Origin of the sequence: Pokkaliibacter plantistimulans (assembly GCF_003194385.1) — a bacterium.
GTDB classification, from domain to species: Bacteria; Pseudomonadota; Gammaproteobacteria; order Pseudomonadales; family Balneatricaceae; genus Pokkaliibacter; species Pokkaliibacter plantistimulans.
Genome location: NZ_LAPT01000042.1, coordinates 1 through 43,587 on the forward strand (window position 1 = coordinate 1; position 43,587 = coordinate 43,587).

General features: G+C 56.1%; 47 protein-coding genes. 18 read left to right on the plus strand and 29 right to left on the minus strand.

The window, feature by feature from the left end:
• Positions 1-126 precede the first annotated feature (126 nt).
• From WH50_RS09985 to prfH, 3 genes are all read left to right on the plus strand, one after another.
• Positions 127-1,137, plus strand: a complete 1,011-nt coding sequence (locus WH50_RS09985; protein ID WP_110187167.1) for a hypothetical protein — start codon at positions 127-129, stop codon at positions 1,135-1,137.
• 300 nt (positions 1,138-1,437) lie between these two features.
• Positions 1,438-2,589 (plus strand): RNA ligase RtcB family protein, encoded by a 1,152-nt coding sequence (locus WH50_RS09990; RefSeq protein WP_110187168.1) that lies wholly within the window; start codon positions 1,438-1,440, stop codon positions 2,587-2,589.
• On the plus strand, positions 2,586-3,200 hold the full coding sequence (gene prfH, locus WH50_RS09995) for a peptide chain release factor H (RefSeq protein WP_110187169.1): 615 nt from the start codon (positions 2,586-2,588) through the stop codon (positions 3,198-3,200). Before WH50_RS09990 ends, prfH begins: the two co-directional genes overlap by 4 nt.
• A gap of 273 nt (positions 3,201-3,473) precedes the next feature.
• Here the strand turns inward: prfH and WH50_RS26585 are convergent, their stop codons facing one another.
• Together WH50_RS26585 and WH50_RS26590 are read right to left on the minus strand one after the other, a co-directional pair.
• A complete protein-coding gene (locus WH50_RS26585; protein ID WP_207780246.1) occupies positions 3,474-3,785 on the minus strand; it encodes an aldehyde dehydrogenase family protein in 312 nt (103 codons plus the stop codon).
• Positions 3,786-3,864: 79 nt separating this feature from the next.
• Positions 3,865-4,191 carry an aldehyde dehydrogenase family protein gene (locus WH50_RS26590; protein WP_207780247.1) on the minus strand — a complete coding sequence of 109 codons (327 nt, stop codon included), beginning with the start codon at positions 4,189-4,191 and terminating at the stop codon, positions 3,865-3,867.
• A gap of 153 nt (positions 4,192-4,344) precedes the next feature.
• Between WH50_RS26590 and pbpG the strand changes: the two genes are divergently transcribed.
• Positions 4,345-5,298: a D-alanyl-D-alanine endopeptidase gene (pbpG, locus tag WH50_RS10005; protein WP_243410061.1), complete on the plus strand. Its 954-nt coding sequence runs from the start codon at positions 4,345-4,347 to the stop codon at positions 5,296-5,298.
• 129 nt (positions 5,299-5,427) lie between these two features.
• Here the strand turns inward: pbpG and paaX are convergent, their stop codons facing one another.
• Positions 5,428-6,357, minus strand: coding sequence for a phenylacetic acid degradation operon negative regulatory protein PaaX (gene paaX / locus WH50_RS10010; protein ID WP_104155217.1), 930 nt, complete (start codon positions 6,355-6,357; stop codon positions 5,428-5,430).
• 122 nt (positions 6,358-6,479) lie between these two features.
• Positions 6,480-7,070: a DapH/DapD/GlmU-related protein gene (locus tag WH50_RS10015; RefSeq protein ID WP_104155216.1), complete on the minus strand. Its 591-nt coding sequence runs from the start codon at positions 7,068-7,070 to the stop codon at positions 6,480-6,482.
• Positions 7,071-7,648: 578 nt separating this feature from the next.
• Here WH50_RS10015 and paaF point away from each other — a divergent pair.
• From paaF to WH50_RS10050, 7 genes are all read left to right on the plus strand, one after another.
• A complete protein-coding gene (paaF, locus tag WH50_RS10020) occupies positions 7,649-8,437 on the plus strand; it encodes a 2,3-dehydroadipyl-CoA hydratase PaaF (protein ID WP_207780248.1) in 789 nt (262 codons plus the stop codon).
• A gap of 28 nt (positions 8,438-8,465) precedes the next feature.
• Positions 8,466-9,257 carry a 2-(1,2-epoxy-1,2-dihydrophenyl)acetyl-CoA isomerase PaaG gene (gene paaG, locus WH50_RS10025; RefSeq protein ID WP_110187170.1) on the plus strand — a complete coding sequence of 264 codons (792 nt, stop codon included), beginning with the start codon at positions 8,466-8,468 and terminating at the stop codon, positions 9,255-9,257.
• A gap of 15 nt (positions 9,258-9,272) precedes the next feature.
• Positions 9,273-10,823 (plus strand): 3-hydroxyacyl-CoA dehydrogenase PaaH, encoded by a 1,551-nt coding sequence (paaH, locus tag WH50_RS10030; RefSeq protein ID WP_110187171.1) that lies wholly within the window; start codon positions 9,273-9,275, stop codon positions 10,821-10,823.
• Positions 10,807-11,262 (plus strand): hydroxyphenylacetyl-CoA thioesterase PaaI, encoded by a 456-nt coding sequence (gene paaI, locus WH50_RS10035; RefSeq protein WP_110187172.1) that lies wholly within the window; start codon positions 10,807-10,809, stop codon positions 11,260-11,262. Before paaH ends, paaI begins: the two co-directional genes overlap by 17 nt.
• Before the next feature lie 124 nt (positions 11,263-11,386).
• Positions 11,387-12,607, plus strand: coding sequence for a 3-oxoadipyl-CoA thiolase (gene pcaF, locus WH50_RS10040; protein WP_110187173.1), 1,221 nt, complete (start codon positions 11,387-11,389; stop codon positions 12,605-12,607).
• 194 nt (positions 12,608-12,801) lie between these two features.
• A complete protein-coding gene (locus WH50_RS10045; RefSeq protein WP_207780249.1) occupies positions 12,802-13,362 on the plus strand; it encodes a demethoxyubiquinone hydroxylase family protein in 561 nt (186 codons plus the stop codon).
• A 3-nt stretch (positions 13,363-13,365) separates the two neighbouring features.
• A complete protein-coding gene (locus tag WH50_RS10050; RefSeq protein ID WP_110187174.1) occupies positions 13,366-13,827 on the plus strand; it encodes an SRPBCC family protein in 462 nt (153 codons plus the stop codon).
• 85 nt (positions 13,828-13,912) lie between these two features.
• On the opposite strand, the gene WH50_RS10055 is transcribed toward WH50_RS10050, so the two are convergent.
• From WH50_RS10055 to WH50_RS10085, 7 genes are all read right to left on the minus strand, one after another.
• Positions 13,913-14,317 carry a DUF4279 domain-containing protein gene (locus WH50_RS10055; protein WP_133251294.1) on the minus strand — a complete coding sequence of 135 codons (405 nt, stop codon included), beginning with the start codon at positions 14,315-14,317 and terminating at the stop codon, positions 13,913-13,915.
• A 99-nt stretch (positions 14,318-14,416) separates the two neighbouring features.
• Positions 14,417-14,851, minus strand: a complete 435-nt coding sequence (locus WH50_RS10060) for a DUF3806 domain-containing protein (RefSeq protein ID WP_207780250.1) — start codon at positions 14,849-14,851, stop codon at positions 14,417-14,419.
• 57 nt (positions 14,852-14,908) lie between these two features.
• A complete protein-coding gene (locus WH50_RS10065; RefSeq protein WP_133251295.1) occupies positions 14,909-15,895 on the minus strand; it encodes a hypothetical protein in 987 nt (328 codons plus the stop codon).
• 89 nt (positions 15,896-15,984) lie between these two features.
• Complete coding sequence (locus tag WH50_RS10070; protein ID WP_110187177.1) at positions 15,985-16,986, minus strand: DUF4917 family protein; 1,002 nt, start codon at positions 16,984-16,986, stop codon at positions 15,985-15,987.
• 102 nt (positions 16,987-17,088) lie between these two features.
• Positions 17,089-17,331: a DUF7660 family protein gene (locus WH50_RS10075; RefSeq protein ID WP_110187178.1), complete on the minus strand. Its 243-nt coding sequence runs from the start codon at positions 17,329-17,331 to the stop codon at positions 17,089-17,091.
• Between the two features lie 101 nt (positions 17,332-17,432).
• A complete protein-coding gene (locus WH50_RS10080) occupies positions 17,433-17,939 on the minus strand; it encodes a hypothetical protein (RefSeq protein WP_110187179.1) in 507 nt (168 codons plus the stop codon).
• 100 nt (positions 17,940-18,039) lie between these two features.
• A complete protein-coding gene (locus tag WH50_RS10085; protein WP_110187180.1) occupies positions 18,040-18,468 on the minus strand; it encodes a hypothetical protein in 429 nt (142 codons plus the stop codon).
• Positions 18,469-18,708: 240 nt separating this feature from the next.
• Between WH50_RS10085 and WH50_RS27260 the strand changes: the two genes are divergently transcribed.
• Entirely contained in the window at positions 18,709-19,044 is a 336-nt protein-coding gene (locus tag WH50_RS27260) for a phage integrase N-terminal SAM-like domain-containing protein (protein ID WP_423808464.1), read from the plus strand.
• Here the strand turns inward: WH50_RS27260 and WH50_RS26325 are convergent.
• Both WH50_RS26325 and WH50_RS10095 read right to left on the minus strand, forming a co-directional pair.
• Positions 18,945-19,340, minus strand: coding sequence for a hypothetical protein (locus WH50_RS26325; RefSeq protein WP_165838376.1), 396 nt, complete (start codon positions 19,338-19,340; stop codon positions 18,945-18,947). The genes WH50_RS27260 and WH50_RS26325 overlap by 100 nt on opposite strands.
• 146 nt (positions 19,341-19,486) lie before the next feature.
• Positions 19,487-19,945 (minus strand): hypothetical protein, encoded by a 459-nt coding sequence (locus WH50_RS10095; RefSeq protein ID WP_110187182.1) that lies wholly within the window; start codon positions 19,943-19,945, stop codon positions 19,487-19,489.
• A 541-nt stretch (positions 19,946-20,486) separates the two neighbouring features.
• Between WH50_RS10095 and paaA the strand changes: the two genes are divergently transcribed.
• The 6 genes from paaA to paaZ all read left to right on the plus strand — a co-directional run bounded on the left by paaA (position 20,487) and on the right by paaZ (position 26,562).
• Positions 20,487-21,479 (plus strand): 1,2-phenylacetyl-CoA epoxidase subunit PaaA, encoded by a 993-nt coding sequence (gene paaA / locus WH50_RS10100; RefSeq protein ID WP_110187183.1) that lies wholly within the window; start codon positions 20,487-20,489, stop codon positions 21,477-21,479.
• 33 nt (positions 21,480-21,512) lie between these two features.
• Complete coding sequence (gene paaB / locus WH50_RS10105; protein WP_104155204.1) at positions 21,513-21,794, plus strand: 1,2-phenylacetyl-CoA epoxidase subunit PaaB; 282 nt, start codon at positions 21,513-21,515, stop codon at positions 21,792-21,794.
• Positions 21,795-21,804: 10 nt separating this feature from the next.
• Positions 21,805-22,584, plus strand: a complete 780-nt coding sequence (paaC, locus tag WH50_RS10110; RefSeq protein WP_110187184.1) for a 1,2-phenylacetyl-CoA epoxidase subunit PaaC — start codon at positions 21,805-21,807, stop codon at positions 22,582-22,584.
• A 28-nt stretch (positions 22,585-22,612) separates the two neighbouring features.
• Entirely contained in the window at positions 22,613-23,185 is a 573-nt protein-coding gene (gene paaD / locus WH50_RS10115) for a 1,2-phenylacetyl-CoA epoxidase subunit PaaD (RefSeq protein WP_110187185.1), read from the plus strand.
• Between the two features lie 104 nt (positions 23,186-23,289).
• The gene (gene paaE, locus WH50_RS10120) at positions 23,290-24,384 is read left to right on the plus strand and encodes a 1,2-phenylacetyl-CoA epoxidase subunit PaaE (protein WP_110187186.1); all 1,095 of its coding nucleotides are present in this window, start codon (positions 23,290-23,292) and stop codon (positions 24,382-24,384) included.
• A gap of 120 nt (positions 24,385-24,504) precedes the next feature.
• On the plus strand, positions 24,505-26,562 hold the full coding sequence (gene paaZ / locus WH50_RS10125) for a phenylacetic acid degradation bifunctional protein PaaZ (RefSeq protein WP_110187187.1): 2,058 nt from the start codon (positions 24,505-24,507) through the stop codon (positions 26,560-26,562).
• Between the two features lie 155 nt (positions 26,563-26,717).
• On the opposite strand, the gene WH50_RS10130 is transcribed toward paaZ, so the two are convergent.
• The 16 genes from WH50_RS10130 to acuI all read right to left on the minus strand — a co-directional run bounded on the left by WH50_RS10130 (position 26,718) and on the right by acuI (position 43,366).
• Positions 26,718-27,218 carry a hypothetical protein gene (locus WH50_RS10130; protein WP_207780251.1) on the minus strand — a complete coding sequence of 167 codons (501 nt, stop codon included), beginning with the start codon at positions 27,216-27,218 and terminating at the stop codon, positions 26,718-26,720.
• 19 nt (positions 27,219-27,237) lie between these two features.
• Positions 27,238-27,966, minus strand: a complete 729-nt coding sequence (locus tag WH50_RS10135) for a VIT1/CCC1 transporter family protein (RefSeq protein ID WP_243410062.1) — start codon at positions 27,964-27,966, stop codon at positions 27,238-27,240.
• 172 nt (positions 27,967-28,138) lie between these two features.
• Positions 28,139-29,608 carry a GGDEF domain-containing protein gene (locus tag WH50_RS10140; protein ID WP_165838379.1) on the minus strand — a complete coding sequence of 490 codons (1,470 nt, stop codon included), beginning with the start codon at positions 29,606-29,608 and terminating at the stop codon, positions 28,139-28,141.
• Positions 29,609-29,793: 185 nt separating this feature from the next.
• Positions 29,794-31,785: a methyl-accepting chemotaxis protein gene (locus tag WH50_RS10145; RefSeq protein WP_110187189.1), complete on the minus strand. Its 1,992-nt coding sequence runs from the start codon at positions 31,783-31,785 to the stop codon at positions 29,794-29,796.
• A 427-nt stretch (positions 31,786-32,212) separates the two neighbouring features.
• Positions 32,213-33,763: an alkaline phosphatase family protein gene (locus tag WH50_RS10150; RefSeq protein WP_110187190.1), complete on the minus strand. Its 1,551-nt coding sequence runs from the start codon at positions 33,761-33,763 to the stop codon at positions 32,213-32,215.
• A 44-nt stretch (positions 33,764-33,807) separates the two neighbouring features.
• On the minus strand, positions 33,808-34,200 hold the full coding sequence (locus WH50_RS10155; RefSeq protein WP_110187191.1) for a hypothetical protein: 393 nt from the start codon (positions 34,198-34,200) through the stop codon (positions 33,808-33,810).
• 150 nt (positions 34,201-34,350) lie between these two features.
• A complete protein-coding gene (locus tag WH50_RS10160; protein WP_110187192.1) occupies positions 34,351-34,821 on the minus strand; it encodes a GFA family protein in 471 nt (156 codons plus the stop codon).
• Positions 34,822-34,939: 118 nt separating this feature from the next.
• Positions 34,940-35,365 carry a DUF1294 domain-containing protein gene (locus WH50_RS10165; protein ID WP_110187193.1) on the minus strand — a complete coding sequence of 142 codons (426 nt, stop codon included), beginning with the start codon at positions 35,363-35,365 and terminating at the stop codon, positions 34,940-34,942.
• 230 nt (positions 35,366-35,595) lie between these two features.
• Complete coding sequence (locus WH50_RS10170; RefSeq protein ID WP_133251296.1) at positions 35,596-36,093, minus strand: DUF4124 domain-containing protein; 498 nt, start codon at positions 36,091-36,093, stop codon at positions 35,596-35,598.
• A gap of 151 nt (positions 36,094-36,244) precedes the next feature.
• The gene (locus tag WH50_RS10175) at positions 36,245-37,075 is read right to left on the minus strand and encodes a phosphodiesterase (RefSeq protein ID WP_110187195.1); all 831 of its coding nucleotides are present in this window, start codon (positions 37,073-37,075) and stop codon (positions 36,245-36,247) included.
• Entirely contained in the window at positions 37,072-38,217 is a 1,146-nt protein-coding gene (locus WH50_RS10180) for an ABC transporter ATP-binding protein (protein ID WP_110187196.1), read from the minus strand. The genes WH50_RS10175 and WH50_RS10180 overlap by 4 nt, the downstream gene beginning before the upstream one ends.
• A gap of 25 nt (positions 38,218-38,242) precedes the next feature.
• Positions 38,243-39,076 carry an ABC transporter permease gene (locus tag WH50_RS10185; protein WP_243410064.1) on the minus strand — a complete coding sequence of 278 codons (834 nt, stop codon included), beginning with the start codon at positions 39,074-39,076 and terminating at the stop codon, positions 38,243-38,245.
• A 2-nt stretch (positions 39,077-39,078) separates the two neighbouring features.
• Positions 39,079-39,972 carry an ABC transporter permease gene (locus WH50_RS10190; protein ID WP_110187197.1) on the minus strand — a complete coding sequence of 298 codons (894 nt, stop codon included), beginning with the start codon at positions 39,970-39,972 and terminating at the stop codon, positions 39,079-39,081.
• Entirely contained in the window at positions 39,972-40,991 is a 1,020-nt protein-coding gene (locus tag WH50_RS10195) for an ABC transporter substrate-binding protein (protein ID WP_110187198.1), read from the minus strand. The genes WH50_RS10190 and WH50_RS10195 overlap by 1 nt, the downstream gene beginning before the upstream one ends.
• A gap of 28 nt (positions 40,992-41,019) precedes the next feature.
• Positions 41,020-42,051: a substrate-binding domain-containing protein gene (locus tag WH50_RS10200; protein WP_110187199.1), complete on the minus strand. Its 1,032-nt coding sequence runs from the start codon at positions 42,049-42,051 to the stop codon at positions 41,020-41,022.
• 331 nt (positions 42,052-42,382) lie between these two features.
• The gene (gene acuI / locus WH50_RS10205; protein WP_110187200.1) at positions 42,383-43,366 is read right to left on the minus strand and encodes an acrylyl-CoA reductase (NADPH); all 984 of its coding nucleotides are present in this window, start codon (positions 43,364-43,366) and stop codon (positions 42,383-42,385) included.
• Between the last annotated feature and the right edge of the window lie 221 nt (positions 43,367-43,587).

Genomic DNA, 43,587 nt, shown 5'->3' on the forward strand with positions numbered 1-43,587 from the left:
AACCGGCCAGCCCTTCTGGCTCGATGGCGGCGAGAAGGGCGATGCCGAAGCGCAACCGGAGCGCAGCAGCGATAACCTCAGCCTGTTGAGTACCCTTATTCACTCCCTGAAAAACGGCGGCCTGTTATGAGCCATACCCTGACCACCCATTCTCTGCCCCCTCAGGAGCAAAGCGACTACCACTATGCCGATACTGCCTACCGCTTTGACCCGGAGCATACCTACCCCCTGGCCGACGCCCCCTTCGGCGGCTTTGCCCTCGGCGGGCGCGGTGACCCGCGTACTGGCATCCCCAATGAATGGCTGAACGAAGAACTCAATGAATGCGGCTATACCGAACTGAACACGGCGGAGAAACCTGATGCCGATGCCCACTGGCATCTTCGCCAGGACAATATCGACGCCCCGATACGGATGGACCATGAAACCCTCCGGGCCGGGTCATTAGGCAAATACACCGGCGCCTTTACCCATATTTTTGCTCTGGGCTATATGGGGAAACTGTTGTTCTGGTTTTCCACAGTCACTGGGGCAATATTCTGCATGGCAAAAACCGGCCAGTTTAGTACAGATGTTTTGTTAAAGTTTGCTCTTACTTTTGCATCAATAGCAGCAGCAGCAGCAGCAGTATGGAAAGGCTGTGACTTTATTCTGGCCCGCAGTGCCCAAAAAATGGGCTCCGATACCCGGCCAGTATTTGAACTCTGCCGCCGTACCGGCCAGGTTCGGCTATGGCATAAAACCGAACGGTATATAGAGCACGATATTCCTTTCACCGAGATGGCCCCCATTGTGGAAGCCATGTACAGCCCCACCCATAATCAATACCGCTTAAAACTGGTCAAACCCGGTACCGATATTAAAGTGGATCTCTCCCAGATGACCGGCGTCAGCTCCAGCAAAGGCGACATTGAACGCATGTGGGCTTTTATTCAGCAATATATGGATGTCAGCCTGCCGCTGGCCGATGTGCCTGCCTTTGAACCCTTCCGCTCTATTGACCCCACCACCGCCGCCTACGACCGCCATACCCAGCGCAACCCGCGCTATTGGCGCGATATGGATGATCAGCTCTACAAAGACGTTATCCGCCTGCTGCGGCAAGAGCAGTACCAGCTGTTTGATCACAGTGCCTGACCACTATCACGACGGGGCCGGGTGTCAGCACACTCGCCCCCTGTCATATCAGCCATGCTGACTACTTGCACCGGCGTGGTTATGCCCTTACCATGCGCACACTTTTTATCCACCCCGCTGACCAAGGAGGACACACCATGACTTATTCAACACTTTCATCCTTCGCAGGTCGCGGCCGGTAAGCAGCTGATTCTCCAGCCCCTCTTTTCCCGCTTACTGTCACTGGTATAACCAGCCCGCCCGGTCGCTCTGACCTGCCCAAACCTTATTGATTCACTCTCTGCAAAAGGAATGGGTGACATGGGCAATTCAGTCCAACTGTTATCTGATCGTGTTTCGCTGATCGCCTCCAACGACACCTGGATGGAAGGCACAGCTATCCAGCAACTACTCAAAACAGCCGAACTGCCTCACATGTGCAGAGTCGCGGGCATGCCCGACCTTCATCCTGGGCGTGGCTACCCGGTCGGCGCTGCCTTTTTCAGCGTCGGCCACATCTACCCTGCGCTGGTCGGTAATGACATCGGCTGTGGCATGGGCCTGTGGCAAACCGACCTGCCCCTGCACAAGGTCAATATCGACAAGCTCAGCAAGCGACTGGGCAACGTCGAGCAACCGCTGGATGACAGCTGGGGCGATCTGCTTAGGCAACGCAAGCAGGATCAGGCCATCGACTGCGATGGGTTTGATGCCTCCCTTGGCACCATCGGCGGCGGCAATCACTTCGCCGAGTTTCAGGCCGTTGATGACGTCTTCGACAGCACTGCGCTGGAAGCCCTGGGGCTTGAACACAAACGCCTGCTGTTGCTGGTGCACTCCGGCTCCCGTGGCCTCGGCCAGCGCATCCTGACCGAGCATGTCAGCCGCTTTAACCATCAGGGGCTGGCCGCCGGGACCGCCGGGTTTGACGACTACCTGCAACAGCATGATCAGGCGGTACGCTGGGCAGAACTGAATCGGGAAATGATTGCCCGACGCTTTCTGCAGGCCATTCGTGCTGAGGGCGAAGTGCTGTTCGACATCAACCACAATCTGGTCAGCAGCAAAACACTGGACGGCACGGCCGGCTGGTTACACCGTAAAGGCGCGACCCCGGCCGATCAGGGTCTGGTGGTGATTCCCGGTTCTCGGGGCGACCACACCTATCTGGTCAAACCGCTGGAGTCAGCCGCCGGGCTGTATTCTCTGGCCCATGGCGCCGGGCGCAAATGGCAACGGGGTGACTGCAAGGCACGGCTGAGCCACAAGTACAGCCGTGATGAGCTGTACCGTACCGCCTTCGGCAGTCTGGTGATCTGCGGTGACCGCACCCTGCTGTACGACGAGGCACCACAGGCTTACAAGCCCTGCCTGTCGATCATCGAAGCCTTGCAGGATGCCGGGCTGATCGAAGTGGTCGCCCGGCTCAAGCCGGTACTGACATTCAAAACCCACGGGGAGTGCAGCGCATGATGCTGTTGCAACTCTCCGCCGGTCAGGGGCCGGATGAATGCGCCCGTGCCGTTGCGCTGGCTGCCGAAGTGCTGCAAAAGCAGGCTGCCAGACTGGCCATCAGCGTGACCGAGCTGGAACGTGTTGCCGGGCAAAAGCCCGGTTGCCTTAAATCCATCCTGTTTGAAGTATCGGGGCTGGATGCCATGTCGTGGGCGCAGCAATGGAGTGGTGCCATGCAATGGATCTGCGAAAGCCCCTATCGCCCCGGTCACAAGCGCAAGAACTGGTTTTTCAGTGGCCAGCTTTACACGCTGGATGACCAGCACATGGACGAGCAGATCAGCTACAAAGCCTGTCGCGCTTCCGGCCCCGGCGGGCAGCACGTCAACAAAACCGAGTCGGCTATTCAGGCCACTCACGTACAAACCGGCCTGACGGTGCATATCGCCAGCGAACGCAGCCAGCACGCCAACAAGCGACTGGCCCGGGCGCTGCTACTGCACAAACTGGCTGAACGACAAAACGAGCAGCAGGCCCGGCAGGAGCAGCAACGCTGGAGCCAGCATCAGGAAGTGCAGCGCGGCGATGCCGTGCGGGTATTTCGGGGTAGTGGATTCAAGGCGGAGTAAAGATGCAGGAAGAACGTGTTCGCCAGCGGCAGTGATAGCTAACCTCTGAACCACCACTGCGGCACACCGGCCTCCGGGTGTCGCAGTGCAATCAGATCCGCACCGTAGGTCGTTTCAACATTACCACCCTCCAGCAGGCCGTGGGCGACCCTATATAACGCATTCGCCCCTGTTGCAGTAGCAGCAGGCGGTCGCCATACAGGGCAGCAAGATTGACGTCGTGGATTACACAGAGGATGCCGAGCTAGCGTGGTGTGAATCAGCGTATGTAAATCAATGTGCAATGCAGACCGATTTGATCTCGGTATAAGCATCCAGCACGGCACTGCCGAACTCGCGCCCAATACCGGACTGCTTCATGCCACCAAAAGGCATACTGGGATCAAGCAACACATGGGCATTGACCCATACCGTACCCGCTTCTATCCGCGGCACCAGATTCATGGCCTTGTTCAGATTGTTGGTCCACAGGCTGGCTGCCAGACCATAAGGGCTGTCGTTGGCCATACGAATAGCTTCTTCTTCATCACTGAAGGAAATAACCGACAGCACCGGGCCGAATACCTCTTCGCGGGCAATGGTCATGGAGTGTTCATACCGCCTGCTCGATATAGGCATCCTCCAGCAGGATCATCGGGTTTTTCCTTCCCAATTCCAGCGCTACTCAGGTCAGGTTCTGCGTAGCAGTGATGACCACCGTCTTGCTCACGGCAGTGGAGCCGGTAAAGGACACCTTGCGCACAGCAGGTGAGCCACCAGATGCGCTCCCTGCAGTGTGGCCCTGCACTGTAACCGCATTGCATACGCCGGATGGAGTCCCTTCTTCTGTGGCCAACTCGGCCAGACGCAGTGCTGTCAATGGGGTTTCAGAGGCAGGCTTGATCACAGCAGATTCGCCATAGGTTGCGCACGGCAGGGTCTGCCTGATACCAAAAAAATGCAGCTGTGCAGGCTTTACAGAGCACCACAGGGTGAGCTCAAGATCACCCAAGCACTTGATGCTTCTGAAGAAATTTCTCAAAAAATGCGGATTTACTGACAAAATTTACCGACACAACAGTTGGCTATATTGTTTTTGCCTTCCTAATGCACGCATAATCCGCTTCATCTGTCTTCATCCTCTTTACAGAACGAAATACTTGCCATGATGCGTGTAACCAGTCGTCTCGCACTCTTCTCTATGTTTCTGGCACTAGCCACTCCGGTGGTTGCCAGCGCGGCAACGGATGCCAGCGCAAAAGCCAGTGCCAAGGCGGCGGTTAAACATCAGGAACTGGCTTCCAGCAGTGCCATGGTTTTCGATATGAAAGCCACCAAAATCATCTATTCCAGCAACCCTGATCAGGTCGTTCCCATTGCTTCCATCAGCAAACTGATGACAGCCATGGTGATTCTGGATGCCAAACAGCCGATGGACGAAGTCATCGATGTGGACATCTCCAGCAACCCCCATATGAAGGGCGTGTTCTCACGAGTCCGTCTGCACAGCCAGGTGACCCGCCGCCAGATGCTGCTGATGGCCCTGATGTCTTCTGAAAACCGTGCGGCCAACAGTCTGGCAGAACACTATCCCGGCGGTTATGACGCCTTTATCAAGGCGATGAATGCCAAGGCCAAATACATCGGCATGACCCGCACCCACTTCGTTGAACCGACCGGTCTGTCCTACGACAACGTGTCCACCGCCCGTGACCTGACCCGTATGCTGCTGGTCACGCGCAAGTACCCGATGCTGAGTGAGCTGAGCACCACCAAGGAAAAATCAATTACCTTTACCAACCCCAGCTACACCCTGCCCTTCCGCAATACCAATCATCTGCTGTACGGCAAGAAAGACTGGAGTATCCAGCTGACCAAGACCGGCTTCAACGACGAAGCAGGCCACTGTCTGGCCATGCGCACCACGATCAACGGCCACCCGATGACACTGGTGGTATTGGACGCCTACGGTAAACAGACTCACTTTGCCGACGCGACCCGCCTGCGCAACTGGCTGGAAACCGGCAAGGTCAGCCCACTGCCCGCGTCTGCCCGCGACTACCGCAAACAGCGTGACCAGGAGCGTGCCTCACTGGCCAAGGCAGACGAGGAAGGCTGAGCCAGCCGACCTCTCGACGTAATAGCGGACCCGACGCAGCCACTGCCTCGGGTCTTTTCTTTTTCTGCATTCAAAGAACCTGACCAGCCAACGTATTACACGCTGGCAATCCCGCTCGCAGACGGGTTATCAGGCCTTCACGCCACCAAAACGCTTGTAAAACGTCGGCGCAGGTTCGGGTAACGGGCCATCGGCGGTTTCCATCATTTCACTGATATATGCCTCTGACCCTGCACAGACCAGACTGTAGATGTTGCGGCACAGCTGCCGTGCCGACACACCGCTCCAGTCAGGTGGCAACAGCTCTGCCGGGAGCTGCGGATCACGCAGCATGACCTTGCGGTATTCATGAATCAGCAAGGTACGGGCAATAAAGCAGTCCTGCGGACCGGGCACGCCCTTGCTGCTGAACTCCTGCCAGATCGGGCGGAAGCGTTCGAGAAACGACTTATAACTCTCGGAGATCTGATCCAGATTCCAGCATTCCCGCGACTGTTCCCGTAATGCACGTGAGGAGTACGGCTCACCTTCTCTGGTCTCGAACAGAATCGTGTCATCCAGTGCGCCCAGCTCGGTCAGGGTGTTGTTGACCTCCAGCATGTCGGCGTGTGGCGAGGCCATCAGAATGGGCGAGAACGAGCCAAAACCCATCCACTGCAATTCGTCACGTACTTGCTGACGCTTCTCAGCAGGCAGCTGCGACAACACCGCCAGACACCAGGAGCCGTCCCACTCCGGCAGCACCGGCAGATAGATACGCTTGAACGCCTTGTCGAACCGCCGACGCCCCTGCGAAGTCAGGCTGTAATAGGCCCGGCGGCCTACCTGATCGGCTGACAGCCACTCATCTTCCTTGCTCAGACGGAAAATCGAGGTCCGCACCAGACGCTGATTGAGGCCGAACGGCTCCAGCACATTGATCAGACTGCCCAGCCACACGGTGCCGCCGCGGGGCACGATGGCATCACCAAACACGGAAATGATCAGCGAACCGGCTCGGATCGGCCGCTGGGCACAGAACTGCTGTATCAGTTCATTGAGATAAGGAGAACTGCTCATCAGAGAGGGTTTCGCTGTCAGGATAGGTGCCCGGTATTCTACGAACCGTGTGCCAGTGGTGCAAAGAATGGATGCCTCTTTGCGCGATTACCTGCAAAAGCGGTGTCACTTGCGCAGTGGGCTTACATCCCCTTCGGCTTGATATCGCCCGTTTTCAGACGTGGGCGATCTGCCTCCACCGCCGTCAGCGCTTCACATTCCTCCAGCGTGGCCAGACAGCGGCGGGTCAGCTGCTGATACTGTGCAGTGGTGCTGCTTTTCCACTTCACCTCGTCGTCACCGATGGTGCGCTTGACTACGGCAGGTGTGCCCATGACCAGTGAACGCGGCTCACAACTGAAGCCTGCTTTGACAAAAGAGCCTGCCGCCACGATGGACTCAGCACCGATATGTGCCGCATCCATCACCACCGCATTCATCCCCACCAGAGCATTGCGTCCAATTCGGCAGCCATGCAGCACCGCACCGTGGCCGATGTGGCCGTCTTCCTCCACCACGGTGTCGCTGTCCGGAAAGCCATGCATGACGCAGTTGTCCTGCAGATTAGAGCCTTTTTCCAGAATCAGTCGGCCAAAGTCGCCACGCAGGCTGGCATTGGGCCCCACATAGCAGCCCGGCCCGATAATGACATCGCCGATCAGCACTGCCGTAGGGTGAACAAAGGCCGTGGGATCAATAACTGGGGTAATGCCATCAAGGCGATAGACAGGCATGGGTGACTCCTCGTTGCTCTTCTTGCTTTTGTTGTTATTCGTTCTGGTCAGGGTGCGGTATCGCAGCCGACGATAGCCCGATCCTAATTACACCGTTTTTTAAAGTCAAAAACTGATTCTTGTAACACATAAAACCAAAGTCGATAGACAGACACTCACAGCTCGGTCTCTCTGCGCGAGAAGTGCTGTAAGCGTGAAAATATCAGCCCATAAATGCTGAAAAATCAGCGTAATAACGAGTATCAGCTGCACCGTAACACATCACCCTAGCCGCCAAAAATCCTCAAAAAATACATTTAACGATACGTAATATTTATTTTTAACTATTTATTAGTATCACTTTTGGCGTTACTCTGCCCTGCATCACAACTTATAACGACAGGCCGTTGACTCAAACGGCATGCGCGATCTGGCAAGCCAGCACCCAACGAGGCAAGAAGCGCTGAGGAAGCGTCGTAAGGCCGGGGCACTGCCGATCGCGAACAGGTTCTGACACAGAGATAAACCCGCTGACTGCGCCTTCGTTGCATACAGGGCGTGACCGGCGACTGCGAATCCAAGAACAAGAGAGCGACAACGTGAATCATTCCACCTCACCCGGGTTACTTCTGATCGAAGCCCCTGCCGAGGGTGTGGCCGTTATCCGGCTCAATCGCCCCGAAGTCCTGAATGCCCTGAACACCGCCCTGCTGGCCGAGCTGGCCGACGTGCTGGAGACCTTCAGCCATAGCGAAGACGTGCGCGCCGTCGTGATTACCGGCAACGAGCGCGCCTTTGCGGCGGGTGCTGACGTCCGGGAAATGGCTCATCTGGATGCCGTCGGCGTCCATCAGGACCCACGCCCTCAGCACTGGGCCCGTATCGCCGCCTTTAACAAACCTCTGATTGCCGCCGTGAATGGCTTTGCCCTCGGTGGCGGCTGTGAGCTGGCCATGCATGCCGACATCATCATCGCTGCCCGCAGTGCTTCTTTCGGCCAGCCGGAAATCAATCTCGGCATCATCCCCGGAGCGGGCGGCACCCAGCGCCTTATCCGCGCCGTAGGCAAAGCCGCCGCAGCCATGATGGTGCTGACTGGTGAAGCCATCAGTGCCGACCGGGCATTGCAGCTGGGTCTGATCGCCGAAATCACCGAGCCGGAACTGACCCTGGAACGCGCCATTGCCGTGGCCCGCAAGATCGCTGGCCATGCGCCGCTGGCGGTGCAGCAGGCCAAAGATGTGCTGAACAAAGCCTGGGAGATGACTCTCTCCAGTGGTCTGCAGTATGAGCGACGGGCTTTTACCTTCCTCGCTGCTACCGCCGACCGCAACGAGGGCATCAGTGCCTTTCTGGAAAAACGTCGCCCGGTTTATCGCGGTCGCTAATTGCTGAGATTCCTGCAGGAGAGTTGTTATGTCCTTTCAACATATCGAGTACAGCGTCGAGCAAGGCGTCGCCATTCTGACCCTGAACCGCCCCGCCGCCCTGAACAGCTTCAATGCCGACATGCATCTGGAAGTGAAGGACGCGCTGAAACAGGCCCGCGCCAATGAACAGGTTCGCTGCCTGCTGATCACCGGCAATGGCCGTGGTTTCTGCGCCGGACAGGATCTGTCTGATCGCAATGTGGCCGCAGACGCCGACATGCCGGATCTCGGCGCTTCCATCGAGAAAAACTACAACCCGCTGATCCGCACCCTGCGCAGTCTGCCTTTCCCGGTGATCTGTGCGGTCAACGGCGTCGCTGCCGGTGCCGGTGCCAATATCGCCTTCGCCTGCGACATCGTTTTCGCCGCCCGCAGCGCCAGCTTTATTCAGGCCTTCTGCAAGATCGGGCTGGTGCCGGACTCAGGCGGCACCTGGACACTACCCCGTCTGGTCGGCCCTGCACGCGCCACGGCACTGGCCATGCTGGGTGACAAGATCAGCGCCGAACAGGCTGAACAATGGGGCATGATCTGGCGCTGCGTGGAGGATGCCGAGCTGCTCGATACCGCTTTACAGTCCGCCCGTCATCTGGCCACTCAGCCCACCACCGGACTGGCACTGATCAAGCGTGCCCTGCAGGCCAGCAGCACCAACACGCTGGACCAGCAGCTCGATCTTGAGCGTGACCTGCAACGTCTGGCGGGCCGCACGGAGGATTACCGTGAAGGTGTGGCGGCCTTTATGCAGAAGCGCAAACCCGAATTCCGTGGCCACTGACAGAGGAGATCAACCATGCCACCTCTGAGCAAAGACACCATCGTCGCCGTTATTGGCGCAGGCGCCATGGGCGCAGGTATTGCCCAGGTCGCCGCCAGTTACGGCCATCAGGTCAAGCTGTTTGATAAAGCTGAAGGCGCGGCGTCTCGTGCCATCGACAGTATCGGTGCCGGGCTTGGCAAGCTAGTCAGCCGCGGCAAGCTGGATCACAGCGAAGCCGAAGCCATCCTCAGCCGCCTGCAGCCCATTGAGGAGTTGAGCCAGCTGGCCGACGCCGGGCTGGTAGTGGAAGCCATCATCGAGAATCTGGACATCAAGCGCAGCCTGTTCGCCGAGCTGGAGCAGCTGTGTGCGGCCGATACCCTGCTGACCAGCAACACCTCCTCGCTGTCCATCACCTCCATCGCGGCGGGGATGCAGCACCCTGAACGTTTTGCCGGTCTGCACTTCTTTAACCCAGCGCCGATCATGAAGCTGGTGGAAGTGATCTCCGGTCTGGATACCGACCGCCATGTCGCCGAAACCCTCTACGCCAGCGCCAGCGCCTGGGGTAAAAAGCCGGTGCATGCCCGCTCCACCCCCGGTTTCATCGTTAACCGGCTGGCCCGCCCCTTCTATGCCGAAGGCTTGCGCCTGCTGGAAGAAGGCGCCGCCGACACCGCCACTATTGATGCCCTGCTGCGCGACGCTGGTGGCTTCCGCATGGGGCCATTCGAGCTGATGGATCTGATCGGCCACGACGTGAATTATGCCGTGACCTGCTCGGTATTCGACGCCTACTACGGCGATCAGCGCTTTCTGCCATCGCTGACACAAAAGGCGCTGGTGGACGGAGGCCGACTGGGGCGCAAGAGTGGCCGCGGTTTCTATGACTATCGTACTGACGCCGTACAACCTCAGCCGCAGTCGCTCAGCAGTGCAGGCAGCACCCTTGTCGAGCTGCCCACCTTGATTGTGGAAGGTGATCTGGGGGTCGCCGAACCCCTGCTGACCCGCCTGCAGCAAACCGGCATCCATGTCGTTCGCCGTCAGGGTCTGGCCAATCAGCAGGGGCGCCTGTTGCTGGGTGATGCGGTACTGGCACTGACCGATGGTCGTATGGCCAGCGAGCGCGCCGTGGCCGAGGCGACGGCCAATCTGGTGCTGTTTGATCTGGCACTGGATTACCAGCAGGCCAGTCGTCTGGCCGTGGCCATCGCCGATCAGGCCGACAGGCGCGTGCTGCAGCCGGTGACCGAGCTGTTCGCTCTTGCGGGCATCCAGCTGTCCTTGCTGGATGATGCACCGGGGCTGGCGGTGATGCGCACCGTCGCCATGCTGGCCAACGAAGCGGCCGATGCCGTCATGCAGCAGGTATGCAGTGCAGCCGATGCGGATATCGCCATGCAGTTTGGCGTCAACTATCCCCGTGGCCCGCTGGCCTGGGCCGAAGCCGTCGGTACTCAGCGCATTCATCAGGTGCTCACCCATATGCAGCAAGCCTATGGTGAAGATCGCTACCGCCCATCACGCCAGCTCAAACGCATGGCCGTCACCGGAGGTCACTTCCATGTCAACGCAGCCTGAAAAGACCACCACGCTGGCCCCGCAGCAGCTGGCAGAAGCCTGTGCTGATGCGCTGTATCAGCGTGATCTGGCAACCCGTCATCTGGGCATCGAGATCAACTCTGTTGCGCCGGGTCAGGCTGTCGTCAGCATGACCGTTAAAGACTTCATGATTCAGGGCCATCAGACCTGCCATGGCGGCTATCTGTTCACCCTCGCCGACTCGGCGTTTGCCTTTGCCTGCAACAGCTACAACGCCCCGACGGTCGCCGCAGGATGCAGCATTGAGTACCTGTCGCCCGCCCGTGAAGGCGATGTGCTGACCGCGACGGCGATGGAGCAGTCGCGCGGCAGCAAGCTGGGTGTCTATGACATCACCATCCGCAATCAGCACGGTCAGGACGTCGCGCTGTTTCGCGGCAAGTCGTACCAGCTGCGCGGCGAAATACTGTCGGCCTGACCCCTTACCTTAGCAGGCCACTGCGTTACGCCAGACAAGTCGCTGGCGTTATCCAGACAGCCCAGCCCGGCCTGCTGACTACCGAATGACCGGAGCCAACAGCGCTCCCGCGGAGTAAATAACCATGAGCACCCAGCTTACTGAAGCCCTGATCATCGATGCCATTCGTACCCCAATCGGCCGTTATGCCGGTACGCTGGCAAGCGTGCGTGCCGACGATCTCGGCGCCGTTCCCATCAGGGCACTGATGGAGCGTAACCCCGGCGTCGACTGGTCACAGGTGGATGACGTCATCTACGGCTGCGCCAATCAGGCCGGTGAAGACAACCGCAACGTCGCCCATATGTCATCGCTGCTCGCGGGCCTGCCCGTGACGGTTCCCGGCACCACCGTCAACCGCCTGTGCGGGTCAGGCATGGATGCCGTCGGTCTGGCCGCACGTACCATCAAGGCAGGCGAAGCCGGGCTGATGATTGCAGGCGGTGTCGAGTCCATGTCACGTGCACCTTTCGTGATGGGCAAGGCAGACAGCGCCTTCAGCCGCAGTGCCGAAATCTTCGATACCACCATCGGCTGGCGCTTTATCAACACACTGATGAAGGAACAATTCGGCGTCGACTCCATGCCGGAAACGGCCGAGAACGTAGCCGAGCAGTTCGGTATTTCCCGTCAGGATCAGGATGCGTTCGCCCTGCTGAGCCAGCAGCGTACCGCCCGGGCACAGGCCGCAGGCCGTTTCACCCGCGAGATCGTGCCCGTCAGTATTCCCCGTCGTAAAGCCGAACCTCTGCTGTTTGACACCGACGAACACCCTCGCGCAGACACCACGCTGGCAACCCTGAACAAACTCCCCACTCCCTTCCGGGCCGGTGGCAGCGTCACCGCAGGCAACGCCTCGGGCGTAAACGATGGCGCCTGTGCGCTGCTGCTGGCCAGCCCTGCCGCCGCTGACCGCTTCCAGCTTAAAGCCCGCGGCCGTGTGCTGGGCATGGCCACGGCAGGTATTGAGCCTCGTATCATGGGCTTTGGCCCTGCCCCGGCGACCCGCAAAGTGCTGCAACAGGTCGGCCTGACACTGGCGGATATGGATGTGATTGAGCTGAACGAAGCCTTTGCCTCACAGGGGCTGGCGGTACTGCGTGATCTGGGCCTGCCGGATGATGCGGAGCACGTTAACCCCAACGGCGGCGCTATCGCCCTTGGCCACCCGTTGGGCATGAGCGGTGCACGCCTGATCACCACCGCCCTGAATGAACTGGAGATTCGCAATGGTCGCTATGCGCTGTGCACCATGTGTATTGGTGTCGGTCAGGGTATCGCCATGGTGATCGAACGGCTGGCATAACGCTCCTCTGCACAGCTATTCCCGGTTCTGAAGAAAGCCCCTTGCGGGCTTTCTTTGCTTCTCCGGCTAACGCGACTTCAGCGCAAACTGACGACACTCCCCGCCCACCTTCAGTGGCTGCCCCTTGAATTACTGTGCCGACTGGCGCTACAACAGAGCCCATCTTTACATTCACATAGCCAGCAGGCGGGAAAATGAATCAGGGACTGAATGAAAAACTCATGCCCGATACGCTTGAGCCGGTTCGTATCGCCAGCAAAATCATGAAGATCAACCATGCCGGAGAGTTTGGCGCCATCAATATCTATCGGGCGCAGATCATGGTCGCCAGACTGTTCTCCCCCCAGCTGGTGGCGACACTGGAAGACTTTCTCAGCCATGAACAAAAGCATCTGGAGATTTTCGGCCGCATTCTGCAGTCCAGAGGTATCGCTCGCTGTAAGAGTTTCTGGCTTTGCGGCATCGGTGGGTTTTGTCTGGGGCTGATCACCGCGCTGATGGGACGGGCGGGAATCATGACCTGTACGGCAGCGGTGGAAACGGTCGTCACTCACCATCTTCTTGCACAGCTGGCCAGCCTCGAAGCAGAGAACGATAGCGAGGCGTATCAGGCGGTGCAGTCGATCCTCAGTGAAGTACTGGAGCATCAGCAACACGGTATTGAGCAGAGCAAAGACAGCCTGTTGTTCAAACCGGTCAGTGCTGTGGTTTCCTGTGCAACGTCTGCCGTTATCTGGCTTGGCTTCCAGCTCTGACCGATGCAATACAGTGCCTGCTTCAGCAGCCATCTTCAGGCATCACCCGCCGAGCTATGGCAATGGATGACGTCCCTTTCCGGCATCACCAGTGAGCTTGCCCCCTGGCTGTCGATGTCCGCACCCGCAGGCATCACGAGTCTTGAATCGCTGAAAGTTGAGCCGGGCACACGTCTTTTTCGCAGCACCCTCACACTGTTCGGGCTTATCCCCATTGATTACCTGGATCTGACGCTGCTGGAGATTCACCCGCACACCGGCTTTGTCGAGCAGTCACCGATGGGGTCCATGAGGTTCTGGCGCCATGAGCGGACGCTCGAACCCACGGCACAGGGCTGCATCCTCACTGACAGGCTGGTGTTTGAGCCCCGATTTGCCGGGGCGATTGTCAGCCAGCTGGTGCGCTGGCTGTTCAGGCATAGGCACCGGCAACTGCGCAGACGGTTTGCTGTGGTTGCCGGGTAAATCGGCGAGTATGTCGAGATGTGAATATTGGCTGATTCAGAACTGTGAACAGCCTCACGCAGTGAAGGTCGGTTTGAGCTGTTTGTTATGTGGTGATGATGGACAGGCTGAAATCAATTTCTAGCTCCTTAAATAATTCAAGGGCACGATATGAAACATCGACACCTGCGATATGGCTACTTGACCTGTATCCACAAAATACATCCACTTCCACTGTTTCTTTTAGACTCAGTAAGTATTCCTTGTGAGGCTTAAGAATTTCCCACAAGGCGAACAAATGCTCTTCAAGTTTTTCTTCTTCATGGAGCCCTGAGTCCAGGCTCCACATATCATGCTTATAAGGTGGGCTTTTAGGTCCCCTACGATCACCTTTTCGATGTTTCCGTGTTGGCTGAATTCCTAACTTATTTTCAATTTCTTCAAAATCCACGCCAGATTCCGAGAATATTCTTAGTGTTGCGGAATAATAGAAATAAAGCTCTTCTTCCATTAGTTGAAACCCGGTATTGAGGAAACATGACACCGCTAACACTGGCCGTCGAGTGTAGCGAGGTCCAGCTCACGCAGTGCGCGATCGCGCTTGGCATTGTTATGCATTCGCGTAGTTCTCGTTTTTGACACGCTCAAGATCTTGTTTCAAAACCTGAAAGAAGTCTGGAACATCTACGTGCTCTCCTTCCTCTATGCGCTTGGAAAGCATGGTCTGCGGAAATATGAGCAAGGTTGTCTCTTTGTAGCGCACGCAAGCATCTTTACCATATTCGTCTTCGATTACCCACCAGTCATAGTCTGGTGTTTCGTTTACAAAAACCTTTCCAAATACGATGCCAAGAGATTGAAGCTCCTGTGTGCTTGTTACAGGTATCTGAGCAGAATCAATTATGGTCTGTAAGCGCTCAAGATCCTGTATTGAGCCATCCATTTTTTGGCCCGTAATATCTTCCGACATTTGGCTTCCCAGCAACCACATTTTAGCTATGTAAGTAAGCCATTCTTTGTCAGGTGCTAAAATCGTTTGTTCCATGCAGAATTCTCCATTGAGGGTCTGTCAAACGAACTTGAACTTTTGGTTAGGCTTCTTTTATTCCCATGTGGCTGATTTTAAAGATTCCGCAACCTCATCAACATTGTCAATTTTATCAATGTAATTATCTAGATTAAGAATTCTAGCACCCATAATTCCGAAACTAGATGTTTTTTTGAACGATGTCTGTTTTGGTGTACCACAGAAAAACCTATGGCCAGTTCGCACATCATACCCACATTCAGTTTTGGCTGCGTTTATAACAGATCTGATTTTCCCGTCATAATCATTCGTATCCCGGCCACTCACCAGCTTTTTCTCAAATCTTCCATCTATAAAAATAACATCGAAGACAGAATCCAGCTCCCAGATTGCCTGTACTTTTTTATGTTTGTAAATACCAACAAATCTATGATTTGAGTAACCACGATCTGAAGGTTGAAAGTAAATACCATATTCCTTATTAATATTTATACTTTCACCACAAGGAACTATTCGCAGCATTTTTCTAGTTTGATCAAACAATCCAACATCATTACAATATTCTTTGTAATCAGACACCAACTCATTCATCTGATATTCGTATTCTTGGAATAGCCCATCGCATGCACTACATACCTCTTCATACGTAATGTTTTTAAACTTAACGGATGGGTGTTCATTTTTAATCATTAACCTCAATGCTTCATCTTCACTTTCTGAAATTCTACTCTTAGTAAGTAACAGCAAGACTTGCATATCTTCTTGCCTGAAACCTGACGCATGCTTTATTAGCTGACATTTATTAACTCCAGAATCCACTTTTGATTCTATCAAAACCTTAAAACTACGCTGGATTATTGAGGCATCAGGTACTGAATCACCATCTCGAACTTGTTGAGTAATTTCAACTCCGATTTCTACTACATCATCAATCAAGTTACTCAAAAATATTGAAGCCTTGCCTGTTGAATATTGATAAATTCTTGAAAATAACTGCAATGTATTATTAGTTACTGTATTCTCTACAGAAGAATATCTCTGGAAATAATGAATTTTAGACATACTTTACTCGAAGTTGAATTTAAGCCTAACGCCTTGCTCACCGGAAAATTAGGAGCGCAGCGAGTAATTTTTCCGAGTGCGGCAACTTGTTAAGCGGCATTGTTCCACGCGCCAGGACTGTTGCTTCGGAAAAAGTGTACATGAACACTAGCGCCAAGAGTGCTCTGAATCGCATGACTGACTCTATTACAGTAGACTTGATCATTTCCATACACTGACACAGCAACTTGGCGAATTTGAGATGAAGAAATTCGCTGGAGAATATAAAGGTCTTGCTCCCAGAAACCCCATCCATATATAACCAGCGAGGGCTCCAAAGAAGTGAGAACTTCTCTATATACGGTATTTAGATAGCTACTACTATGTATTGAATTGATTTTTTGCTGAGATGTCCCTTCACTAACAAATAGAGGTACTACTGATTCGGATTGCCAAGCTTGAAGTATTGCTTCGAGCAGGCTATTCCCATTGCCTGTGACTTTGAACTCTGACTCAATATTGTTACGCGATAGAACTAAGCTACCATGGGGATAAAACGCAAGAGTTGTCGATGTATCCCCGTATATTGGATCGCGCAAACGGCGCCAATCCTCGTAAAATTGTCCATTAACAAAGCAGTCTTTTAATGAATGACGATCAGGTACGCCTATGCCATACATAATGGTCCAGTAAAGTATCAGGTCATAATTTAGAGAAGCCACTGTACGAAAGCGTTTTAAAAAAGCATAAATAGCAGGTATATGCTCTGAAATTTCCTGGTGCTCAGGATGAACATCTCTAACTGAATGGATAAGACACTCACGCACCCTTACATAAGCTGCATGTGTTCTTGCGTCGGGAATAGCAAGAGAGCGATTAACATTAGAAGCTTGCCACACTAGGCGTAATACAAGTTCGAAGTCCGAGGTACGAAAAAACTCAAATAGTTGATGAATGTCGTCAATGAGAAGACCATGCTCACGCGCATGGTCGATAAGAGACGTATACCCAAAGCGTCCATCAACAGCGATACTGGCGCCATTGCCTAGCAGCAATGATCCATTGTAATAATGCTGGGCAATTTCTTCCCATTCAAAAATTCTATGTGGCACTTTTTATTACCCCTTACCGCCTAACGCCCAAAGCAGCGGCCGAGCGTAGAGAGGTCCAGCCCCGCAGGGGCGATGCTGCCTTTTCTTGTTATGTGTTGTTGATTATTCATAGATAGTTGCAGCCTGAATTGCATCAGCAAATATTTGCCAACTAGCAACCTCTGAATCTGTGTCTATTTTTAGGTTTTTGTAGAGATTACCTGAGCTTTCCAACCAAGCAGCCATAGCTTCAAGGAACGATACTGTAGATACATTTTCCCAATTGGAAGTATCCTCAGTACAAAGTCTACCTATAAGGGAAATCAGCTCTTCTTTATTGCCAATTTTCTCGTAGTCTATTTCCATGCACTTATCCTGATTGACACATAACGCCTACAGCAGGCGACCGTTTGGAATAGAGCGAAGCGCAATGTAAAACGGGTCGCTCTGCCTGTGATTGTTATGCATTATAGAAGCCCTATAAGGCCCGAAATTCCGGCACCAATGACGCTTGCAACAGTGCTATTACTGAGAAACTCCTTAAGCTTTGATTTTGCTTCTTCATCACCACTCTTTGCTACTTGCTCCACTAATTCTTGGATGGTGATGTTGACGCTCAAGGAGTTACCGTTACCAACCTGAACATTGCTACCAGATACTGAACCAATATTGAAGGTGGACGAGGTTGCTTGCGGTAGGTGGGGTTGGGCTGTCGTATTTTGTACTTTTAGAGTTAGCATATGCGGGTGTGTTGTACCCACATTAAGGGAGCCGTCCTCTAAAAAAGAAAGGTCTATGACCTTAAGGTATATTTCTCGCTTTCCAGACTTTTGAGTTATAACATCTCCGATCCCAACATCAGGCTCTTCAGTGTAAGGAACGAGAACTTGCCCTTTTGACATATCTCTCTGTCCCTTATATTCAACGCCGGCAATAGTGATAGTTTCTGGATAAGCTAATTTATCGAAGTCCATTTTCCATCCTCACGTATTTTGCATAACGCCCGCATTTGTGGCTGGTTTGGAGCGCAGCGGAAAACCAGTCCGACAACATGCGCTTGTTAGTTTTCATTTGCTACTGCCTACTTTTCCAGTTTTCATCGACTTTTAGCCAAAATGCAGGTGTCAGCGATTTCGTTTCTTTAAAACTGACTTGTTCCCCGCCAAACTCACCAAGAACTTTGCCCTCGACTATTTCGACGACCGCGGCCAAAGCGTTGTTTGAATGCGGCACGTCATCTACATCAGTACAAGTTTCAGCAAACCAGCCTGGATAAAACCTGCTGCGAGGCCCACCCATACCATAAGTGCTCGGGGCATCAATGCTTTCAAGATACTCCCACCAACTAATGGCTTCGATGAGAAATCCACTTTCAATAATTGCTTTCGCGAAAGAGCGATAGTTTTCTCTCGACACAATTATGTCGATGTAACCGTCTCCGACAGGCTGCGCCTTATATTCTTCTAGCAGCCCATCGAGCCTTTCTTTATTAGATATAGTCACGGGCTTATCCTGAAAACTAACAGTATGTTAATAAGGTCTTCGACCTCATAACAATTATTAAAAGGTATACCTTTTAATAAACCTTATCCTAAAAAAACAGCCACGTAAGTTTCTGATCTTAAAAGAAAAAACAAATTAGCCAACACTAACACAAGTCACTAAAAGGTAGTTTTATCGTCAACAGACCATCAAAAAGGTATACCTTCTTCCAGATTTTTCAAGGATGAAATGCTCAACATGATGAAGCCTCCTTTTCTCACATCCGCCCAAAACTGCCTGATAGTACACCGATACAGTAAGCGGACCATTGACGCCTATCTGTATTGGATAAGACTTTTCGCCCTATTCTCTAGTAAGCAACGTCCAGCCTATCTTGGTGGGAGTGACATTAAACGCTTTTATATCTTGGAGTTAGATGCTTGCGTGGTAACTTTTCAACTTGGGTGGATTGGGGTTATCCACCCATCAACTGCTGGTTACTTAAGTGAACAGGGTAGTTTGCAGAACTGCTTGGACAAAATTTCACCCTTCTCATTAATCTTCACGAGAAGGCGGAACGGAACGCCACTTTCATAGGGGTTCTCGATCACCCAGCCTCCAGCATTTTCCGGCTGTAGCTTACCGCTGAAGCCAATACCTATTTCATGGCCACCCTTAAGCGGATACACCTTGGTTTCGGCAATTTCACCTGGCTGAAGGTCAGACAGATGCCGTCTGTCTGGCCCGGCAGTCACTTCTATATCTTGCAACTGAGACGCACCAGACGGTGCTTCATATTCGACAGCAATATAACTGGCTGGCTCTGTAGGGTGCCCGAAATACCAGACAGCCGCCAAGCCAAAAACCAGCCCCATCAGAGCATAACGCCACATAATACTTCTCACTTTAGGGACTGACTTTTCTATAGGAAATCGAACTTTTCAGGACACTATCAGGGAGATTGATAGCTCAAATATCATATGGGTACTTGTTAAATCGCAAAGTAAAAGGGGTGACCCCCTTTTACCTTAGCTACATTTTACATCACTTCTTGCGGGCACTGAGCATGGTCTGTAAACGCATCACCCTCATTTAAAAACTCGACATGAACCTGACTTACAAGCCAATGTGATTCGCTATTTTTATACAGAATAAATATCGATAGAGGCTCATCAGTACTGTTATAGCCATTAATTGTGAGGCATCCCAGAGCACTCCCTTTCTCTTGCATTTCAAAAGAATTTTCCCGCTTTTTCACCATCTCATGCATGGTATATGCACGAAGCAGAGACTTTTCATTTACATCAGGATCTTTAGAGAACTGAGCCTCTTTTATAAATTCCTTTGTAAAAAATGAGGGGCCTTTTTCAAATGCATTGCTTTCGTTTACTTCGAGCGAAAATTTATTAAAAGCGTCAAGCAATGGAGAGGGCTGGTCAGCGTATGAATTCGTAGCTACAAACAGAGAAAAAAGGAAGGACAATAATATATGCATCATTAATTCCCCAACATCTGCTGCAATTCACGATCATAGGATTTGAAGGGGGACTTCAGCGCTTTGGCGGCCTGACAGAGCAGACCCGCGGAGCAGAAAATAAACCAGCCCTTCCCTGTTGCGGTGCCTGCACATCGAGCGGCACTTCTTGCAATCCTGCACGCCATTCAAGCAGCTAAAAGGGTATGAGCATCGCCTTCGCAGAGCAACCCGCATGTGGGCATCTGAATGCACTCCTCACAACACCGCAGCAACTTCTCTGTACCTCACTGCCTCTGCTCTCCCCGCTTACACTGCCTTGCTGGCAGTCATCTTAAAAATGACACGCATAATTACCACAGAACGTCTTTTACAAATCACAAAAGACGATGATCAGCACAGAGAACCAACGTCACGCCCTATAAGATCATGAAAAATTCAGCACTCAACTCTTATCTTAATTGTGATACACACAAAAACTGTAGACATCATTTTTATGTATCATATAATCGCTTCCATACAGCACATTTTGTGCTCAACAGACAAGAACAAGAGGAGCCACAGCATGTATGCTCAACTCGTAGAGACCGGGGTGAAGCGGGTTCGCAATCTGGATGAGATGTCGCCCGAGGAGCGGCACTTTCAGGAGAAGATTGATGCCGAGATCAAGATCGAAGCGAAGAACTGGATGCCCGAAGCCTATCGCCGCACCCTGATTCGCCAGATCTCGCAGCATGCGCATTCCGAGATCGTCGGCATGCTGCCGGAGAAGAACTGGCTGACCCGCGCCCCCAGCTTCAAACGTAAGCTGCAGCTGCTGGCCAAGATTCAGGACGAAGCCGGACACGGCCTGTACCTGTACAGCGCCATGGAAACCCTGGGCGCTGACCGTGACGAAGAGGTCGCCAAACTCCATCGTGGCGAAGTGAAATACTCCTCTATCTTCAATTACCCCACCCGCAGCTGGGCCGACATGGGCACCATCGGCTGGCTGGTGGACGGCGCCGCCATCGTCAATCAGGTGGTGCTGCAACGCACCTCCTACGGCCCCTACTCCCGCGCCATGATTCGTATCTGCAAGGAAGAAAGCTTCCACCAGCGCCAGGGCTACGAAATCCTGCTGACCATGATGCGCGAAGGCAACGACGAGCAAAAAGCCATGGTGCAGGACTCCATCAACCGCTTCTGGTGGCCTGCGCTGATGATGTTCGGCCCGACCGATACCGACTCCCCCAACTCTGCCCAGTCCATGGCGTGGAAGATCAAACGCATGTCCAACGATGACCTGCGCCAGCGCTTTATCGATCAGACCATTCCGCAGCTGGAGCTGCTCGGCTGCACCGCACCGGACCCCGACCTGAAGTGGAACGAAGAACGCGGCCACTATGACTTCGGCGAGATCGACTGGAGCGAGTTCTACGACGTGCTGAAAGGCAATGGCCCCTGCAACCGCGAGCGTCTGCGCACCCGTCGCGAAGCCATCGATAACGGCGACTGGGTACGTGAAGCCGCCACGGCCTACGCCAGCAAACAGCAACAAAAACAACACGCCGCCTGATCGGCCGTTTGATGAGATTCTGAGGTAAGCACGATGTCTGACTGGACCCTTTTTGAAGTCTTCGTACGCAGTAAGCACGGCCTGAACCACAAGCATGTGGGCAGCGTCCACGCCGCCGACGCCGCCATGGCGCTGGAAAACGCCCGTGATCTGTACACCCGCCGCAGCGAAGGCGTCAGCCTCTGGGTGGTGCCTTCTGCGCAGATCACCGCCTCCTCACCGGACGACAAAGACCCGCTGTTTGATCCGTCGGATGACAAGGTCTATCGCCACGCCACCTTCTATGTGTTGCCCAAAGAACTGGACCATATGTGAGGAAGCAGGCATGACTGCACAACTGAATAGCGCCTGCCGTCAGGCACTGGTGGACTACCTGCTGCACCTGGGCGACAGCGATACCGTGATGTCTCAGCGTCTGTGTGAATGGGTAGGCCATGCTCCCGCACTGGAAGAAGAAGTGGCGATGGCCAACGTCGGCCTCGACCTGCTGGGTCAGGCACGCAGCTGGCTGAGCTATGCCGCCGAGCTGGAAGATCAGGGCCGCGACGCCGACCAGCTGGCGTTTCTGCGTGATGAACGCGAATACCGCAATCTGCTGATTACCGAGCAGGCCAACGGCAACTTTGCCGACACCATGGCCCGCCAGTTTTTCTTCGATGCCTGGCATTTCCATCTGCTGACCGCCCTGTGTCAATCGACGGATGCACAGGTGCAGGCCATCGCCCGCAAAGGGCTGAAGGAAGTGACCTATCACCTGCGTCGTTCTACCGCCTGGATCAAACGTCTGGGCGACGGCACCGCCGTCAGCCATCAGAAAATGCAGGACGCCATCGACGATATCTGGACCTACACCGGCGAAATGTTTACCGCCACCAGTACCGACCCGCTGCTGGTGGAAGCAGGCATCGTGCCTGCCAGCGCACCGCTGCAGCAACAGTGGCTGGGCTATGTGCAGGCCACGCTGCAGGAGGCGACCCTCACCTGCCCGGATGAGAACGCCTATATGCAGATCGGCGGGCGCCAGGGTCTGCACACCGAGCAGCTGGGTTACCTGCTGGCCGAAATGCAGTTTCTGCCGCGCGCCTACCCCGGTGCGACCTGGTAAGAGCAACACCGTTCGAGGAGAGCTGACCATGCAGCACACCACCGCCGCGGTTGCCGCCAGTGCCTTTGGCCTGATCAGCAGCGACCGGCCACGCACTCTGTTGCGTGAAGACGGACAGCGCCCCGCGCTGGATGCCATCTGGCAACTGCTGGATACCGTGCCAGACCCGGAAGTGCCGGTGATCAGCGTGGTGGAGCTGGGTATCGTGCGTCAGCTCAACTGGCAGCAGGACCGGCTGGTGGTCACCCTGACCCCGACCTATTCCGGTTGCCCCGCGACGCAGGCCATCGCCGACGCCATTCATATGGCGTTATGGCAGGCAGGGCTTGAACAGATTGAGCTGCAGGAGCAGTTGTCACCGCCCTGGACGACCGACTGGATCAGCCCGGCGGGTCGCGACAAGCTGCGCGCTTACGGCATTGCGCCCCCGGCAGGCAGCGCCAGCAAGCGCACTCTGCTGGGTGAGGAGCCGGAAGTGCACTGCCCTCATTGCGGCTCGGTGCATACCAGCGTGATCAGCGAATTTGGCTCCACCGCCTGCAAGGCACTGTACCGCTGCGACGACTGCCGCGAGCCATTCGACTATTTCAAATGCATCTGATTCACGTGCATCTGAGCTGAAACGCCTGACGCAGCCGCCACGCCGTCTGGCACGGCCTGCTGGCCCATGAAGTTGGCATAACAACAAAATTGATCGAGGTAACCATGAGCCGTTTCTATTCCCTTGATGTGGCCGATGTGCGCCAGGAAACCCGTGATGCAGTGTCTGTCGCCTTCGCCATTCCGGCTGAGCTGCAGGACACCTTCCGTTTCAGTCAGGGCCAGCATTTGGTGCTGCGTACCCGCATCAACGATGAGGAAGTACGCCGCTCCTACTCCATCTGCTCCGGTGTGCATGACGGCGAATTGCGTATTGCCGTCAAACGCGTGGCCGGTGGTCTGTTTTCCAACTGGCTGAACGATCAGGCGCAGGCCCTGTTGCACAGCGCCCAGCCGCTGCAACTGGAAGCCATGCCACCGGCCGGACATTTCAGCACCGAGCTGGATGCAGAGCGGGTCGGTCACTATCTTGGCGTTGCCGCAGGCAGTGGTATCACCCCTATTCTCAGCATTATCAAAACCACGCTGGATACCGAGCCGCAGAGCACCTTTACCCTGTTCTATGCCAACCGCTCGACCTCCAGCACTATTTTCCGCGAGCAGCTGGCCGACCTGAAAAACCGCTACATGGGCCGCCTCAATCTGGTGTTCCTGATGACCCGCGAACAGCAGGACATCGACCTCTACAACGGCCGTCTTGATCATGACAAATGCAAGGCGCTGTTCGACCGCTGGCTGGACGTTCCGCATCTGACCGCAGCCTTCCTCTGTGGCCCGCAACAGATGATCGAACTGGTCAGTGAAGCACTGCAGCAACACGATCTGGACAAGGCCCGCATCCACTACGAACTGTTCGGCACCGGTCTGCCTGCCACCACCCGCCGCCAGCGCGACAGCGGCGAAGCCATTGCCGCCGAGCTGTGCGATGTCACCGTTATCGCAGATGGCCGACAGATCAACTTCGGTCTGGCCCGTGATACCCGCAGCATTCTCGATGCCGGTAACGAACACGGCGCCGACCTGCCTTACTCCTGCAAGGCAGGCGTGTGCTCGACCTGCCGCGCCAAAGTGGTGGAAGGCGAGGTGGAAATGGACGTCAACTTCGCGCTGGAAGACTACGAAGTCAAAGCAGGCTACGTGCTGTCGTGCCAGTGTTTCCCGGTCAGCAAGAAGGTCGTCCTCGACTTCGACACCCTGTAATCGCGGCGTACTCAGGCACCACCTGATGACGGTGCCAACCGCCCGACCATTACCCATCAACAAGAACAATTCAGGGGCCTGCTGCTCACCCGGCTTGGCCCTGCAGACAGAGTCAGCAGCATGAAAATCAAAAGCTATGTATGCGGCCAGTGGGTCGAAGGACAGGACAGCGGCGCGGAACTGTTCCATGCCGTTAACGGTGAGCTGATTGGCAGCGTCACCAGCAAAGGGATCGATTTTAAAGCCGTGGCCGATTATGGCCGCAGCAAAGGCGGGCCAGCACTGCGTGCGCTGACCTTCCACGATCGCGCCAACCGCCTGAAGGCGCTGGCTCAGCATCTGATGAGCAAAAAAGATGAGTTTTATCGCATCTCCGCGCTGACCGGTGCAACCAGGGTAGACAGCTGGATCGACATCGAAGGCGGTGCCGGCACGCTGTTTACCTACTCCAGCCTGGTACGTCGCGAGCTGCCCAATGAAACCTTCGTGGTCGAAGGTAACAGCGAACGCCTGTCAGCCAAGGGCACCTTTGTGGGCCGCCATATTCTGGTGCCGAAAGAAGGGGTGGCGGTACACATCAATGCCTTCAACTTCCCCTGCTGGGGCATGCTGGAAAAGATCGCTCCGAGTCTGGCTGCCGGTGTCCCGGTTATCGTCAAACCGGCCAGTGCCACCTGCTACCTGACAGAAGCCATGGTGCGGGAAATTATCGCTTCCGGGCTGTTCCCCGAAGGTGCCATCCAGCTGGTGTGCGGCAGTACCGGCGACTTGCTGGATCATCTGATGGAACAGGATGTGGTCACCTTTACCGGCTCTGCCGCCACGGGTCAGAAACTGCGCAGCCATCCCAATATCCTTGCCCGCTCGATCCCCTTCACCATGGAAGCGGATTCCCTCAACTGCAGCATTCTCGGTGCAGGCGTAGAGCCCGGCAGTGCCGAGTTCGATCTGTTCATCAAGGAAGTTGCCAACGAGATGTCGGTCAAGGCTGGCCAGAAATGTACCGCCATTCGCCGCGCTATTGTTCCCCGTCAGCGTGCTGATGCTGTGGCCGAAGCCCTCAAGGCACGACTGGCCAAGGTGGTCCTCGGTGACCCGGCCGTCGAAGGGGTGCGTATGGGGCCGCTGGTCAACCGTGATCAGGTCGATGATGTCTGGGCCAAACTGGAGCAACTCAAAGGCGCCGCAGAAGTGATTTACGGTGGTCAGCGCCAGTTCGCAGTGACCGGGGCCAGTGCCGAGAGCGGCGCATTCTTCCCCAGCACCCTGCTGTATTGTGACCAGCCGCTGCAGACCGACATCCCTCACTCGGTTGAAGCCTTCGGCCCGGTATCGACGCTGATGGCCTATGACGATATCGAGCAGGCCATTGCCATCGCCAAAATGGGCCGCGGCAGTCTGGCAGGCTCACTGGTGACCGCTGACAATCTGGAAGCCAGAAAGGTCATCCTCGGCACCGCGGCCTATCACGGTCGCCTGCTGGTGCTGAACACCGAGTGCGCCAGAGAATCGACCGGCCACGGCTCACCCTTGCCGACACTGGTCCATGGCGGCCCCGGCCGCGCCGGTGGTGGTGAAGAGCTGGGCGGCCTGCGGGCAGTCAAACATTACATGCAGCGCACCGCCATTCAGGGCAGCCCCACCACCCTGACCGCGATTACCAACGAGTTCCACCCCGGTTCCGAGCAGATCAAAACCCAGGTGCATCCGTTCCGCCGCTATTTCGATGAGCTGCAGATCGGCGAGACGCTGATCACCCATCGCCGCACCGTCACCGAGGCCGACATCGTCAACTTCGGCTGCCTGTCCGGTGATCACTTCTACGCTCACTTCGATGAGCTGGCAGCAAAGGATTCGCTGTTCGGCAAGCGTGTCGCCCATGGCTACTTTGTCATCTCGGCGGCGGCCGGTCTGTTTGTCGAGCCGTCCCCCGGTCCAGTACTGGCCAACTACGGGATGGAAAACCTGCGTTTTGTCAGCCCCGTGGGTATCGGCGACACCATTCAGGCCCGCCTCACCTGCAAGCAGAAAATCCGCAAGGACAAACGCCCCGATGAACAGCGCGCGACAGGCGTGGTGGTGTGGGATGTGGAAGTCACCAACCAGCACAACGAGCCGGTGGCGCTGTATTCCATCCTGACGCTGGTGGAGCGCAAGGACGACGAAGCAGCAGCGTAATCGCTGCCATCGTCAGTGAGTTGCTGCCAGTGCAGATAAAGCGCTACTGCCAGCGCAGATGACAAGGGAGGCTCAACGCCTCCCTTGTCATATCGGTGATCTGCTCTCTGTTTTACTGCTCTCTGTCTTACCGGGAGCAAAGCACGCTGTCATGGTTACTGCGGTTTAGCATCGGCACCGTGATCATCCAGCTGGGCCTTGAACCAGTCATGAATGGCCTCCACCAGCTTGGGATCGTCACTGCTGTATGTAATCTGTGCACCGGCCGGCAGGCGTTCGTACTGAATACGGATGCGGGTCGAGCCCTCCTCCATGGTTTTTAACCCCGGCATGTCCTCACCGTGCAGGCGGGTGGGATCAGCAAAATTCCCCTGCTGAAACTGCACCGACTCATACAGCAGGTGATTCTGAATCAGGGCAACCTGTTCTTTATCCTCCGAACTTTGCGCCAGCACCTTCTGCACGCCACCCGTATCATTGGTGGTAAAGATGTGCGAGGTCTTGTCCAGACTGAAGGGCATCACTTCATGGCCCATCTGATGCACCATGTCCTGCCGGGTGGTATCTGCCGGCATATCATCCGCGTGTGCCCACAGTGATGCCGCCGTGCCGATCACACCCGCCAGCCCGATGGTCAGGAAACGTATTGCACTCATGTGTCTTTCTCCTTTTTCCCTATCCCGTCGTAACACCAAAAAGCGCGCCTACAGCGGTGGTCATCGCCATCGCCAGCGCGCCCCAGAAGGCCACCCGAAACGCTGCCACCCCGACCGGTGCGCCACCGGCTCTGGCAGCCAGTGCGCCCGATACGGCGAGGCAGACCAGCGCTACCAGCGCCACGCTCCATAACAATGCGCTGGCAGGCACTAATGCCACGACCAGAAGCGGCAACACCGCCCCCAGCGAAAAGGTCAGCGCCGAGGTCAGTGCCGCCTGCACCGGCCGGGCAGTCGCGGTCTCGGTAATCCCCAGCTCGTCGCGGGCATGAGCGCCAAGCGCATCATGGGTCATCAGCTGCTCTGCCACCTGTCTGGCCAGAGGCCGCTCCAGCCCCCGCTTAACGTAGATATTGGTCAGCTCGATCAGCTCGTGCTCCGGGTCATCCTCCAACTCCTGCCGCTCGACCTCAAGGTCGGCCTGCTCGGTGTCAGACTGGGAGCTGACCGACACGTATTCTCCGGCAGCCATCGACATCGCCCCGGCCACCAGCCCTGCCAGTCCGGCCAGCAAAATGCTGCGCGTGCTGGCCTCAGCCGCCGCTACGCCCATCACCAGACTGGCGGTAGAAACGATGCCATCGTTCGCGCCCAGCACGGCAGCACGCAGCCAGCCGATACGTTGCGAGCGATGATGTTCGGTATGGTGTTTTTTGACGTTGTGGCGGGTACGTATGTTTTCCTTCACAAACACGACTTCCTCAATGAGCAGCGCTGCCTTGGCAGCTGAAGAGTGCTTAACCGCACTTACCGATTTATGGGTTGCAGGGCGGTTCAGCGCAAGGAGGGACAGCGCTACCCCTGCTCTACCTCAGCCTGCCCTCAGCCTGCGTTTTATCGCAACAGCTCAGAGCACGTTCTTAGCTTTTAGCCGCCGCTGGCACCTGCACATCCTGAATCTGCACCTGATTGCGCCCACGGTTTTTGGCCAGATAAAGCGCCTCATCGGCCCGCACCAGAAGACGTTCCCGCTCGATGCGCTGTTTAGCAGGCAGATACCCCACGCCAATACTGACCGTGGCTTTGAGCAGTTTGCCATCCACTCCGGCAAAGCGATGGGCCGCCACCATGGACCGCAGCCGCTCGGCAACGGACAAGGCCCCTTCACGGCTGATCCCCGGCAACATGACTGCAAACTCCTCGCCACCCAACCGTCCGAACAGATCGCCTTTGCGTAACTGGCCATCCACCAGCCGGGCAAACTCGATCAGCACCAGATCGCCACTGCGATGGCCAAAGTGATCATTGATGTACTTGAAATGATCCAGATCCATCATCAGCACCGCCACAGGCTTGCCCGCTGCGATGCACTCCTTCAGGGCATGGCCAGCGCGATGTTCAAACGTCGCTCGTGACAGCGCATCAGTCAGGTAATCGTGATTGACCGCATGATCGAGCTGTATCACCAGCTTGTTGCGGGCAGCATTGATACAGGCCACCGTCAGCGGCCCCAGTGCCAGCATGGTCAGGCCCAGCCGCAGCGATACGGTGTCATCAATAAAGTTGGCGTGAGCAAACACCGGCAACAGATTTCTCGCCAGTGCCAGGCTGATGATAGTGGCGAAGATCAGCGTCACCAGCATGGTGGAGAACAGGCTGTAACTCAGGGCACACCAGAGCAATGCCGGGACCGGCAGGGCAATGGCGCCGGAACCACCCACCGCCATCATCACCCCCAGTGACAATGCCAGACTGAACAACGGCGCCAGTCGCAACCAGTCCAGCTCAACCCGGCGCATGGCAAAGGCTTGCTGAAACCACTGGGCAATACGACGAAGCGGAAAGGTCAGGATGACCGGCAGGATGGTGATGTAGTTGACCATTTCCGCACTGAACCAGTAAGCCAGCCCGACCCAGATGTTGCGGTCAAACAAGACGATACTGGCACCACAGCCGACCAGCGCACTGGCCAGCGCACCGCAGAAGCAGAAGACAAACAGGTGCAGCACCGCCAGCGGGCTTTGCAGAGTGCGGTCAACACTATGGAAATGGCTGTACAGCCAGCAAGCCATGGCGACGCCGGCCAGATTGGCGGCAGTCAACCACAGGGTGATCAGCCATTTACCGCCCGTCAGTAAGTCGGCCAGCACCAGTGCTATAAAGGCCGCCAGCCAGCACCAGCCACTGGTCAGTCTGGGGGTCCGCAGCAACATCCCCAGCAGCAGGGCATTGGCAGGCCATATAGAGGCGAGAAAGCCAACCGGACGGGACAGAATCCCGATCAGCGCGGCAGCGAAGATCACGCCACCGACAATCAGAGCCCGGCGCAGCACCCGCGACCAGGGCGCCGCCCAGAGTTCAGAATGCCAGCCGAATCTGTCAGCACTCATGCTGTTTCCCCCTGTGTGGGGCATGAGCTTTAATTGCAGTTCATAAGTGCCGTAATTGACAGCTGTAACAGCAGCCACGGCGCCATAGGGGCAAAAGCCGTCAGTATTTCTCCAGCCCCTGCAGGCTGATCAGAGTGCAGAAACAAAAAGAGCGCCACCGGGGCGCTCTCCTGTCAGTCCATAGATCAGACCCGGAAGGCGGCAATCATGCCCTGCAACTCACGGGTCATACGTGCCACTTCGGTACTCAGAGTTGCGGTACTACTGGCCTGCTCGGCCGTTACTTCACTGGCTTTCTTGATTTCCACCGTACTCTGCTCAACGCCTTCCACCACACTGGCCTGCTGTTCGGCTGCCGAGGCGATCTGGGTGTTGTGATCAACGATGAACTCCATATTGGAAGTGATCTGCTGGAAGATCGTCGCCGTCTTCTCGACCTCCTCCACTGTTGCCGAAGCGCTGCGATGGCTGGTCTCAATGGTGCTGACCGCATTGCTGACCTGACGCTGCAGGCGGGCAATGATGGTATCAATCTCACCGGTCAGCTCATGGGAGCGCTGTGCCAGACTGCGCACTTCATCCGCAACTACCGCAAAGCCACGGCCCTGCTCCCCGGCGCGAGCCGCTTCGATGGCGGCATTCAAGGCCAGCAGGTTGGTCTGCTCAGCGACGCTCTTGATTACATCCAGCACCTTGGAAATGCTGCCGCTTTCCTGCTCCACTGAAGAGATGGCGTTGCGCGAAGCATCCATATGGCCAAACAGCTGATTGATACCGGCCACCGCCTGATTGACCTGCACCAGCCCCTGCTCGCACTCGGCACCGATCTGACTGGCTTTGCCCGAGGCGGTATGGGTGTTGCGGCTGACTTCGTGAACACTGGCGACCAGCTCACTCATGGAGGTGGCAATCTGGTCCAGCTCGACCGTCTGCATCGCCACGCTTTCGCTACTGGACTGCGCATTTTCGTTCACGGTCGTGGCTTTGACGGTGGTCGATTCAGAAATGTTGGCCACTTCGGTGATCAGGGAGCGCATCTTGATCTGCATCTGATTGAAGTCGTTCGACAGTTCACCCAGCTCGTCGCTGGCGTCAGTGCGGATGTCCTGACTCAGATCCCCTTCCGACACACGACGGGTACCGGTGCGGATGGTCTTGATGGCGCCATGCACTGACACATAGAAACCGGCGAACAGATAGACAATCAGCAGCACCATCACCACCTGAATCGAAGACCAGGCAATCAGTGCCGCACGTTTATTCTGCAAGCGCTGATCAAGAATGCCGGACACTTCATCCAGCAACTGCTGACGGCCGTTCTCCAGCGCCGCCGTCGCCTGATCATACCCCTCAAAATGTGACCGCCATTGGGCCGGTGCCTTGTCATCGTAGGAGAAACTGCCAGTGGCATATTTGGTGATTACTGCCGTCTGGAAGCGGCCCAGAATAGCCTTGCTGGAATCAATAATGGCCTGCTGCATCGGCTGATCGGCAGCCGTGCCTTCGGTGATCGCTTTCAGCTCATTGACCAGATTGAACACGCCGGGTTTGGAGGCTGACTCAAGAAAACCATAGGCGACAATATAGGCGTTGTAGGTACGCGCTTTGGACAGGGTGACATAGGCCGGTATCAGCGAGTTGAGCATGAAGTCGACATCGTTATACAGCCTGTCGTTTTCGTCCTTGCTCAGGTGCGCCCGGCTGGCCACCGACTTGATAATCTCTCGCAGATGCTCAGGTTGGGTGAAGTTGCTGACGTAGAGGGTATCGACGGGAACACTGGTGCTGCTACCCTGCTCTGTCCCTTTGCTGTCCTTATCGATGGCCAGACCTGCATAACGGCTGCCATTCACCGCGCTGTTGTATTGCGCCACGCTGGCGTCGTAACGCTGCTGGTAGTCTTTGACGGCAGAGGTGACATCCTCTTCATTGCGCGCCATGGAAACCACTTTGGCGCCAGCCAGCTTCTGTGACGCTTCGAACACATCCAGCAAGCGGGTGATGACCCCCAGACCTTCCTGCTCCGAGCGGGCGTTTTGCATGTCCTTGTACAGGCTGCTGAGCTTGTCAACGGACAGCCAGCAGAACGGCAGCATAAATACCAGGAAAATGATCAGAAATTTGTACGCATAGCGCGTACGGTTCATTAAATAGAGCACAGGCCGCAGCAAAAACATTCCATCCCCTGGGCAGATATCTGCAAGTTATGGTTTAGCTGTATCAAAAAGATACGTTGGGTATTGGTGCCCGAATATACCTATTGAGCCAAAACAAATAAACCTGCAATAAAAAGGGAAATTTAACGCCTGCGACCTGAACTCTCCAGATCACACCCCTTGCACCAGATCAGAACCAAAAACCGCCTATAAATCAGCCTTATGCACAAGCATGATGCACCTGCAGCGCTCCACACAGCATGGCAGCCTTTTACAGACGAAACACAAAACACAAATATAAACACCGATATAAACAGAGCACCTATTCCAATTCAAAATCGGGGCTTTATTCAAAAGCCGCAATTACCAGCAGCAATATTCCTTAACCACAGCACAGGAATTGCCAGCAATAGAATTGAATTAAGGAAATGCAGTGAATAACCCACCGTTAACACGGTGGGTTGATGACACCCTGACGGGTCAGCAGGGTATTGGCCAGCACCCGGTCCGCTCTGGCCATGCGCCGCGATAGCATGCGTTGCGCCATCTGCAGCAGGATAGGCAGATACTGCGGGTCATCGGCAAGGTTATGAAATTCACCAGGGTCATCGAGCAGATCGAATAGCAGAGGTGGCATCGCTGTGAAGTGGACGTACTTGTAGCGTTCACTGCGCAGTACCGCGAGGGTGCAATCGTTGCTGTTCAGCCCCAGCCGCTGCTCGGCCTGCTGGGTGTGGGGGTCACGAAAATCGTATTCCCAGAACACCTCACTGCGCCAGTGTGCAGGGTCAGCGCCGTGCAACCAGGGCAGCAGCGACTCACCATCACAACTGGCGGGTATGGGCAGCCCGAGCCAGTCCAGCATGGTCGGCATCAGATCCACCGCCTCGGTAAGCGCTGATAGCTGCTTACCCCGCGCGCCGCTGCATTCCGGTGCCCGGATGATCAGCGGAATATGGTAACTGGCATCGAAATAACCGCCCTTACCCCACAGATAGTGATCCCCCAGCTGCTCACCATGATCGACGGTAAAGATGATCAGGGTGCTGTCGTATTCCCCGGTTTCGCGCAGATAGTCAAACAGTCGCCCCAGATGCAGGTCGACCTCGGTAATCAGGCCATAGTACGTGGCGCGCATCTGCTGGAGTTCCGCCTCCGGCAACGACACCACGTTGTGCTGATGGCCAAAGTAGTAGCCCGGTCGCTGCTGCACATCGAGCCAGTAATCAAGGAAGGGATGCTGGGCTTTGGCCTCCGCCAGTGACGATTCCCGCTGCGGTAATGCCACCTGCTCTGCCGCGTAAAGGCGATTGAAAGGCTCTGGCGCATACAGCGGAGGATGAGGCCGCAGGAAGACACCATGAATAAACCAGCCCTGACCGCGATGGGCCTGCATGTGCTGGAGGATACGATCAGCGGTGTAGGCCGTATCCGAATCCTCAGCCCGGTACAGAGTCGGCGCGTAGCAGTGCCCTTTCCCGGCTGGCAGCTCAGCCGTAGGGTCTGCAAAGTAGGTCTGTGCCGGATGCCATGGCAGGGTGTAACCCTTGCTGCGCAGCTGGTTGATCCAGGGCAGGCAGATTTCATCGTCATACCTGAAGCCTTCACGAAACCCCGGCAGTAAGCCGCCATAATCACGCAACGCCGGATCACCCGCCGCCACGGTGCGCGGATCGACACTGGTATCGGTATAGCCATACAGAATCGGATCAAAACCACCCTTGCGTACTTCCCGCGCGATATTGGTGTGGCGGTTATCGAGCGGCGTGCCGTTAAGAATGGAGCGATGATTCATCGCATACATGCCGGTCAGCAAGCTGGCACGACTGGGGCCACAGGGCGCCGCCTGAGTGAAGTGGTTACGAAACAGTGTCCCCTCGGTTGCCAGCTGATCAAGGTGAGGGGTTTTCACCAGTGGATGGCCAACCGCAGACAGGCAGTCAGCCCGCCATTGATCCGCCGAGATAAAGAGCACGTTAGGTCGGGAAGAAGTGGCCATGGCTGATGTGTTCCGGTGACAACTCAGGTCGGATACGGGAGAGATCAGGGATTAGCGCAGAGGTATTGCCCTTTAGCGATCAGGATGCTGCGCACCCGCCGGTTATAGAGAGCGGTGTAGGCATTGAATTCCTCTTTTGCCTGCTGCTCGTCAGCGTCTTCGACGATGTCGAATCCCGCGTCGATGGGCGTCACCTTGTGCTTCTTACTGACACACCAGCGTTCCGCTTCAGTATCAAATCCACCGACATAACCTACATAGCCACTTTGCGCCTCGACATAGCTCCCTGCGGGAGCAAGCAGCGCCTTATCGGCTGCCTCTTCAGCAGGGGTCGCCATCCTGGCACGCAGCTCGTTAGCCAGCGCAGAAGCATGAACAGCGGATTGATACAGATACGCCAGTGTCAGCAGCGAGCTGACGAGTAATTTCCGTGACATGAAACCTCCTTGTATGAACAAACTCATGCTTTAACGCAGCCGATAAAGCAAAACGCGCAGAGAAGGCGGCATTTTGGATGCATTCGCACTCCGAAGGCTTTTACCACATCTTGTGGCCGTGGCCCCGCTGAGTGTGAACACGCTCTGACTTCAGCTAACCAGCCCAAGGCGTTCATGCCATTCGGCGATGCTTTCCTTGGGATAGCCATAGACACAGGTATCAGGCCCACGCACATCCACCTCGACCCATTCCGGCTTATAGGCCAGCATCAGGTGGGTACGCTCGGGGGGAATCGGCAGCTCGGTATCGATGGCCGATGCAAAGGGATGCACCAGTTCCGGCCAGCGCGGATCCCATACCCACAATGTGGTGGCGCAGTGCTTGCAAAAATGTCGCTCTGCGGGGCTGATTTCGCCGTCAATGATGGCATGGTAGACCGTGATATGTTCGCGCCCTTCCACCTTCAGTGATTCGGACTGTGCTCCCAGATTGATGGCATACCCCCCGCTGCCTGCGGTTTTGCGACACACAGAACAGTAACAGCGGTTAAAGGGGTAAGGATGAGGAGACTCCACTTCAAAATGCACAGCACCACAATGGCATGAGCCTTTCAGCAACATGGGGATTCTCCTGTATGAAAATTCATATTCCCAGCAAGTCTAGTCAGTCCTGTAAAACCTGCACGTTTATGCACAAGGTCAGTCTCCTTTCCTGCTGAACTCCCTCATGAATGGTCTGTCAGCGGATAAGCAGTTCCCATTCGGCCGGTAAAAAACCGTGTCGGCTTAGCAGTAGCAGGGCCAGCATATTGACCACCACCGTCAGCCAGAAGACCCATTGAAATGAGCCCTTGCTGGACTTATGCCGCAACCAGCGCTGGGCACAGAGTGCGCCCGGCCAACCGCCCAGCAAAGCCAGCAGATGCAGAGTACTTTCCTGAGTGCGCCATGCCTGCCGACGGGCAGCGCGTTTATCCCAGGCATACACCATGAAGGTGGCAAGACTCTGCAGCAGATAGCACAGCACCAGCCAGACCGGCAGCCGTCCGCTGGCAACCAGTGCCAGCAAAGCGCCGACAAACAGCCAGACAAAGACCGCGCTGGCGCGGCCAGAAGTGGAATGCAGCGGTTTACTTACCGCAGCGGAACGGGGTGAGCGGGCCATCGAAGGTCACCATGAAAAATACAGAGGGGAATATCTATTCCGTTTCGGCTGTGCTGACAAGTGCACACCCCGAATTGGCAATGACCCTTTCCCGATCCGGGAAAGCTTTCATGATCTGGCGAGAAAAGCCAGACAGGGCGAAAACAGCGGGGCGAGAGTGGAGATAAAGGAGAGGTGGATGCCATCTGGTCAGATGCCAGCGAGCCTCACTGGCATCCGCAAAGGCACTATTACTGGAAGGAGAACAGCACGCCATTCATGAACATGACTTCGTGAATGATCGCCCCGCTGCTATCTTCCCACTGCCAGTTTTCGACAATGTCGTCCGCCGTGGACAGCGTACTCTTGTTGGTCGGTTCACCCCAGGCTCTGGCGACCCAGTACGGCGTCATGCCATTTTCTACCCGATGACTGTCCGCCAGCCGCTTCATGTGCTGAGCCTGCGCCTCGAACGCATTAGGCAGCCCTCCCGCAGCAGGAGGATTGTTGGCCAGCTGATCATTCAGCTGCTCAATGACCGCATCATTCTGAGCGCTACCCGCTGAAGGCCCCGTTGCTGCCGACGCCATGTCGGGCGCAGGCTGGTCCTCCGGCTCAGACAGCTTCACACCGTCAGCACAGGCCTTATCGGTGAAGGTCTTGACCCCATCGACCATGCAGAAATAGATGTCAGCGTTGGCCACAGGCACGACACATAACGCCGCAACAACGAGTAGATACTTCGCCATTCTCTCGCTACCGAACCATTAAAAAGTGTTTCGGCATTTTACAGCTCGCCAACAAAGGCCGGAATAGCGCAGTACAGTTTTTATTCAAACCAACAGGTCAGGAATCTTCGATCAATCCACCGCGATAAAGCGCGCAGTCTGAGTGTTTCCCTCAGTCAATCAGCCCATGAGCATCAAAAAACGGATAGGGGCCTTCATACTCATCCAGCATGCCGGTATGGGTGATCAGCGCCTGCTCCTCTGTCCACCAGTGCAGCAGATAAGCCGGTGGCTCCATGACAAAGCGCGACGGTGCCTGCGGATCAATATCCAGCGCCACCTGATGTGAGGTGCCGGGGCAGCAGCACACCAGTGTACCGGCAAAACGCTGCTGAATGCTGCGATGCAGATGCCCGCACAGCACCCGCTCCACCTGCGGATGGCGACGGATCACTGTCGCCAGCTGCTCACTGTTGAAAAGACGCTGCACATCCATATGGCCGATACCGCTGATAAAGGGCGGATGATGCAACATCACCAGCGTGGGCTTAGTGGGCGCGGCTGCCAGCGTATTCTCCAGCCACGCCAGCCGCTGCGGGCACAGCTCGCCATGAGGCTGGCCGGGAACAGTGGAGTCCAGCCCGATCAGGCGCAGCGGGTAGTCATCAATAAACCACTGCAAAAACCTGTCCTGCTGATGCAAATAGCCATGCTCGGGAAAGGCGGCACGCAGCGCCTGACGTTCATCATGGTTACCCGCTATCAGGTAGAAAGGCATCTGCAGCGGTTGCAGGGCCTGTCGCAGAGTGGCGTACTCTTCCGCCCGGCCAAAATCCACCAGATCACCGGTGATGACCACGACATCCGGTCTGGGACACAGGCTGTTCAGGCGGGTGACGGCATGTTGCAAGGCCCGCAAGGTATCCACCCGCTTGTAAGACAGCTTGCCACCGGCCTTGATATGCAGATCGCTGATCTGGGCGACGATAAACTGACGGCTCATGTTGAACTCCCTGCGGCACTTTCTGCTTTCTCTCCGGCATGAGGCTGTGTCTGATTACCAGTGATGGCAAACAGCGCATCCGCCGGGACGGACAGACTGATCGCATCGCCGACCTGCCAGTGCTGCCGACTGCTGCTGTCGACCTGTAATGGCTCCGCTGCGCCGGTATCAACCAGCAGGCGTTGGCTCTGGCCGAGGAAGAAACGCTGGATCACCCTGCCCCGCACAGCCACCGGCTCGTCGTCAGTGCAAATCCGCACATCTTCCGGGCGGCAATACAGCAAGGAGGCGTCGCCCTGATAGTCAGACGGCAACCCCCCGCCCGTCACCTGCAAACTTCCCTGCCCCCGCCCAAGGATGGCAAAGCGATTGACCGTGCCGATAAAGTCCGCAACAAAGGCCGTTGCAGGCTGATGATAGATTTGCTGCGGTGTACCCAGCTGGGCAATACGCCCCTTCTCCATCACCGCGATGCGATCCCCCAGCGCCATGGCTTCGGCCTGATCATGAGTCACGTAGACGGCGGTAATACCCAGCTGACGCAACAGCTGGCCGATATCAATCCGCAGGCGATCACGCAGTTTGGCATCCAGCGCCGCCAGTGGCTCATCAAACAGCAGCACCCGTGGCTGCACCGCCATGGCACGGGCCAGCGCCACACGTTGTTTCTGCCCGCCGGACAGCTCATGAATAGCGCGCTGCTCCAGCCCCTGCAGATGGACCATGTCCACCATTTCGCCGGTACGCTGACGTATCACCTCAGCAGAATAACCACGAATCTTCAGACCGTAGCCGATGTTGGCGGCGACGTTCATGTTGGGGAACAGCGCGTAGTTCTGAAACACCATGCCCACATCGCGCTTCTCAATCGGCAGATGGGTGACCTGTTCATCACCAAACCACACTTCCCCTCCGGCATCAGGTTGCTCAAGGCCGCTGATAATGCGCAACGTGGTGGTCTTGCCACAGCCGGAGGGGCCAAGCAGCACCAGCGTTTCCCCCGGCTCGACAGCCAGATCCAGCGGATGCAGTGCGGTGTGCTGTCCCTGCCGCCCGGCAAAGGTACGGGCACACTGGCGCAGGCGAATACGCACAGGTTCGCGATGAGCGACCTGAGGCAAAGTAGCAAATGTCGACTTCATAAGGCTTTACTCAAACTCAACAACATTACTGCACGCTTCGGCTGGCACGCCGGGCAGCCCACTGGCCAAACCATTGGATCAGCGTCAGTAGTGGCAGAATCATCAGCAGGAAGATCAGGGTATAGGCCGAGCCAATTTCCAGCCGCATTGAGGCATAGCTGTCCGCCAGCCCGACCGGCAGGGTCTTGGTCAGCGGGGTATGCAGCATCCAGGTGATATTGAACTCGCCCACCGACAGGGTAATCACCATCAGGGCACCCGCCAGAATGCCGCTGGTGCAATTGGGCAGGATGACCGTGAAGAAGCGCTGAATAGCGCCGGCCCCGAGACTGGAGGCGGCCTCTTCCAGACGCACCACATCAATGGCCTGCATGACAGCCAGCACCGGACGAATCATGAAGGGCAGCGTAAACAGCACATGGCCGACCAGAATAAACAGCCAGCTGCCACGGAAACCATGAAACTGCCCATAGGCCAGCAACAGTGCCAGAGCCGTCGCCAGCCCGGGGATGGCGACCGGCATCAGCAGTAACTCTTCAATGATCGCAGCCCAGCGCTTGCGGCACTTGAGCAGACCGTAGGCCGCCGGGACGCCCAGCAGCAAGGTACAACCCAGACAGGCCAGTGCCAGATAGATGGATAGCCAGATGCTGTCGGCATACAGCCCCCACACCTCAGCAATCCAGCGGGTTGTGAGGCCACTACTCAGCCCAACAAGGTAGTTTTCGGTCAGACCGGCCAGCACAGACATCAGCACTGGCACAATCATGAAAGCGCAGACGGCCAGCGTAAAAATCAGCTGCAGGACAAAGCGCCAGTGCATAACGCCAGCACTGCGTACCGACAAGGATGTAGACATGCTTACGCCCCTCCGAGACTGGCATCTGCCGATAATCGCCGCGCCATCGCCAGCGCCAGCCAGGTCACCGCGCCCAGCAGCACAGACAATGCCGCGGACATGGCAAAGTTGGCGTAATTGGTAAATTCGCCGTAGATGGCCATCGGCACCACATTAATCCGGGTGCCCAGCGTAAAGGCCGTACCGAAAGCCCCCATGCTGGTAGCGAAGCAGATGGCGCCGGTTGAAATTAACGCCGGGCGAATGCCGGGAATCAGCACATCAGCAATCACCCGCCAGCTGTTGGCGCCCAGCGAGCGAGCCGCTTCTTCCAGACTGGTATCGAGCTTTTCGCAGGCCGCCATCACCGTCATGATCACGCGCGGAATGGAGAAATACAGATAACCGATAAACAACCCGGTGAGGGAATAGGCAAAGGTCCAGCGTTCGCTCGCCAGCAGCTGGCCAAGCTGTGCTGAGAGCCCCTGGCGCCCCCCCAGCATGATCACCAGAAAGCCAACCACGACACCGGGAAAGGCCAGCGGAAAGGTCAGCATCGACAGCAACAGACTGCGCCCGAAGAAATGATTACGTGCCAGAAAACAGCCACAGATGGCAGCGATCACCACTGCCAGCACCGCGACGGCCAAAGACAGCAGCACCGTCACCAGCAGGCTGAACAGATATTGCCGGTGAGTCAGCACGGCCCAGTAACCCGGCTCGCCGCTGCTACTGTCAGCACCGGCGCCCATCACCATCAGCTGTACAAAGGGCAGCAACCAGAACGCCAGAAAGAAAGCCAGCGCGGGTGCCAGCGCCCAGTGTGCCAGCCACTTACCATGATGACGCCGTGCTTGCGCGGAAGGGGCCGCCCGGCTGGCGGGCTGCCCTCCTGTCGTCAGTAACGACTGCGACATTACTGCACCTCAGCCAGATAGCGCGCAGAGAATGCCTTCTGCACATCCGCCATGTGGCCGTAGTCCACTGCGCTGGCACGGGCATAATCACTGTCCGGCAGGAAGTGTGACTGCGCTTCTTTAGAAATGGCGCTGGCACGTACCGGACGCAGGAAAGCATTGGCCCAGATCGCCTGCCCCTTGTCAGACAGCACGTAGTCGAGCACTTTCTTGCCTTCCGCACTATGAGGGCCGTTGTTCACCAAACTCATGACGTAAGGCACAACCACGGTCCCTTCCTGAGGAATAACGAAGGCAACGTTGGCGTGGTCTTTGTATTTGGCGCGGTAGGCGTTGAAGTCATAGTCCAGCAGGATGGGGATTTCGCCGGACATCATCCGTGCATAGGCCGTCTGCTTCGGCACAATCGGCTCGTTGACTGCCAGCTTTTTGAAATACTCGATAGCGGGCGTGAAGTCATCGAGGCTACCGCCTTTGGCCTGATTGACGGCCACTGCACCGACGTAACCCACGAAGGCGCTGGACGGATCCAGATAACCCACCATGCCTTTGTACTCTGGCTTAAGCAGGTCATCCCATGACTGCGGAATGGGCTTGCCGCCCAGCGCATCGACATTGACCGCAAACCCCAGCGTACCGCTGTGGATGGCAAACCAGTGTCCCGCCGGGTCTTTCAGACCTGCTGGAATCTCATCCCAATGGGCTGGCTGATACGCCGTGACGACATCAGCCTTTTGCGCCTGAATGCCGAACGTCACCCCGTAATAGACCACGTCAGCAACCGGATTACTCTTCTCCGCCACCAGCTGCGCCAGCGACTGGCCGGAGTTTTTGTTGTCCTGCGGTACGCTGATACCCAAATCCTGCTTGATAGCCTGCAGCTGCGTCCCCCAGTCCGCCCATTCTGGCGGGCAGTTGTAGCAGATCGCGGTGTCAGCCGCCTGAGCGGTGCCCATCATACCCAGGGTGGCCAGTAGCATCGGGGCGGCGAACTGGCGCAGCCAAGTGGACTTCTTCATAATGTCTCCTGCTTTCTGTTATCAGGTACTAGCGAGTACGGATGCGGTGAGCATCGGTGTCGGGCCGTTGCAGCGGCCCGGCACTCTCACCCGGTCTCAATCGATGAGGCAGTTTGCCAATATCAGGCTGCTCACCCCTCATCATGGCCAGCAGCACAGCAACCGCTTCACGGCCGATGGCCTCCCGCGGTTGCACCACCGAACAGAGCGACGGGAACAGCAGTTCGCCCAGCTCGATGCCATCAAATCCAATCACCGATATATCGTCAGGCACGGCATGGCCGTGGCGTTGCAGATCACTGATCAGGCTCAGCGCCAGCAGATCGTTGGAACACAGCAAGGCGGTCAGCCCCTCATTGCCCTGCATATGCGATTGCAGCAAAGGGAAGCTGGCGCGGGTGTGGGAAGCCATCTCAATGACCGGACGGGGCGTGATGCCGTGCTCGCGCAAGGCGGCGCAATAACCGTCGTACCGAAGCCGGGCCCGGTCAGACTGTGCCATCGGGCCTGCGACCATACCGATCTGCCGGTGCCCCAGCGCCAGCAGATACTGTGCGGCGTCGTACATGGCCAGCCGGTTATCGACACTGATCGCCTGCACATCCGGGTCGGTCGGCTGGTTGTACACCAGCACATAGGGCACGGACTCTCGCTGCAGCTTAGCCAGCACTTCGCTGTTTTCCGCATCCGCTACGGTCAGCACCAGACCATCAACGCGCTGGCACAGCATCTCCTCCACCAGTTGCAGTTCCTGACTGGCGTCATAGCCGGTAGTCGTTACCAGCAGTGCATACCCCTGCTGCCGGGCAGCCAGCTCCATCGCCAGCAGTTGCTCGGCAAATACCGGATTTCGGGGATCAGGCAGCAGCACTCCGATAATGCGGGTGGCCTGAGTACGCAACTGCTGAGCCAGGCGATTGGGACGAAAGGCCAGCTCCTCGGCCGCCGCCAGCACGCGCTGCAGGGTCGTTTTACGCACCAGTTCGGGCTGGGAAAATACTCTCGCCGCCGTCGCCCGGGACACGCCCGCTTTTTTCGCCACACTTAACAAATCCGTCATTACACGCTGCCGCTCAGTCACTTGCTCGTTTAGCAACCAAAATGAGATCGATCTCATTCAGTAGCAAAGTAACCACCGAGGATGACGAGCACGTGACAGTTTTGCGGCAAATTACGGACAGAGCTTAAAGAAGACACAGGCAAGGAGCTAGGCACGGTCGCCCCCACGACTAATCAGAGAGAAGTAATGCAGAAAGGAGCAATGTAGAGAGGAGATACGAAAAAGGGCAGGCAGTGAAAAGCCCTGCCCCGAGATAACGAAAAGCACCGTCACGCCCGGCTGCGAGTCATGGGTGCAAAAATAGAAAGTCAGGCGCTGATTCGCTCACGCTTCAGCGGTTTACATCCACCACCACACGACCACGCACCTGCCCATCCAGCAGTTGTCGGGCTGCAGGTATCGCTTCGGCCAGACCAATGGTCTGGGTAATCAACGCCAGTTGCTGCGGGTCGATCAGCTCCCCCAGTCGCTGCCAGGCTTCGATACGGTCAGACTTGGGCCGGGTCACACAGTTGATACCGCGCAGCGTCACACCACGCAGGATGAACGGCGCCACGCTGGCTGGAAAATCCATCCCCTGAGCCAGACCACAGGCGGCAACGATGCCTTCATTCGCGGTGGCAGCGCAGACATTGGCCAGCGTGTGGCTACCTACCGAATCTACTGCTGCCACCCAGCGTTCTTTGGCCAGAGGTCGGCCCGGCTCAGACAGGCTGCTGCGCTCGATGATCTCGGCCGCACCCAGCTGCTTCAGATACTCAGCCTCCTGTGGACGCCCAGTGGATACGGTAACGGTATAACCAAGCCTGGACAGAATACTCAGCGCAAAACTGCCTACTCCGCCATTAGCCCCGGTGACCAGTACAGAGCCCATCGACGGTGTAATACCGTGTTTCTCGATGGCCAGCACACAAAGCATGGCGGTATAACCAGCAGTGCCAATAGCCATGGTCTGCTCGGCAGTAAAAGCAGTGGGCAGCGGAATCAGCCAGTCTCCCTGCAAGCGCGCTTTCTGCGCCAGTCCACCCCAATGACTCTCACCGACTCCCCAGCCATTAAGCAGTACTTTATCCCCCACCTTGTAGTCAGCATGGTGGCTGTTTTCTATCGTCCCTACCAGATCGATACCCGGCACCATTGGAAAGCTACGCACGATGGGCGACGTCCCCGCGATGGCCAGTGCATCCTTGTAATTCAGGGTTGAATAGTCGACGGCCACGGTCACGTCCCCTGCCGGTAGCTGCTGGTCATCCAGCTGAGTCAGTTCGGTGCGATAACCCTGTTCGTCTTTGCTTATCAGCAGTGCCTTGAACATCTGAGGTTCTCCTTGGTTGGCGGGCCACCCTGACTAATGGGCGGCGACAAGTTATAGACTGATCGTCTATTAAATTTCACTAAAAACCCAGACACGATGTCTGGGCTATTTCACTTCAAAAGTGCTGACGCAATATCAGGACAGCGAGCAAGACTGAGCTGAGGCGCCGTACACCGATTAGTCGTACACGATTCAGCTGCGGTTTGTAGTGGTCAACTATT

What these genes read in the sequence shown, in the direction of transcription:
- acuI (WP_110187200.1), bottom strand. Translation starts at nt 43,366, where the DNA reads ATGTTCAAGGCACTGCTGATAAGCAAAGACGAACAGGGTTATCGCACC.
- WH50_RS26325 (WP_165838376.1), bottom strand. Translation starts at nt 19,340, where the DNA reads ATGTGGCGTTATGCTCTGATGGGGCTGGTTTTTGGCTTGGCGGCTGTC.
- WH50_RS10175 (WP_110187195.1), bottom strand. Translation starts at nt 37,075, where the DNA reads ATGAGCCGTCAGTTTATCGTCGCCCAGATCAGCGATCTGCATATCAAG.
- paaG (WP_110187170.1), top strand. Translation starts at nt 8,466, where the DNA reads ATGTCCTTTCAACATATCGAGTACAGCGTCGAGCAAGGCGTCGCCATT.
- paaD (WP_110187185.1), top strand. Translation starts at nt 22,613, where the DNA reads ATGCAGCACACCACCGCCGCGGTTGCCGCCAGTGCCTTTGGCCTGATC.
- WH50_RS10140 (WP_165838379.1), bottom strand. Translation starts at nt 29,608, where the DNA reads ATGAGTGCTGACAGATTCGGCTGGCATTCTGAACTCTGGGCGGCGCCC.
- WH50_RS10050 (WP_110187174.1), top strand. Translation starts at nt 13,366, where the DNA reads ATGCAATACAGTGCCTGCTTCAGCAGCCATCTTCAGGCATCACCCGCC.
- WH50_RS10045 (WP_207780249.1), top strand. Translation starts at nt 12,802, where the DNA reads ATGAATCAGGGACTGAATGAAAAACTCATGCCCGATACGCTTGAGCCG.
- paaI (WP_110187172.1), top strand. Translation starts at nt 10,807, where the DNA reads ATGTCAACGCAGCCTGAAAAGACCACCACGCTGGCCCCGCAGCAGCTG.
- WH50_RS10185 (WP_243410064.1), bottom strand. Translation starts at nt 39,076, where the DNA reads ATGTCTACATCCTTGTCGGTACGCAGTGCTGGCGTTATGCACTGGCGC.
- WH50_RS10155 (WP_110187191.1), bottom strand. Translation starts at nt 34,200, where the DNA reads ATGTCACGGAAATTACTCGTCAGCTCGCTGCTGACACTGGCGTATCTG.
- paaZ (WP_110187187.1), top strand. Translation starts at nt 24,505, where the DNA reads ATGAAAATCAAAAGCTATGTATGCGGCCAGTGGGTCGAAGGACAGGAC.
- WH50_RS10150 (WP_110187190.1), bottom strand. Translation starts at nt 33,763, where the DNA reads ATGGCCACTTCTTCCCGACCTAACGTGCTCTTTATCTCGGCGGATCAA.
- paaE (WP_110187186.1), top strand. Translation starts at nt 23,290, where the DNA reads ATGAGCCGTTTCTATTCCCTTGATGTGGCCGATGTGCGCCAGGAAACC.
- prfH (WP_110187169.1), top strand. Translation starts at nt 2,586, where the DNA reads ATGATGCTGTTGCAACTCTCCGCCGGTCAGGGGCCGGATGAATGCGCC.
- WH50_RS26585 (WP_207780246.1), bottom strand. Translation starts at nt 3,785, where the DNA reads ATGACCATTGCCCGCGAAGAGGTATTCGGCCCGGTGCTGTCGGTTATT.
- WH50_RS10060 (WP_207780250.1), bottom strand. Translation starts at nt 14,851, where the DNA reads ATGGAACAAACGATTTTAGCACCTGACAAAGAATGGCTTACTTACATA.
- WH50_RS10200 (WP_110187199.1), bottom strand. Translation starts at nt 42,051, where the DNA reads ATGACGGATTTGTTAAGTGTGGCGAAAAAAGCGGGCGTGTCCCGGGCG.
- pbpG (WP_243410061.1), top strand. Translation starts at nt 4,345, where the DNA reads ATGATGCGTGTAACCAGTCGTCTCGCACTCTTCTCTATGTTTCTGGCA.
- paaB (WP_104155204.1), top strand. Translation starts at nt 21,513, where the DNA reads ATGTCTGACTGGACCCTTTTTGAAGTCTTCGTACGCAGTAAGCACGGC.
- WH50_RS10195 (WP_110187198.1), bottom strand. Translation starts at nt 40,991, where the DNA reads ATGAAGAAGTCCACTTGGCTGCGCCAGTTCGCCGCCCCGATGCTACTG.
- paaH (WP_110187171.1), top strand. Translation starts at nt 9,273, where the DNA reads ATGCCACCTCTGAGCAAAGACACCATCGTCGCCGTTATTGGCGCAGGC.
- WH50_RS10130 (WP_207780251.1), bottom strand. Translation starts at nt 27,218, where the DNA reads ATGAGTGCAATACGTTTCCTGACCATCGGGCTGGCGGGTGTGATCGGC.
- WH50_RS10160 (WP_110187192.1), bottom strand. Translation starts at nt 34,821, where the DNA reads ATGTTGCTGAAAGGCTCATGCCATTGTGGTGCTGTGCATTTTGAAGTG.
- WH50_RS10190 (WP_110187197.1), bottom strand. Translation starts at nt 39,972, where the DNA reads ATGTCGCAGTCGTTACTGACGACAGGAGGGCAGCCCGCCAGCCGGGCG.
- WH50_RS10055 (WP_133251294.1), bottom strand. Translation starts at nt 14,317, where the DNA reads ATGGAAGAAGAGCTTTATTTCTATTATTCCGCAACACTAAGAATATTC.
- WH50_RS27260 (WP_423808464.1), top strand. Translation starts at nt 18,709, where the DNA reads ATGAAGCCTCCTTTTCTCACATCCGCCCAAAACTGCCTGATAGTACAC.
- WH50_RS10145 (WP_110187189.1), bottom strand. Translation starts at nt 31,785, where the DNA reads ATGTTTTTGCTGCGGCCTGTGCTCTATTTAATGAACCGTACGCGCTAT.
- WH50_RS09985 (WP_110187167.1), top strand. Translation starts at nt 127, where the DNA reads ATGAGCCATACCCTGACCACCCATTCTCTGCCCCCTCAGGAGCAAAGC.
- WH50_RS10170 (WP_133251296.1), bottom strand. Translation starts at nt 36,093, where the DNA reads ATGGCGAAGTATCTACTCGTTGTTGCGGCGTTATGTGTCGTGCCTGTG.
- WH50_RS10080 (WP_110187179.1), bottom strand. Translation starts at nt 17,939, where the DNA reads ATGGACTTCGATAAATTAGCTTATCCAGAAACTATCACTATTGCCGGC.
- paaC (WP_110187184.1), top strand. Translation starts at nt 21,805, where the DNA reads ATGACTGCACAACTGAATAGCGCCTGCCGTCAGGCACTGGTGGACTAC.
- WH50_RS10015 (WP_104155216.1), bottom strand. Translation starts at nt 7,070, where the DNA reads ATGCCTGTCTATCGCCTTGATGGCATTACCCCAGTTATTGATCCCACG.
- WH50_RS10075 (WP_110187178.1), bottom strand. Translation starts at nt 17,331, where the DNA reads ATGGAAATAGACTACGAGAAAATTGGCAATAAAGAAGAGCTGATTTCC.
- pcaF (WP_110187173.1), top strand. Translation starts at nt 11,387, where the DNA reads ATGAGCACCCAGCTTACTGAAGCCCTGATCATCGATGCCATTCGTACC.
- WH50_RS10165 (WP_110187193.1), bottom strand. Translation starts at nt 35,365, where the DNA reads ATGGCCCGCTCACCCCGTTCCGCTGCGGTAAGTAAACCGCTGCATTCC.
- WH50_RS09990 (WP_110187168.1), top strand. Translation starts at nt 1,438, where the DNA reads ATGGGCAATTCAGTCCAACTGTTATCTGATCGTGTTTCGCTGATCGCC.
- WH50_RS10095 (WP_110187182.1), bottom strand. Translation starts at nt 19,945, where the DNA reads ATGATGCATATATTATTGTCCTTCCTTTTTTCTCTGTTTGTAGCTACG.
- WH50_RS10065 (WP_133251295.1), bottom strand. Translation starts at nt 15,895, where the DNA reads ATGTCTAAAATTCATTATTTCCAGAGATATTCTTCTGTAGAGAATACA.
- WH50_RS10180 (WP_110187196.1), bottom strand. Translation starts at nt 38,217, where the DNA reads ATGAAGTCGACATTTGCTACTTTGCCTCAGGTCGCTCATCGCGAACCT.
- paaA (WP_110187183.1), top strand. Translation starts at nt 20,487, where the DNA reads ATGTATGCTCAACTCGTAGAGACCGGGGTGAAGCGGGTTCGCAATCTG.
- paaX (WP_104155217.1), bottom strand. Translation starts at nt 6,357, where the DNA reads ATGAGCAGTTCTCCTTATCTCAATGAACTGATACAGCAGTTCTGTGCC.